Raw genomic sequence first — 57671 nt, 5'->3', positions numbered from 1 at the left:
TGGCGCTGGGGTTCAGCGACACAGATACAGTGGACAGCAGGATTAGCTCCTAAAACTTCAAATAGTATTCTTTAGTATTTATTTGCGTCTCGTATCAATAATCGCTACAATTTTCCATTGTCCATTGTCTTTGTACAACGTAAAAACATTGACGCCCGAATGGCTTTTTTTCCCATTGACGTAAAATTCATAAGGTGTCCAATCGATAGCCATAGTGCCATCTATATGAATCGTATGACCTAACAATCGCTCTTCAAACTGCATTGTCGTAGGGATAGAGGCAATCGACTGATAGAATTTTGTAGCCGTTTGTGTTGAAAATTGACTGCCTTTCGCATTCTCTGCTATAGATTGCAAACCCATCTTATCGGAACACACTTTTTGAATCGCAAGTGAATCTCTAGAATGAAATCCCTTGAAAAAAGTCTCAATCGTTTGTTGTACTTCCTGATTTTGAGCTTGGGTAGTCATTCCGAACAACACCAACATTCCTAAAATAAATTTTCGCATAATTAAGTCATTAATAAGGTTTGAAAAACAAAAGAATCTCCCATATTCTCTTGGGCAATGGGCAAAAATGAATACCAAAGTAAAAAATCGAATAGATAATCTATGCTTCCATTAGAATGAATGGCGACTTTACATTGATGATTTTCTGCTTTTAAACCATAAGCCAAGAGTTCGTTCTGATTTTCATCAAAAATAACATATTCTGCCAAAGGATTGTTTCTAATTTTCAATCTAATTTTTTGTCCTTTGTACTCCAAAATAGAAGAATTAGCATACCACTTTTCGGTGTACGAACGCAAAACTACCGCCTCGTTTTCATCTTTTACAGTAATCGACGAGCTCCAAAAGCCGTTATATTCCAAGGTATATTTTTTGTCTTCGATTTCAAAAAAAGCTTTTCTTTCAAAATTGGGATAGCTAATGGTAAGATTTCCAATGACTTTGCCCGCAACTTCAAAAGAGTACTTTAGCTCCTCTTGTTTTATCCATTTTTTATCTAGGTCCATAAGAGTCAAATTTTAGATACAATTACTTTTTAATCAATCGGTTAGTAATCAAAAAATACAGAACGTTACAAGAAAAAATATAAAAAGAAGATAGTGCTCAGAAACCTATACAATTTTAGTACTTTTGCACCCAAAATTAAACACACAAGGTATGTCAGTAGCCAAAAAAGATTACAAAAGAATTACGACCAAATCCTTAATTGAGATGAAAGCCAATGGCGAAAAAATCTCAATGCTTACGGCTTATGATTACACTATGGCCAAAATAGTTGATACCGCTGGTATCGATGTTATTTTAGTAGGCGACTCTGCTTCCAATGTGATGGCAGGTCACGAAACCACTTTGCCAATTACTCTAGACCAAATGATTTATCACGCTTCTTCTGTTGTTAGAGCGGTAGAACGAGCTTTGGTAGTTGTAGATTTACCATTTGGTAGCTACCAATCCGACCCAAAAGAAGCTTTGCGTTCTTCTATCCGAATTATGAAAGAAAGTGGCGGACACGCTGTAAAATTAGAAGGAGGAAAAGAAATAAAAGAATCGATTAAGAAAATATTGAATGCTGGTATTCCAGTAATGGGACACTTGGGTTTAACCCCGCAATCCATTTATAAATTTGGAACTTATACAGTAAGAGCCAAAGAAGAAGCTGAAGCTGAAAAATTAATCGAAGATGCTCAAATGCTTGAAAAATTAGGCTGTTTTGCTTTAGTACTTGAAAAAATACCCGCACACCTAGCTGAAAAAGTAGCCAAAAGTATTGCTATTCCTGTCATTGGGATTGGTGCTGGTGGTGGTGTTGACGGTCAAGTATTAGTAATTCACGATATGTTGGGAATGAACAACGAATTCAGTCCTCGATTCTTACGTCGTTACTTGAATTTGTATGAGCAAATGACCACAGCTATAAGTGGCTATGTAAGCGATGTAAAATCGCAAGATTTCCCTAACGCTAACGAACAGTACTAAGTCCAAATGAAAATTATCTCTACCAAAAACAATCTTCAAGTCCTTCACGAAGACAATCACTTGATTGTAGTGAACAAACGAGTGGGCGATTTGGTACAAGGAGATAAAACAGGCGACAAACCACTTTCGGAAGTAGTCAAAGAATACCTTAAAGAAAAATACAACAAACCTGGAGAAGTATTTCTAGGAATAGTACATCGGTTAGACAGACCTACTACGGGAATTGTAGTTTTTGCTAGAACCAGCAAAGCGTTGACCAGAATGAATGAACTGTTTAGCAACCGAGAAACTAAAAAAACCTATTGGGCTGTGGTTAAAAACAAACCCGAAAAACCGCAAGCCCAATTGGTTCATTACCTTAAAAGAAACGAAAAAAACAATACTTCAAAAGCACATACCAAAGAAGTTCCTGATAGCAAATTGGCGAGTTTGGACTATACCATTATCAAAGAACTCACGAATTATTTTGCTTTAGAAATCAATCTACACACCGGAAGACATCACCAAATTAGAGCGCAATTAGCTGCAATAAATTGTCCAATAAAAGGCGATTTGAAATATGGTTTTGACCGAAGCAATCCTGATGGCGGCATTCATTTGCACGCGAGAAAATTGGTCTTTGTTCATCCCGTTTCAAAAGAACCCTTATCAATTACAGCACCCGTTCCAGACGATGTTATTTGGAAAGCGATTTGATTTTTGTAAAAAAAATTCTTTTTTAAGTTTTTAAAAATTAACTTGCAGTACCTAATTTCATCACTATAGAAATGAATTACAAAACAAGTTTAGCTTTTAGAAAAGAAACATTAGTAAAACTACTCAATACTATTGTGTTACTAGAAGACGAAATCGTACAAGCATTGTATAAAGATTTCAAAAAACCCGCTTTTGAAGCCGTATTGACCGAAACCAATTATGTCATTACAGAACTAAAAGACACTATAAAAAATCTCAATAAATGGGCTAAACCAGAAAGGGTATGGCCTTCAATATTAAATTTTCCTTCCACTGACTATATTTTAAGAGAACCTTACGGAAAAGTATTAATTATTGCTCCTTGGAACTATCCCTTTCAATTAGCACTTTGTCCATTGGTATCGGCTGTGGCGGCAGGAAATCAAGTGGTTTTAAAACCATCAGAGCTAACGCCAAATACTGCAGCAGTTATTAAAAAAATAATTGAAAAAGTTTTTCACGTAAGTCACGTCAAAGTTGAAAACGGTGGTGTTGAAGTAGCTCAAAAATTGCTATCGCAACGCTGGGATTATATCTTTTTCACTGGTAGTGTTCCTGTAGGTAAAGTGGTGGCCAAAGCTGCGGCAGAACATTTGACTCCAGTAACTTTAGAATTAGGCGGAAAAAACCCTTGTATCATTGACGAAACTGCCAATTTAAAACTAGCAGCTAAGCGAATTGTTTGGGGAAAATTCATCAATGCAGGACAAACTTGCATTGCTCCAGATTATATCCTGATACAAAAGGATATGAAAGACCATTTTGTTGATTTTGTGAAAATAGAATTACAAAAAGCCTACGGAGAAGACCCACAAAAATCTCCTGATTTTGCTCGAATTGTGAATGAAAAAAACTGGCTCCGATTGGTCAATATGATTGACTCACAAAAAGTCCTTATAGGCGGAGAATCCAAAATAGATGACTGCTATATCGCTCCTACACTTATTGAAGAAACTTCATTAGATAGCTTAGTAATGCAAGAAGAAATTTTTGGTCCTTTACTACCTTTACTTACTTATGACGACCCAAATGAACTTGAAGCAATAATAGGTCGTTATGAAAAACCACTCGCTTTATATGTATTTACGGAAGATAGAGCTTTTGGAAAAGAAATAATGAAAAAATACTCTTTTGGTGGCGGATGCATCAATGATACAGTAGTGCATTTTTCTAATCAAAGACTGCCTTTTGGCGGTGTAGGTCATAGTGGAATTGGAGCGTACCACGGCCGATTAAGTTTTGATGTTTTTTCACATAAAAAAGGAATTGTAAAAAAAGCCAATTGGCTAGATTTACCTATGAGATATGCGCCATACAAAGACAAATTACAATCCATAAAAAAATTATTACAATGGCTGTAGAAAAAACAGTAAGTGAGGCAATTCACTACCGAAGATCAGTTCGTGTTTTTAAAAATGAAGCTATTGATGAAGAAAAAGTAAAACAATGTTTAGGTCTAGCCACCTTAGCTGCAACTAGCAGTAATATGCAACTTTGGGAATTTTACCATATCGTAGATTCCGATAAAATTCAAAAAATAGCCAAAGCGAGTTTTGACCAAAATGCGGCAAAAACAGCCAAGCAATTAGTGATTGTTGTGGCACGTAAAGATTTATGGCGAAAAAGAAAAGAAGCCAATATTACCTTTTTGAAAACACAATTCGGCGACAAAAAGGAATCTGAATATAGCAAAAGAGAAAAATTTGCCTTGAACTACTACCAAAAAATCATTCCAACTATTTACACAGATTTTTGGGGAATTCTTGGTAGAATAAAATACCTAGCTTTTCACTGTATTGGCTTATTTAAACCCATTTACAGACAAGCACGACAAAGTGATATGCGTATTGTAGCGCACAAAAGCGCTGCTTTGGCTGCTCAAAATTTTATGATTAGTATGGCTGCCATAAATTATGATACTTGTCCAATGGAAGGTTTTGATTCATTAAGAGTAAAACACATTATTGGCTTACCCAACGGCAGTGAAATCAATATGATTATAGGCTGTGGCATTCGTGATGAAAACGGAATATATGGCGAACGCTTTAGAGTACCATTTGATCAAGTCTATTTTAAATTATAACCAACCTACAAAGAAATTACATATGCTTACCCAAAAACCAACAGAAACCAACAATTACAATAACACTTTGGATTTCGAAACTGTATTGAATCATTCTTTTGCCAATTATAAAAAAATTGCTTTATATGCTGGATTGGCACTTTTCGTGTTTACTTTTTTCTTTGTTATCTTTTTAAGTGCTGTTTCGATAAGTATCGTTGGAGCTGAAAATATTAACGAAAGATCCATGCAAAACTTTCAAAAATTGTTACTTACCAAGCCTTATGTTTGGTATTATGCTGGATTTTCAATCCTTACGACATGTCTATTGAGTCCATTTATGGCAGGTTTTTACAAAATGGCCGATGCTGCCGAAAAAGACACCTCTTTTGGTGTTTCTGGTTTGTTTTCAATCTACACTTCGCCTCTAATTGTACCTGTCGTTTCTACAACCTTTCTTATCGATTTAGCTGCAAAAGGTCTTAGTCTTGTTTTTGACGAAATCGGACTTTCATTTGTTGGAATTATTTTAACTTTAATCATCAGTTTTGTCACCCTTTTGACTGTTCCCTTGATTGTTCTAGGCAATTGCTCAACAATTGAATCGATAAAAACGAGTATAGCTATTGTTACGAAACAACCTATCGTTATTTTGATGCTAATCATTATTGCTATTCTTGGTACTTTCCTTGGTCTATTTGCTTTTTGTATTGGAATCTTTTTTACTTATCCTTTTTTAATTTCTGTAGTATACACTATGTATAATCAGGTAACTTCTACAGAAAATCTTGAATAAGTATTAAAAAAAATATTCTTTTATACATTTTTAACTATTTTAGTATATACATATGACATAATATCCTATTTTTAGCATCCTTTTTCTAGGCATAAATAAAGTACCACAAGCCCAATACTAGAATGATAGCATTGTATACCAACACTTTATATACTATCATACAGAAACTAACTCTCAAGAGTTGGTCTTTCGTTCTATGGGGTAGTGATTTAAAATCTTTATTGGGTAACGTTAGTAATAAAGATTTACAACCTTTTCTATTTATTTTTGTATTGGTTTTACTTTTATGTATCTACCAATCTTATAAGAAGATAAAAACTAATAGAGACTTACGCGGCAAAGCCTTATTAAAGTCAGAATATCGCTTGTATTTACTCCTTTTTGGCACATTTATTATCGCCTTAGAGTTACTATTTGATTTTTTTAAAGTTAGGCCAAAAAGTTTGCTTTTTCAAAATACACTTGTATCAATTCTAATTGTAACAACTTATTTTTTAGCTGAAAAATCAACTTACTTCTTCAATAATATCAAAAATATTTTTGCTGGTACTTATATAATGTATTTTATATATGTTACTTACAACGTTATTGAACAGCAAACCGATTTTATTCCAAAAGTTGCTTTTACAATAATGCTCTTTTTATCATTTGATATTTTAAAAAAATCAAAACTCTACGTTTATTTTGTTGGATTTACAATAGTGCTATTAAGTCTATTAACTCTTTTAGAAGTAATCCCAAAAATCGTAGGAATAAATCTATCGATTAATGCTTTAATAGCTATAACAGTTAATTACATCAGAAAAAAGATAGATGATACGCTATCAAAAGAAAGTAATTTCATCAAAGAAATCATCAATAAGGGAAACTCACTTACGATTGCTTGCAATTACCATGGTGAAATAGTTTATTGTAGCGAAACTATTGCTTCAATTTTAGGCTATACCCATGAAGAAGTTATGGGATACGAATTTTGGAGATTAACAGAAGATCCAGATTTTATTGGACTCCCCTATCATGATGTATTTGTTGACGGTCAGGTTTACATACGAAAACTGAAATGCAAAGATGGTTCCTATAAATTTATTCAATGGACAGATAAAAAATTTACTGATAATGTCATAGTAGGTATAGGGCAAGATGTAACCGAACAAAGAAATTTAAATAATAAATACAAAGATATTATTCAAAATGCAAATGATTTGATATTCGAAACCAATATAAGAGGAAATTTTACTTTTATCAATGACTTTTCTGTAAAAACACTTCAATACAAAGAAAATGAACTTTTAGGCAAAAATTTCATCTCCATTATTAGAGATGATTATTATGAAGAAATCAAAACATTATTCATTAGAAACACAGAATTCCCGCTAGTAGAATTCCCAATCAACACAAAGTACAATGAAAGTATTTGGATATCTCTCAAAGTAATTGTTAGAAAAGACGAAAACGGAAAAATCATTGGGTATTCCGGTATTGGTCGTGACATCACAAAAAACAAACTAAATGAACAGATAAGCAACAAAAGACAAGAAAAGATAGAATTATATAATACTACCATAAAAAACTTATTCACAGTCAATTTTAGGGATTTTGAGTACATCAATTCTATTATAAACCTAATTATCGAAAACGCAGCAACTGTATCAAATTCTAACCGAGTTAGTTATTGGAAGTACAGAGAAAAAACAATTATTTGCGAATGCATTTACTATCTAGATTCCAACTCCTTTGGGAAAAAAATTATTCTAAAAAAAGATAACTACCCCATACATACCCAAAAAATTAAACAAGGAATTCAATTGTACAAAAACAATGTCAATGAAGATATTCAATCAAATGAATTCTACGAATCCTATTACAGCATATATGATATAAAATCATCTATTGACACTCCAATTTTACTCAATGGTGAATTACTTGGTGTCCTGTCGTTTGAAACCACACACGAACAACGCAATTGGGATCAAGAGGATTTGACATTTGCCAGAACCATTGCAGATATTCTCTCTCTTGCCATAGCAACGCAAAAACAATTTGAAGCCGAAAAAAAATTACAAAAGAAAAGTGATTTACTAGCCGAAATGGCCCTATGTACAGAAAAATTCTTATTGAGTAAAAGTCTCAATGAAATGTTTACGGATACTTTTGAAATTATGGGTAATGCCACACAAGTTGACCATTTATTCTATTATGAAAAAGACCAAAATACTAAACTAATTAGCCAAAAATACAAATGGGCAAAAAAAGGAATCCCATTACAAATAACCAAATTACAAGATTTTAATGAGGAACATTTAAATGAAATAACCACAAAAGCCAAAAAGAAAAAATTACTTAAAACTAAAACTAGCAAACTCAAGAATTCTTTTTTCAAAAGATTACTTATAGATAATGAAATCAAATCTATATTGATTGTTCCCATTTTTTACAATGATGAATTTAGTGGTTTCATTGGAATGGACGATTGTACTTATGAAAGAAACTGGTCAAAAGAAGAAAGTTTTATTTTAAAAACGTTGGCAAGTAATATTTCCTATGCTTTAGAGCGAGATAAAAACGAAAAACTAATTCACAAAAGCGAAGAAAAATTCAAACTCATCGCAAACAATATTCCTGGAACTGTATATCTCTCTAAATTTGATGAATTTGCAACCAAAGTATACCTCAATGACTCAATTGAAGTCTTGACAGGCTATTCAAAATTAGATTTTTTAGAGCAAAAAATCTCCTTAATGGACCTACTTCATCCAGAAGACAAAGAACTTGTAATTGAGCATCAAAACAGAAACTTCAATGAAGGCAAACCCTATCATGACCGCTATCGCATCAAGAAAAAATCAAATGAATATATTTGGATAGAAGAGTTTAGTGACGCCATCAGAAAAGAAAATAGTATAGAATACGTTGGTGGAATTTTATTTGATATTACCAATCAAATTGAAACCGAAGCTATACTCAAAGAAAAAGAACTAGCAGAAGCAGCAAACAAAGCCAAATCGGATTTCTTAGCCAATATGAGTCACGAAATCAGAACCCCATTAAATGGTATAATAGGCTTCACCGATTTACTGATGAAAACCCATCTTAATCGCACACAAGAAAAATACATGACCACGATAAACCAATCGGCGCTCTCATTATTGGATATCATCAACGACATATTGGACTTTTCAAAAATTGAGGCAGGTAAACTTGACCTTTTTATTGAAAAACAGGAATTAATAGAAATTTTAAATCAAACTATAGATCTCATTTTCTACGAATCGAGTCAAAAAAAATTAGATCTATTTTTGAAAATTGCTCCAGAAGTACCCAAATTTGTCTGGGTAGATGCCGTTCGATTAAAACAAATTCTAATTAATCTTTTAGCCAATGCCGTAAAATTTACAGAAAAAGGAAGCATCACACTAGAGGTCCATGTAATCGCTAAAGATAATGAGGCACAACAAACCTTACGTTTTGCAATTATTGATACCGGTATTGGAATTTTAGAAAAAAATAAGAAAAAAATATTCTATGCTTTCTCTCAAGAAGACAGTTCTACTTCCAAAAAATTTGGAGGGACTGGCCTTGGACTAACCATCTCCAATCAATTATTGAGCTTGATGAATAGTAAACTTCGACTAGAAAGCCAAATCAACAAAGGAAGTACGTTTTACTTCGACATAGATCTAGAAACTTCAAACAAAATTACCACAGCAGAGACAGAGTCTAACACCAAAACAGCACAGCACAGCACAGTTATTACAAATAAAGTCAAACACGAGTTTCCCAATCTAAAAATAATGATTGTTGAAGACAACAAAATCAATATGCTCTTGCTCAAAACAATCATCAAAAACCTATTTTATGATGTAGAAATCTTTGAATTCCTAAATGGTAAAGAAGCCATAGAACAATTCGAATACCTAAATCCAACTTTAGTATTTATGGATATTCAAATGCCAATAATGAATGGCTATGAAACTACAAAAGCCATTAGAAACCTTATAAACGGCAAAAACATCCCCATTATTGCTATAACCGCTGGAACCGAGAAAGAAGAACGTAAAAAATGTTTAAAAATGGGAATGAATGACTACATCCCAAAACCTATAATAAAAGGAGTTATTGAAGAAGTAATTTTAAAATGGATTGCTAAAAATTAACTAACTTTATTCCTAAATAAATAAAAATCAACACACTATGAAATGGCAAGGAAGAAGACAAAGCGATAATATGGAAGACCGCCGAGGGATGTCTACCGGAGGGAAATCACTCGTAGGCGGAGGTATCATCGGAATTATCATTTTACTGGTCAATATTTTTGGTGGCGAAAACGCACAAATGATAACGCCTGTTTTAGAACAATTCAACAACCAATCACAAAGTGCCCCTACAGAACAAAGAGATTTAACGCCAAGCGAAATCGAAGAAGGCAAATTTGTAAAAACTATCCTAGCTGATAATGAAGATGTTTGGAATAAAATTTTTCAAGAAAATAATCTTCAATTTGAAGCTGCAAAAATTGTTCTTTTTAGCGGACAAATTGAAACCGCTTGTGGTGGAGCCAGCTCAGCCTCTGGACCTTTTTATTGCCCTGGCGACAAAAAAATCTATATGGATATGTCCTTTTTCGAGGAATTAAGAACCAAATTTGGAGCTGAAGGTGGTGACTTTGCTGTGGCTTACGTAATTGGTCATGAATACGGGCACCACATTCAGAATCTATTGGGAACTTCAACCAAAATGCGTCAACTCCAAGAAGGAAAAAGTGAAGCCGAAGCCAACAAACTATCTGTAGCCTTAGAACTCCAAGCCGATTTCTATGCGGGTCTTTGGACAAATTATAACGAAAAAACAAACGCTATGTTAGAACCCGGTGATATAGAGGAAGCCTTAAGCGCCGCACAAGCCGTAGGCGACGACGCCATCCAAAAGAAAATGCAAGGGCAAGTTGTACCCGATTCCTTTACTCACGGTACCTCAGAGCAGCGAATGTATTGGTTTCAAAAAGGATTGCAATCCGGCGATATCAAACAAGGCAACACCTTCAATTACATTCAGTAACTCTTAAAAAAACGAAAGAGCTATTTATCCTCAATAAATAGCTCTTTTTTTTGAAGCGGTATCAATAGGCTTACTTGTAAAGAGGGTACCCGTTCTCCGCTGCAATCTTTGCTGCCGAACACCGGCAACAAAGGATTTCCACTACGATCGGGGCTAAAAGGAAACAATTTGGCTTATCAATAATCATCCAAAAAATTACCCCAACCATCCCTCTCTATCCAAACTACGGTATTGTATTGCTTCGGCTATATGCAAGGACATTACGTTGGGAGACGCTTCAAGGTCAGCAATAGTTCTAGAAACTTTCAAAATTCTATCATAAGCTCTAGCCGAGAGATTCAATCGCTCCATAGCTGTTTTCAACAACTCTTTTGAAGCAGCATCCAAAGCACAAAACTCCCGAATATGCTTCGTGTTCATTTGAGCGTTATAATGAATATTTTCTAACGATGCAAAACGTTGACTTTGCAATTCTCTTGCAGCCGTAACTCGTTGTCTAATATCCACACTACTCTCAGCTTTTCTATCATCCGATAATTTCTCAAAAGGAACAGGAGTTACTTCAATATGAATATCAATTCTATCCAAAAGCGGCCCAGAAATTTTACTCAAATAGCGTTGCATTTCGTGTGGTGAAGACGTTTGAGGAGCACTAGGGTCATTAAAAAACCCACTCGGACTTGGATTCATACTCGCTACCAACATAAACGAGGAAGGATAAGTCACCGTAAACTTCGCTCTAGAAATCGTTACTTCCCTATCTTCCAAAGGTTGTCGCATCACTTCCAAAACATCCCTTTTAAACTCGGGCAATTCATCCAAAAACAATACCCCATTATGCGCCATCGAAATTTCACCCGGCTGAGGATAACTCCCACCGCCTACCAAAGCCACATTCGAAATAGTATGATGCGGACTCCTAAAAGGCCTTTGATTCATTAGTCCTACTTCTTTCAATTTGCCTGCAACACTATGAATTTTAGTGGTTTCAAGTGCTTCTCTGAGTGTCATTGGAGGCAAAATACTAGGCAAACGTTTCGCTAGCATCGTTTTTCCCGCGCCTGGAGGTCCAATCAAAATAATATTATGTCCACCAGCAGCAGCAATTTCCATACAACGCTTAATACTTTCTTGCCCCTTCACATCCGAAAAATCAAATTCAGGAAAATCTAAGGTTTTATAAAATTCTGCCCTTGTATCAATTCTCGTGGGTTCAAGCGTTCCTTTCCCTTCTAAAAAATCAATAACTTCTTGCACATTTTCAACGCCATACACATCCAATCCTGCAACTATAGCGGCTTCTTTTACATTTTGCTTTGGCAGAAAAAAACCTTTAAATCCCTCTTCTTTGGCTTTTATAGCAATGGGCAATGCACCTTTGATAGGTTGCAAACTTCCATCCAAAGACAATTCACCCATAATGACATATTCATCCAAAACAGCAGTAGAAATCTGTGAGGAAGCAACTAAAATGCCCACCGCCAAAGTCAAATCATACGCAGAACCTTCTTTTCGTAAATCGGCCGGAGCCATATTAATGGTAATCTTTTTTCCGGGCAAGGCATACCCATTATTTTTGAGGGCGGCGGCAATGCGATAACTACTTTCTTTAATAGCATTATCGGGCAATCCCACCAAATGATACCCTACCCCATTATCAATATTAACTTCTACCGTAATAGTGGTAGCTTCCACCCCAAAAACGGCACTTCCAAAAACTTTAACGAGCATATAAATAATCTTTTAAATAAAATTAAAATAAAATTCGACACTATAACAGTAATCAACTTGTTAAATTTAAAAAGTATTCTCAAAAACTTAAAAAAATAAGTCACAAAAAAATAAAATTTTAGCAAAAAAAAGTATCCGACTCGAAACAGACGTTAAAATTGAAATAGCCCTACTTAGTGTAATTAATTTTAGTATTTTTAAATAAATTAACCAACCCATTATGAAAAAACTTATAATCCTACTCTTTTTTGGTGTTTTTATAGCGAAAACTCAAGCACAAGAGTACTTTCCGAATAACGAAAGTATTCCAAACAAAAACAACTATTACACTGCGTTTACCAACGTAAAAATCTACGTTACCCCTACTCAAGTCATTGAAAAAGGAACTTTACTTATTCAAAATGGCAAAGTAGTAGCATCAGGAAACTCAGTTGCTATCCCCAAAAACGCGATGATAATTGATGCCGAAGGAAAATCAATTTACCCTTCCTTCATCGATATGTATACTAGTTTTGGTGCTGAAAAACCAAAAAGAGCGGCATCTGGCGAAAGAGGTTCTTCTTATGATACCAAACGCGCAGGCTATTATTGGAACGAAAACATTCGCTCAGAAATCAATGCTTACGAAACTTTCGCTTACGACGAAACCAAAGCTGAAGAATTATTAAAAGCCGGATTTGGTGTAGTAGGTACTCATATTCAAGATGGTATTGCTAGAGGAACTGGAGCCATAGTTGCTTTGAATAACAGCGATAAAACCAATCGAATTTTGAGCAACAAAGCCAGCCAGCACTTCGGTTTTACTCGTAGCGTAACTACCAATCAATCCTATCCTTCTTCGCTAATGGGAATGATGGCTTTGCTTCGTCAAATGTATCACGATAAAGAATGGTACAAAAATGGGAATGCCTCCAACAAAGACTTATCATTAGAAGCATTGATTGCTAACGAAAAACTAGTTCAAATTTTTACAGCAGAAGACAAATTGAATAGTTTAAGAGCCTCAAAAATTGCAAAAGAATTTGGCTTAAATTATATCCTTAAAGGAGCTGGAAATGAATTTGAACGCATTCAAGAAATCAAAAAAACGAATGCTAGTTTTATCATCCCGATTAACTTCCCAGAAGCTTACGATGTTTCAAATCCGTTCAATGCGAACCAAATGGAGTTGGCTGACTTACGTTTTTGGAATCAAGCACCTAGCAACTTAAAAGTACTATCTGAAAACGGAATTACTTTCGCATTAACTACAGACAAATTAAAAAAGATAGAGGACTTTAGAGGGAATTTATTAAAAGCCATTCAATTTGGTTTTGACCCGACAAAAGCGTTAGAAGCTTTGACTACTACTCCAGCTGCTTTACTTGGAAAAAGTAATGAAATTGGAAGCTTAAAAACAGGAAGTTATGCCAACTTCATCATTACCTCAGGAGCCATTTTTGATGAAAAAACCATAGTTTTCGAAAACTGGGTACAAGGCAATAAATATGTGATTAACGATTGGACTGTAAAAGACATTCGAGGAGAATATGATTTGACCGTAAGTAATGAAACCTATAAATTAAAAATTGAAGGAGAAGTTGCCAAACCAAAATCAGATATTACAACCGCTGATAAAAAGAAAGTAAAATCGAATTTGACTTTTGCGAATCAATGGGTAACGTTATTAATTAAATCTAATGACGATGTAAAAACCAATTTTTCAAGACTGAATGGCTTGGTAGACACTACTGAAAACTTATCTGGAAAAGCCATTTTAAACAATGGTTCAGAAGTGACTTGGTATGCCAAAAAAACTGCGCCATTTAAGATTGTAAAAGACTCAAGCGCCGTTGAAAAACCATTCGCGGTTCAGCCTGTTACTTATCCAAACATTGCATACGGAAATACTGAAATCCCAAAAGCTCAAACCTTGTTATTCAAAAATGCAACCGTTTGGACAAACGAAAAAGAAGGAATTCTAGAACAAACCGACGTATTGGTTAAAAACGGTAAAATTGCTGCTATCGGAAAAAACCTTTCTGATGGTGGAGCTACTATCATTGATGCCAAAGGAAAACACTTAACTAGCGGTATCATTGACGAACACTCTCACATTGCTATTTCGAATGGTGTAAACGAGGGAGGACACAACTCAAGTGCCGAAGTAACTATCGAAGACGTAGTGAACTCCGAAGACATTAATATTTACAGAGATTTAGCGGGAGGTGTTACTACATCACAATTACTACACGGTTCTGCTAACCCAATCGGTGGACGTTCTGCTATCGTAAAATGGAAATGGGGAATGGAACCAGAAGAATTGTTATACAAAAACCAACCCAAATTCATCAAATTTGCCTTAGGTGAAAACGTAAAACAATCCAACTGGGGTAACGCGAATCCAACTCGTTTTCCTCAAACTCGTATGGGAGTAGAACAAGTATTTACGGATTACTTTCAAAGAGCCAAAGAATACGACTTAGCTTGGAAAAAATTCAATGCAAGCGGTAAAAAAGACAAAACAAAAGCACCAAGAACCGATTTGGAATTACAAACTTTAGCTGAAATTTTAAACAACAAACGATTCATAAGTTGTCATTCTTATGTACAATCAGAAATCTTGATGTTAATGAATGTGGCGGACAAAATGGGCTTCAAAGTAAATACCTATACCCACATTCTTGAAGGATACAAAGTGGCTGACAAAATGAAAGAGCACGGTGTTGGTGCCTCAACTTTCTCTGACTGGTGGGCTTATAAATTCGAAGTAAACGATGCTATTCCACAAAACGGTGCGATTATGCACAACCACGGATTAGTAGTAGCCTACAATTCTGATGATGCTGAAATGTCAAGAAGATTGAACCAAGAAGCTGCAAAAGCGGTAAAATATGGTAATATCTCCGAAGAAGAAGCTTGGAAATTCGTGACTTTAAATCCTGCAAAATTATTACACATAGATGATAAAGTGGGAAGCATAAAAGTAGGCAAAGATGCCGATGTAGTACTTTGGAACAACAATCCTTTGTCTATTTATGCTAAAGCAGAAAAAACGCTAATCGAAGGTGTTGTTTATTTTGATAGCCAAGTTGACGAAGTTAAAAGAGCTGCAAATGCTAAAGAAAGAGCCCAATTGATTGGTCAATTATTGTTAGAAAAAAACAAAGGAATGACCACACAAGCTCCTAAGAAAACGATCAAACCTGAGTACGAATGCGATACAATGGAAGAATTGTAATCCAATCTAGTATGCACTACGAACACGAAATTTTAAAAAAGATGAACATAAAAATAGCACTTTTATTGGCCACTCTAGGTTTTTCAACACTTAGTCAAGCCCAACAAATACCTGCGCCACCACAATCTCAATCGATACTTATCCTTAATGCCACAGCACATTTAGGAACTGGTGAAGTTATAGAAAACGCAGCCATTGGTTTTAAAGACGGAAAAATTACTTTGGTAGCCAATGCCCAACAAATAAAATTAGCCAAAGATGCCTACAACACTACAATAGATGCCACAGGAAAACACGTCTATCCTGGATTTATCGTACCCAATTCAACTTTGGGATTAGTAGAAATTGACGCGGTTAAATCTTCGGATGATGAGGAAGAAATTGGAACTTTTAATCCCAACGTAAGAAGTATTGTGGCCTACACTGCCGATTCAAAAGTAATTGAAACGGTTCGCCCTAACGGAATTTTAATGGCTCAAATCACGCCAAGAGGAGGAAGAGTTTCTGGTAGTTCTTCTATTGTTCAATTAGATGCTTGGCACTGGAAAGAAGCTTTGATTAAAGAAAATGATGGTATCCATATCAATCTTCCTGCTACTTTTAGAAGAGGTGGCTGGTGGGCAGAACCTGGTTCAATCGAACCCAACAAAGAGTACAACAAACAACTTCAAGAGTTAAATGCTTTTTTCAAAAGTTCGAAAGCTTATTTAGGCGGTACCTCAGACAGCAGAAATTTAGTTACTGAAGCTACCAAAGGCTTATTCGACGGAACTCAAACCTTGTTCATTCACGCGGATGAAGAAAAACAAATTGTCGATGGTATTCAATTAGCTCTAGAGAATGGAATTAAAAAAATGGTGATTGTTGGCGGATTCGAAGCCTATAAAGCAGCGCCACTTTTGCTTAAAAATAATATTGGTGTACTTTTAAGAAGAATTCACGACCTTCCAACCAATGAAGACCAAGATATTGATTTACCCTATAAAATGGCCAAAATATTAACTGATAAAGGAATTCTGGTTGGTTTAGAAAATAGCGGAAGTAAAGAAAGAATGAGTTCAAGAAACCTTCCCTTTTTAGCAGGAACTTGTGTTGCTTATGGCTTAGATAAAGAAAAAGCGCTACAATTAATTACTTTGAATACTGCTAAATTATTAGGAATTGACCAACAATGTGGTTCATTAGAAGAAGGCAAAGATGCCACTCTCTTTATCTCAGAAGGCGATGCTTTAGACATGAGAACTAACAAATTAACCCATGCCTTTATTCAAGGGAGAATGATTAGTTTGGCGACGCATCAAACAAAACTTAGCGATAAATACAAAGCAAAATACAATCAAAAATAAACACTATGGGACTATTCAATGCCATTTTAGGAAACGCCTCTGAAGTAAATATAGAAAGTGCTTCTAAAGAATTTGAACCAATACTAATTGAAGGCGAAGAAATCGAAAAAGCCTTCCGATTAATAAAAGATATGTTTGTTTTTACCAACAAAAGATTAATACTAGTCGAAAAACAATTAGTGGGCTCAAAAGTGGATTACTTATCCATTCCCTACAAAAACATTAAAAAATTCTCAAAAGAAAGTGCGGGAATACTTGATTTGGATGCCGATTTAAAAATTTGGCTGAATAATGACAATGAACCCATTTCAAAACAATTTGGAAAAGGTGGTAATAACATCAATGAAGTATATCGCATTTTGAGTAAACATACGTTATAATATACTGTAAAAAACAAAATTAAGTAAAGGAGGTTTCTATTTAGATCCCTCCTTTTTTTATGGGAGTAAATCAAGCTCAAATTAAATTACGAATTGACTAAGTTCATGAATTTTAAAATCATTCAAAAAAATACCGATTAACAAAATGTAAAATAATCAATAAAAAATTGATACTACCCTCAAAATTTAAGGGGGTAAAATATCAATTTAGTAAAAATTAATTTTTATTTATGATTTTTTATAGGGGTTACAAATGATTTTATATTTTTAACCCATAATTAACAAAAAAACTATAAACTATGCGAAAGATTATTTTGAGTGTGATACTGATCACAATTTTGGTATTATCCGTTTTTTCAATTTATTTTCAAAGTGAAGCAACTGCATTAGGAGCACATGTTGTAGCCTTAAAATTAGACACAGGCGATACAGCTTGGATGATTGTTGCATCTGCCTTAGTATTAATCATGACACCAGGACTAGGTTTCTTCTATGGAGGTATGGTTGGAAAAAAGAATGTAATTAGTACAATGCTACAAAGTTTTATGGCAATGGTAATTGTCACTGTTTTATGGGTATTGGTTGGTTTCGGATTATGCTTTGGACCTTCTGTAGGCGGTATAATTGGTGACCCATCAAGCAACTTTATGTTTAACGGAGTAAATTCAACTACTGCATGGGAACTTGCGCCAACAATTCCTTTTATATTATTTGCTTTCTTTCAAGCTAAATTTGCAATTATTACACCTGCATTAATTACGGGAGCTTTTGCAGAGCGTGTTCGTTTCTGGGCTTACTTATTATTCATGGTTTTATTCATTTTATTCATATACGCTCCTTTATGTCATATGACTTGGCATCCTGATGGATTATTCTTCGGATGGGGAGTATTAGACTTTGCTGGAGGAACCGTAGTTCACATGAGTGCAGGTTGGGCTGCTTTGGCTGGAGCAATGTTCTTAGGCAAAAGAAAAGTACAAAAAGTTAACCCTGCTCGTATTACTTATGTATTATTAGGAACAGGTTTATTATGGTTCGGATGGTTCGGATTCAATGCAGGTTCTGCTGTTGGAGCTAGCGGTTTAGCTGCTCAAGCTTTAGGAACAACAACTGTAGCTGCTGCTGCTGCTGCAATGGCTTGGGTTTTCTTAGATAAAATATTAGGTCATAAATTATCAGCAATGGGTGCTTGTATTGGTGCAGTTGTAGGATTAGTTGCTATCACACCAGCTGCTGGTTTCGTAACTATTCCTAGTGCAATTGCTATCGGTATTATTGCGAGTATTGTTAGTAATTTCGTTTGCAGCAAATTCCCTAAAGGAAAAATTGATGATGCTTTGGATGTATTTGCTTGTCACGGTGTAGGTGGTATGGTAGGAATGCTTTTAACTGGTGTTTTTGCTTCAAAATCTGTGAACTCAATTGTTGGTGACAACCAAGGATTAATCTACGGTGACGCTACCCTATTCTTAATCCAATTGAAAGCTTTAGTATTGGTTTCTATCTTTGCTTTTGCTGCTTCTTATGCTTTATTCTTTATTGTAAACAAAATCACTCCTTTGCGTGTAAGTGAAGATAAAGAAGAATTAGGATTAGATATTACTCAACACGGAGAATACCTATAAAAAATACCCGCCCCAAATTAAAAAATGGCTGTTTCTTTTGAGACAGCCATTTTTTTTATTCTTCTGTGAAATGGTAAATCTATTATAAATAAAGAATCCCTCTTTCTCTAATTAAACTAACAAGATTAAAATAACCCAAAATCAACATTCACAAGACACATCCACTGAAAAAAAACAATAACTCCTTCATAAAAACCATAAGTAAAAGTTGGTTTTAGCCATAAAAAAACCTCCAAACTAGTTTGGAGGTAATTACAAATGAAAGAATTCATTCTTTATTTTAAAACGGTAAATTCAATAGCTGAGTCTGAATACACACGATGCGTTTGCTTTTTGAAATCCTCTGGCTTAGCATAAAATATGTTCGGCACAAAAGTTTGAGGATTCAAATCAATTAAAGGGAACCAAGTACTTTGCATTTGAATTTGAATTTTATGTCCTTTTTTAAAGGTGTGAAAAACATCTTGCAATTTTACATTTACTGGAGTTTTTTCGTTGGCCACAAAAGGCTGTGGATCCACAAAACTATTGCGAAAACGCCCTCTCATCACTTCACTGCGCACCATCATATGATAATTACTCATTTTTAAATACGGTTGCACTTCTTTTGTTTCAGGTTCGTCATTCGGGAAAACATCGACTACTTTAACTATCCAATCCGCATCGGTTCCTGTGGTAGCAACTTGCAATTTGGCTAAAATATCTCCAGCCAAAGTAACATCTTCCGCTAAAACATCTGTTTCAAAAACCAAAACATCAGGTCTTCTAGCCGCAAATCGTTGGTCATCGGTCATATATTTTCTTGGTGTCAAACCTTGCTGTTTGATATCTTCAGAATGTGGCACTGGCTTCTTTGGGTCACTGATAAATTCCTCAAAAGAAACTGCTCCAGCATTTTTAGTTAACTTCTGTTGCGGTTGCAAATAGAATTGTTGTTTCTCCGTGTTTTTTGGTGGCCAAGTATCGTAGGTTTTCCATTCTTTTCTTCCTGTATCAAAAACATAAGCTTCGGGTAATTTGTTTTCCCCTTTCCCATTATTTTTCAAGAAATGACGGAAAAAATTAGCCTCAATATTCTTTTGATAAAAACCAGAAATACTGTCACCAAAATTAATATTTCCTATAATTTGTTTTTCTGAATTTCTAGCCCAATCGCCGTGGCTCCAGGGTCCCATAACAATAGTGTTGTAATTTTTACTGCTTTTTTCTATGGTTGAATACGTATTCAATGGGCCATACAAATCCTCAGCATCGAACCAACCTCCAACAATCATAACAGCTGGTTTGATATTTTTTAAATGCTGCAACAAGCCTCTTTTTTGCCAAAATTCATCATAGCTTGAATGTTCTTTTAATTGTTGCCAAAATTCATTGGAAGAATCGTAATATTTGTCCAAATTCACTAAAGGTCCAGTATTTAAAAAGAACTGATAATCGTCATTGGTACCTACATTTGGGAATTTAAACCAAGCTTCTGTAGTTGGCTTTGTTTTTTGAGGACCAAAAAGTGGTGTCACCTTCCAATAGCTTAATAAATAAGCCCCATTATGATGGAAGTCATCAAAGAAGAAATCACTAATACAAGCCTGAGGCGAAACTGCTTTTAAAGCAGGATGCCCGCTCAACAAAGAATAAGAAGCATAATAACCTGGATATGAAATTCCCCAAGTCCCCACATTTCCGTTGTTATTAGCTACATTCTTCACCAACCAATCGATAGTATCGTAGGTATCTGAAGCTTCATCAACTTCGGTTTTTCCTTTTTTATTTGGAATATATCCTCTCATATTGTCATATAATCCATCACTCATATAGCGCCCTCTCACATCTTGATACACTACGATGTATCCTTCTTTCATCATCGTTTCGTTGGGGGCAATGCTTCTTTTAAATTGGTCTGGTCCGTAAGGTGCGCAATTGTATGGAGTACGCTGCATTACAATCGGATACTTTTTAGAAGTATCTTTTGGGGAATAAATAGCTGTAAATAATTCTAAGCCATCACGCATTTTGATTCGCACTTCCTGCTTGGTATAATTTTCAGCTACATAGTTGGTTTTCTTTTCTTGTCCTAATACCGAAAGGCACAAAAACAAAAAAGGAAGCATTAGTAATTTTTTCATATTAGTTGGTTTATTGATAATTCGTAAAAATAAGAAATCCCATCCGTTTTCACAGATGGGATTTCAAAAAAACTAGTTTTGTTTAAAACTTTGCTATACCAGACTTTAACCAAGCTTCGTACTCTTCTACGCCAACATAACTTATCGTAGGCTGTGATGCATTCAAACTTTTTCCTTCCAAATCTGTCAAGACATACAAAGGCTGCGTATTGGTTTTGTATCTTGTAATCATAAAATCCGTCCACTTATCCCCAATTGTTTCTATCTCTGATTCGGTAGCTTTTGAAAAAAACTGCTCATTTTTCGGTAATTCTCTTTTATCGTCTACATACAATGAAATCACAACCACTTTCTCTTTTAAAATAGACAAGACGTTAGGATTCGACCAAACATTGTTTTCCATTTTACGACAATTTACACAAGCGAAACCTGTAAAATCGAGCATAATGGGTTTATTTACTTTTTTGGCATAAGCCAAACCTTCTTCATAATCATCAAAAACAACAATCCCGTGAGGACCACTTTTAGCTCCCTCTGGTAGCAACGCTGTAGCTACAGTTTTTGAAGAACCACCAAATCCCATTGGGCTTTCGCTATATTCCATTGGAGGAGGAAAAGCATTGATAAATTTTAATGGAGCTCCCCATAATCCAGGAATTAAATAAAAGGTAAATACCAATGAAAGTAATCCCATATACAATCTACCCACAGAAATGTGTCCTACTGGACTATCGTGTGGTAGTGTGATTTTTCCAAAAAGATACAACGATAACGCTCCAAAAATAGCAATCCAAATCGCGATAAAAACTTCGCGCTCCAGCAAATGCAATTGCAATACCAAATCTGCATTGGATAAAAATTTGAAAGCCAAAGCCAACTCTAAAAATCCAAGAACTACTTTTACGGTATTCAACCAACCTCCAGATTTAGGTAAAGAATTCAACCAGCCTGGGAACATTGCGAACAACATAAAAGGTAAGGCTAAGGCTAATGAAAAACCTAACATCCCAACTACTGGTGCAATTCCGCCTTTAGAAGCGGCTTCTACCAATAAAGTTCCAACAATAGGACCAGTACAAGAAAAAGACACAATGGCTAATGCCAATGCCATAAACAAAATACCTATGATTCCACCACGGTCGGCTTGACTGTCTACTTTGTTTGCCCAAGAATTCGGCAACATAATTTCGAATGCTCCCAAAAAAGATGTGGCGAAAACAATTAATAAAACGAAGAAAATAAGGTTAAACCAAACATTGGTAGACAAGGCATTCAACGCATCGGCACCGAAAATCCAAGTAACCAATAAGCCCAAACCTACATAAATAACGATAATTGAAATTCCGTAGATAATGGCATTTCTGATTCCTGCTGCTTTGTTTTTGCTTTGCTTGGTAAAGAAACTTACGGTCATTGGAATCATTGGAAAAACACAAGGCGTTAACAATGCTGCAAAACCTGATAAAAAAGCAATAAAGAAAATCGCCCACAACCCGTGTTCTGTTGTTGCGCTTTTTGCAGAAGCTATTTGAGAAGTCTCTTTAGTAACTGAATCTTTTACAGTATCAGCGGCAACTGTTGTTGCAGAATCTATTGTCTGCGCAGTCGTATCTTTTACTAAATCATTAATCGGAGTAGTTGGAGATGCTGTTGTAGCAGTGTTTTTTAACTCAGGAATGGCAATGCTAAATTTCTTTTCGAGATTGATACAAACTTCTTTACAAGCCTGAAAATTCAACTCAACTTCTATAGTCTTAACGCCTTTATTTACGAGACTTATCTCTTGCGTAATTTGCGCTTTCTTCTCAAAAAAAGTTTCATTTACTTCAAAAATATCATTGTAAGCGGTTCTTGTTTTACTTTCTTTGGCTTTGCCTACTAAAGTGTAATTCCCTTTTTGATTTTTGAAATTAACTTCTAAAGGCAGTGGACCACCATCTGGAGTAAACTGTGAATATACGTGCCATTCGTTTTCGATGGTCGCATTGAATGTAACTATAAAATTGGTTGCTGATTTTTGTTCGATTTTGGTGGTCCATTTTACTGGGTCCAAAATTTGGGCGTTACCCAAACTACAAAAGAAAACTAAAAGTCCTAAAAAAAGGTGTTTTTTCATTACTATAACTTATATTAATTCTATTTTTAAAATTGTATTGGTGGTGTGTTCTACTTTAAATCGTTCGTCAGCTCGCATTCCTATTACCCAAACAATGGCATCATTGGAACACAAAAGCCAAGTATTTTCTTTGTCTAAAAGTGAAATTTTTTCATCTTTAAAAAACTTACTTACTTTCTTGCTTTTGCCGTTCATTCCCAAAGGATAAAAGAAGTCACCTTCTTGCCATTTTCTGAGCACCAAAGGATAGGCTAACTTAGATTCATCGACAAAGATAGTACTTGAATCTGCTTTGTAAATGTCTGTTACTTTACAAAACTGGAGTTTTAAGGGAATCTTAACTTTATCTTGATTTTTTTCGATGAAATATATCTCCTTTTCAGGCTGTCGTATTGGACTCAAAATAAAAAAATCGCGGTCTTTTAGCAATCGGTATTCTGCTGAAAAAACTTGTTTTCCTGATTGACTATCGACCAAATTGTAAATGTCATCCCAAGCCGAAAAGCCATATTCTTTAAGCCATTGGTACAAATATGAGGCATAATTTGGCAAGCGCAATAATTGTTTTAAATCAAAATAAATGGCATCCCCTTCTTCTCTAGCTACTTGCTGGTACACCAAAATAGTAGCATCTGAAACCAATTCTTGTGCTTGTTGCAAATACTCCTGAGTCATTCCAAAAGTTTTCAAAAAATCAGGATTCAGTTCTTTGAGCATTGGAACTAAATGATGGCGAATTTGGTTGCGTAAATATTTATCCGAAGCATTGCTACTGTCTTCGCGCCACTGTAAGTTATTGGCTTTAGCATACTCTTCAATTGCTGTTCTAGAAAAAGGCAATAATGGTCGAATTACCGCTTCGTTTTGCGCAGGTATACCCGACAATCCGTCTAAACCTGTGCCTCTTGAGAGGTTAATCAAAAAAGTTTCCAGATTATCATCGGCGTGATGGGCTGTTAAAACAAAGTCGAATTGATGGAGCTCTAGTTGTTCGTAGAACCAATCGTATCGCAGTTCTCTTGCAGCAACTTGTGTCGAAAGTTTATAATCATATGCAAATGCCTGAGTATCGAATTGAGTGTAATAAAAGGGTATTTGATGTTGAAGAGCATACTCTTGAACAAAATTTTGGTCTTCAAAACTTTCAATACCACGAAGTTGAAAATTACAATGAGCGATGGCAATGGTGTAAGGCAATTGCTGCAATAAATGCAAAAGTACCATACTGTCTACACCACCGCTTACGGCCAACAATAATTTTTTGTTTTCGAGAAACGGAAATTGCGTTTGTAGATGTTGGTAAAAGAGGTTTTGCATACTCAAATTTACTTATTTTTAATTAGATGCTTTTTTTGTCTCCAAAAATAGACAATTGTTACTCTTTAGCCCAGATAGTAGCGGTATCCTCTTGTATGGCGGAGGCCAATACAAGAGATATAGCGGATAGCTGGAAATCCTCCTGGCAAAAAATCCTATTGTTAGCGCTCCTAAAAATAGCTCAGAACAAATTTTATTCTAATACGCTCTTCATTGCTTTGGCTTTGAGCAAACATTCTTCGTATTCTTGCTCTGGCACCGATAAGGCTGTGATGGCACTTCCGACCGAAAAAGAAAGATATTGCTTCTTTTGATTGTACAAAATACTGCGAATTACGACATTGAAATCGAAATCGCCTTCGGGTGTGAAATAACCTACTGCCCCGCTGTACAAGCCTCTTTTGGTCGCTTCTAATTCTTCGATGATTTTCATAGCCGAAATTTTAGGAGCTCCCGTCATACTTCCCATTGGAAAAGTGAGGCGTAATACATCAATTACAGCATATTTTTCGTCCATTTTTGAGGTGATGGTTGAAATCATTTGATGGACTTGCATAAAAGAATAAATGCCGCAAAGTTCTTCTACTTGCACCGAACCTTTTTGTGCGGTTCGCGATAAATCATTGCGAACCAAATCGGTAATCATAATATTTTCAGCACGTTCTTTTGGATTGGCAGCTAAATCTTCTTTTGCTTTTTCGTCGGCCACAGGGTCTTCATAGCGTTTTGCGGTTCCTTTTATGGGTTGCGAAATCAAATCTTCTCCTTCTTTTCTCAAATAGCGTTCTGGCGTGGCAGACAACAAGTACTGCTGGTTGTTTTTTAAATAAACCGCAAAGGGTGGTTGCGAAATAGCATTTAACTTTTGAAACTTTTCGAGCGGTTGAATGGTTGCATTTTCTGCATAAAATTCCATACAAAAATTGGCTTCATAAATATCGCCTTTATGAATGTATTCCTGCATTTTTTGTACTTGCTCGATGTATTTTTTTTGGTCTATTCTAGCGTGAACCATAACAGACTCGGAAGCACTACTTTGTTGAGGAACAATAGTCGTGATATCTTGATAATCTTCTTGCAACTCGTCATCACATAAATGCAAATAGCGAGTCTCGAGCTGATTGCCTTTTAGCAAAAAAATCTTTTTGGGCTGAAAAAAGAATAAATCTGGAAAATCCAATCCATCAAAATTATTGGATTGCAAGCGTTCGCTATCGTTTTTTAAATCATAAGACAAATAGCCAAACAGCCAGTCCTTGGTCGTTTGTTGGTACTGTTTTAAATCCTCAAAAGCATTATCATAATCGGTTTGCAGCAGCGTGAAAGCGTCTACAGCCAACAAACAATCATAACTGGAATACGCTTGTGGGTAATTATTGCTATCCAAAAAAGCAACTTCACGAAACTGCTGTGCCCAATGCAACAGTTGTTCCTTAAAAAGTGAAGGATTGTCTATAGTATAAAATTCAGAGACTCTCAATAATAATTATTTTAAGCTCCAAAATTACGACAAAAAATTCCCTTCTGCCTTCTTCCTCAAAAAAATTGGCACACTTTTTAATAGGTAAAAAAAAGTACTACTTCACTAAATAAAATTAGGTATTGATTAAAAAACTACGCTTACTCCATTTTGGAACTTTTATTTGAATTTTAACCCTTTTTTAATCTATTAAACTAATTTATTTATGAAAACAATTGCAAAAGCAAGTACCCTAGCCGTAATCATCGTAGTAGTACTATTTTCGTGCAAAAAAGCCGATGTTGCGGCAGAAGAAACCGCTGATTATGCCACAGCTGTGGCCGATAGCGCAACCGTTAGCAACACCCAAGAAAAAACCACCGAAACTCCAAAAACAGTAGAAAAAAGGAAGCTCATTCGAACAGCAGATATCAAATTCAAAGTAAAAAGTGTCGTGCAATCGACCAACTTGATTGAGAATACCAGCAGAAAATGGGGTGGTTTGGTTACCTACTCCAACCTTCAAAGTACCATAAATGACCAAATAAGTACTAAAGTTAGTCAGGATAGCACGCTAGAAACCACTAAATATAAAGTTGAAAACACCATCACGCTTCGTGTACCTCAACAAAAGATGGATACCGTAGTAAAAGAAATTGCCAAAGAAATTGATTATTTAGACTACCGATTAATCAAAGCAGATGATGTAGCGCTACGATTATTATCCAATGAGTTGCTACAAAAGAGAAGCGCTACCAATGAAAAAAGAATGGCCAATGCTATTGATACAAAAGGTAAAAAAATCAATGATATTATGAATGCCGAAACGCAACTTGAAAATCAAAAAGCTGCAAGTGATACTAGTCTTATAGATAATTTATCGCTACAAGACCAAATCAATTACAGTACCATTACCCTTCAGTTGTACCAAAGAGAAGTTGTAAAACAGGAATTGGTCGCCAATGAAAAACAAGGGTATTATTTTGAGCCAGCTATTGGAATTCAAATCTTGGATGCGTTGCAATCTGGTTGGTTTCATTTGCTATCGTTGGTAGTTTTCCTTTTGAAATTATGGTGGTTAGCGCTCATTGGTTTAGTAATTTACTTGATATTCAAAAAAGTGTCTTTCATAAAAAATATAAAATAAGGCTTCAAAACACATTTAATCCTCTCCTATAAAAAATCAAAATCCGAAAAACGAGTCCTTCAATTCATTATTTATCAATAAATTACCTAAATTTGATAAACGATTAAACATTTCCTAAAAAAGATAGTTTAAGAAGCATTACCTAACCACGAAATGATTAATTGTTGATTTCAAAAAAAGTAACCCCTAAAATTTATTGTAAATATGAAAATAGCCACTACTATTATTCGGATTTTGATTGGACTGCTATTATTGTTCGCCTCCATCAGTTATTTTTTTCACTTAATGCCAGAGCCTGAAACAACAGGAAATTTTAAAGCGTTCAATGTAGGATTGGTAGCTGCAACCTATCTTATGCCTCTAGCCAAGGGAATAGAACTCCTTTGCGGATTAGCTTTTGTAAGCAATCGTTTTGTGACGTTAGCTAATATTTTGATTCTTCCTATCACGATAAACATATTGTTCATCAATATCTTTTTAGCTCCCGAGGGCATCCCGGTTGCTGGCGCTTTATTCTTGGGAAATTTATTTTTGATTTATCGCTATTGGGACAATTACAAAAGTGTCTTTACTCCTTGATTTAAACAACAAAACCCGTCTCATAATCACGAGACGGGTTTCTTATTTTTGAAAGTTACGCTTTTATACGTGTAACGCTCTATTATCTGTAGCAGCCAATGCCGCTTCTTTAATCGCTTCCGCAAAAGTAGGATGCGCGTGTGACATTCTAGAAATATCTTCGGCTGAAGCTTTAAATTCCATAGCAGTCACTGCTTCTGCAATCAAATCAGCTGTTCTAGCTCCAATCATATGCACACCAAGAACTTCATCCGTTTTCGCATCAGCAAGGATTTTTACGAAACCGTCTAAATCTGCACTAGCACGTGCACGACCCAAGGCTTTGAAAGGGAAATTACCCACTTTGTAGGCTACTCCAGCTGCTTTTAATTGCTCTTCTGTTTGTCCAACTGCAGCAACTTCTGGCCAAGTATACACAACACCAGGAATTAGATTATAATCGATATGTGGTTTTTGACCTGCTAAAATTTCAGCTACCATTGTACCTTCTTCCTCAGCTTTGTGAGCCAACATCGCGCCACGCACCACATCACCAATAGCGTAGATGTTTGGAGTAGATGTTTGCAAGTGGTCATTCACTTCGATTTGACCTCTATCTGAGATTTTTACACCTGCTTTATCTGCATTCAATCCATCAGTATAAGGACGACGACCTACAGAAACTAAAGAGTAATCTCCTTCTAAAGTAATGATTTCACCTTTAGCATTTTCAGCTTTCACAGTTACTACATCACCAGCTCTTTCTACTGACTGTACTTTGTGAGAAGTGTAAAACTTCATTCCTTGTTTTTTAAGGACTTTGGTCAATTCTTTAGACAAAGAAGCATCCATCCCTGGAATGATTCTGTCCATAAATTCCACAACAGATACTTGCGCACCTAAACGCAAATACACTTGACCTAATTCAATACCGATAACTCCACCTCCAATAATTACAAGATGTTTAGGCACTTCTTTTAATTTTAAAGCTTCGGTTGAAGTAATAATTCTTTCTTTATCGATTGAGATAAAAGGTAAAGAAGAAGGTTTTGAACCTGTTGCGATAATGATATTTTTAGCTTCAATAGTTTCAGAAGTCCCGTCAGCTTTGGCAACCGCAACGTGAGTCGCGTCTACAAAAGAACCCAAACCGTTAAAAACCGTGATTTTATTTTTATCCATCAAAAACTGAACACCTCCAGAAGTTTGATCGACAACTGCTTGTTTGCGAGCAATCATTTTCTCTAAATTCACTTTAACCTCACCAGAAAGTTCAATTCCGTGATCGGCAAAATGTTTAATTTCATCATAATGATGGGAAGAAGCTAAAAGCGCTTTAGATGGAATACATCCTACATTTAAACAGGTTCCTCCAAGCGTGGAGTATTTCTCGATAATTGCGGTTTTGAAACCTAATTGTGCGCAACGAATTGCTGACACATATCCTCCAGGACCAGAACCTATAATGACTACGTCAAATGAACTCATAGTGTGTTGATTTATTTTTTTGAGTGACAAAATTAAGGAATAAAGTTTTGTTTAAACGCTAATTTTTAAGGTTTTTTGTGTGAATTTCTTGAGAATAAAAAATAAAATAAACCACTACGACTTAAAGTACTTAGTTTTGGTTGACAGACTTAAGTCTGCAAGTTTGAAAACATAAAAAAACCACAAATTCGCAAATTACAAACTTAAAAGCATAAAATAATTTGCGGATTTACGGTAAACATTTTTAGAACCTGAAAGGAAAAAACTATAAATTACATAGTTTGAACTGAAATTTGAGAGCATCAAAAACCAATAACCGTAGTGTTTTTTACTTCACTAATCATAAAGGTGCTTTGTGTACTACCAATGTGTTGAAGCGTGGTGAGTTTGGTTACCAAAAACTCGCGATAAGCTTCCATATCTTTTACTAAAACTTTGAGGATGTAATCATAATCACCACTCACGTGATGGCATTCTAGAACCTCTTGCAATTGTACCACTTCGTTTTCGAATCGGGTGAGGAATTCCTTGGTGTGTTGTACTAATTTTAAATGACAAAAAACAACAAATCCTTTTTCTACTTTGGATTTATCTACTAAAGCAACATACTTACTAATGATACCCTCTCGCTCTAACTTCTTGATGCGCTCATAGACTGCGGTTACCGAAAGATTAAGTTTTAAAGACAATTCTTTGGTTGTTTTCTTACTATCGGTTTGGAGTAAAATCAAGAGTTTTTTATCAATAGCATCTATGGTCATAGCGAGGTTTTGGTGTTGGGTGTTGGGTGTTGGGTTATGGGTGTTGTGAAAAAAAATCTATTTACACAGTATTTGAAGGACAAAAATAGAAATATAATCTTCACATAGACTATAATATAGATTAAAAAACCATAATTATCACTCACTATTGATTAATAATCTACCTATTCTTTATTTTGGTGTGGTTCTCAACAAAAAAGCCTAGCCCCGATAGTAGCGGCATCCTTTGCCTTTTTCCTTTAAAAAGGCAAAGATATAGCGGATAGCGGGATGAGCTCCTAATAAACATAATAACTAAACAAAATATAGACTATGAAAAATAACGATTTTAATCCAGCCGATAATATTCAGGATTTACAGTACTTTGGGGAATTTGGAGGCGTAAACCCTTCGATATCGGACTCGTCTACCTACACTTTTTTATCTGCCAAAACGATGTTTGACACCTTTGAGGGCAATATGGAAGGCTGTTATTTGTATTCGCGTCACTCCTCGCCTAGTAACTTGTATTTAGACCAAGCGCTAGCAGCGATGGAAGGTACGGAAGCGGCCAATGTTTCGGCTTCGGGAATGGGAGCTATTACGCCGACACTTTTGCAATTATGCGGTGCGGGCGACCATATTGTATCGAGCCGCACGATTTATGGCGGAACCTATGCTTTTCTTAAAAACTTTACACCGCGTTTAGGCATTGAAACAACCTTTGTGGACATCACAAAACTTGAGGTAGTGGAAGCGGCGATTACGCCAAAAACCAAAGTGTTGTATTGCGAAACGGTAAGTAACCCGTTGCTAGAAGTAGCCGATATTGCTGGATTGTCTGCAATCGCCAAAAAACACAACTTGACTTTGGTGGTCGACAATACTTTTTCGCCACTTTCAGTTTCTCCTGCCCGTTTGGGAGCAGATATTGTAATTCATAGTTTGACCAAATACATCAATGGAAGTAGCGATACAGTTGGCGGTGTAACTTGTGCCAGTCGCGAATTTATCAATAGTTTGAAGAATGTAAACACAGGCGCAAGTATGCTTCTAGGACCTACAATGGACAGTCTTCGCTCGGCTAGTGTGATGAAAAACCTTCGTACACTTCATATTAGAATGAAGCAACACAGCTACAATGCTCAGTATTTGGCAGAACGATTTGAAAAAGACGGTTTGAAAACGGTTTATCCTGGTTTAGCCAGTCACCCAAGTCATCAACTGTACAAAAATATGATTAATCCAGAATATGGTTTTGGTGGAATGATGACCATTGATGTTGGAAATTTAGCGACTGCTAATGCTTTGATGGAGTTGATGCAAGAGCGCAATCTGGGCTATTTGGCTGTGAGTTTGGGCTTTTATAAAACCTTGTTTAGCGCACCAGGTACGTCGACATCTAGCGAAATTCCATTAGAGGAACAAGTAGAAATGGGACTTACCGATGGTTTGATTCGTTTTTCAATTGGACTAGACAACGATATCGAAAGAACTTACCAAAGTATGAAACAATGTATGCGAGAATTGAATGTTTTATAATACTCTCGATAACTTTTATACATCCGTTACTTCACTGTAACGGATTTTTTTTTGATAAAAAACTCTCTTTTGAAAGAAGAATGATTTCCACAAAAAATCAGAATCTCAAAAAGAAAGAATATTTTTGTAGCCTATTTAGACGATACGTTATGCACCAAGAAAAGTTTATTTTCTGCCTCGAAGGAGTTCCTGATGCAGCAATTGAGCAACAAACAGCGGTAATCAAAAACCTTGAAAGAATGGCTTTCGAACAAGGTTTAACGAGTATTTACAAAACTTGTGACACGATTGAAGGTCTTGAAGAGAGCTTGAGTACTTTGCTTTATGACGATAACAATTTTCAAGCCTATGAAATCATTTATTTGGTGATGCCTGGAGAAGCCAATACCATTTGCTTGAACGATTACTTTTATAGTTTGGAAGAAATTGCAGAACTATTTGAAGGCAAAATGAAAGGTAAAATCATTCACTTTGCCAATGCAAAAGTATTGGACTTAGACGAAGAAGAAGCCCAATACTTTTTGGATATTACGGGAGCCAGAGCTGTTTCGGGTTATGGATTAGCCTCAACCCAAATAAGCAGTCATTTGCTCGACAAAACTTTCTTTGATTTGTGTCAAAAGGAAGACGACATTACGGACGTAGTAGAAAGATTGTTCGAAAAACAATACGCTTTGTGTCAACTTTTGGATTTTAGGCTGTACTATTAAGAAGGCTCTTTTGAGGCTTTCTTTTTTTGAAGTTTTTGCTTGTAATGCGCTTTACTACTAATGTATATGGTTTTTTCTAATTCTGTAAACACTTCTTGATTAGCATTCGTAATCAACAATTGTTTAACGTAGTTCACCTCATTTTCTTCAGCAACTCTTTGTTGAATTTCGGCAATCTCATCACTGGTGAAATGAAAATCAGCATAAGCCACACTAAAAGCAGGTTTTCGGAATCGAATAACTGAGGCTTTGTCCCAAACCACATAGTCTTTTCCTAAAATCTGCATAAGTTGAATCATATATATTGGGTCGGTTGCAGCGAACAAGCTTCCTCCAAAAATGGAACCTACATAATTTTTGTTTTTATAACTCAAAGGAATCTTGATGCGAACGGTATGCAAATCTTTTGAAACATAAATAATTTTTCCGCAACTTCTTCGATACATTGGTGACCAATTGAATAAAACCTTGAACAAGGTTGCCTTTTCTGCAAACCGATTAAGAACTAAATAAATCTTTTCGTACATACTAACCAACCAATTTTTGAACAATTTGTTGCACTGGTAAAATAGCGGTAGTATCTTCTATACTAGGCCCAGCAACCCACACGGTTTTGTAGGTAACCTGAGTCGCTGCTTTTTCGGTGGCTTTCATTCCAATATAGAAACGAATCATTTTGACCCATTTTTTTAAGCTCTTATTTTTATTCAAAAGTGTTTCAATCCAAGTTTGCTTTGTACCTACTTTTTGCACATAAGGGGTATTGATTACCGTACAAGGAGTTCCCGAAATACGCTCCGTCATAATGATATCTTTGGCACCATAATCTACACAAGCTTGTTTGTATTCTTGAGAAACTCCTGCTTCGTTTGAAGCAATAAAAGGGCTACCAACAGAGACACCAACGGCTCCATAACTTAACATTTTATCTAAATCGGCCTTACTTCCTACTCCTCCAGCAGAAATTACAGGTAAGTTTGTTTGCTCATTCAATAACTTAATTAATGCTTCTGGGTCTATATTTCCTCGGTGTCCGCCCGCCTGATTGTTAACAGCAATAATGGCATCGGCTCCTAGACTTTCAACTTTTTTTGCAAAAGCTAAATCCGTAACGTCACAAAAAACCTTGATACCAACTTTGTGAGCTTCAGCAATTGTTTCCTCAGGGGAACCCAAGGAAGTTATGATAAAATCTACACCTTCTTCGCACAATACGCGCAGTTGTTCTTTGTACTTTACATTAGACTTATTTACAATTAAATTGTATCCAAAACTACCACCCGAAACTTTGGCTTGCTTTAACTCAATGATAGAAGTACGTAACTCTTCGAGCGTACGATAATTCAATGCTGGGATGCAAGCTGCAATTCCACTCTTCATTCCTTCGATTACCATTTTAGTATTAGATACCAAAAACATAGGAGCCATAATCACCGGATGAGTGATTTGCAGAAGGGATTGTAAAGATTGTTTTTCCATACTATAGATTTTATTGGATTCAAAAATAGAAAAAGAAAACGATATATTATGCATGCATACAAAATAAATAAAATCGTTTTCGTTAATATTATTCTAATAAAGAAAAAGTAAAAAAAATCAATTCATTATTTGATGCCAAAACAAGACAAAACTATCATAATTATATGTGATTTTTAGAATTTCAAAAACAATACTTCAACAAAAAAATAAAATTAAAAACAGATATTCAGTAGCACAGAAATACTTTTCGTTTGTACTATGAATTTTAAATCAAATTAATATTAATTTGTTAAAAAAAATTAGTTTATTTGCTCACTTATTCGTAAATGAATATTCAAACTAAAACCAAGAAAAATCCAAATTTATATGAAGAAAATTTTACTACTTGTCTCATTTTTAATCATTACCTCTTATTCTCAAGCACAAACTTTAAATGATTTCTTCGAACAAACTAATGAATTTTTGAAGAAGAATGTTTCGCCAGAAGGAAAAGTAAATTACGCTCAATTAAAGAAAAGTCCAGGAGAATTAATTTACATTTTGGACAACATTTCAAAGTTAAAAACAGAATTTAAAACCAAAGAAGAAGCCAAAGCATTCTGGATCAACGCTTACAACTTATCAGTAATTAAAGCTGTGGTTGAAAAACTTCCTATTGTTTCTGTAAATACCATTCCTGGTTTTTTTAACGAAAGAACGTTTATTGTAGCCAAACAAGAATTGACTCTTGATGATATTGAAAATACGATCTTGAGAGAAATTATTGCTGATGCAGGAGTTCATTTTGTGTTATGTAAAGGTACAAATGGAGACGCTCCACTTTTGAACGCTGCTTATACTCCAGAGCAAGTGAACGACCAAATAAAACAACGTGCTAAGCTGTACATAAACGACAAAGATTTTTACAGAATTTTCAAAAACACCAATTCTATTGAATTACCAAAAATGTTCGAAACCTATAAAGGTGATTTTGTAACAGGTTATTTTAATGAAATTGACTTTATCAATATCTTTTTAGAGAAAAAAATAGAAACCACTTACAAAGTAATGACTCGTGCTTATGACTGGTCATTGAATGGAAAATAATTTCTAATTCAGCATAATAAAAAGGGCAGTTCAACAATGAACTGCCCTTTTTATTTAAAAAAAATCTTAATTAGTTTCCTATTAAACTCGGAGCATGTCTATGTTTTGTGTTTTGTTCATAAGCATAAGCTAAATTCAATAAAGCAGCTTCACTCCATGCTTTCCCTACAAATGAGATTCCAACTGGCAAACCCTCCACATACCCCATAGGTACCGTAATACTTGGATAACCCGAATGTGCCGCTGGGCCAGAAGTACCAAAAGTAAATTGATCTCCTTTTTTCAAATCCGTTACCCAAGCTGGAGTCCCCGTAGGAGCAATAATCGCGTCTATTTTAAAATCATTCATCACTTTATCAATTCCTTTTTCTTGACTATTGCTTCGCAATGCTGCCAAGGCTTTTTTGTATTCTTCAGTATTTAAATCCGTTTTGCCTTGTGCAATTTCAAGATACAATTGATTAAAATATTTTAACTCAACTGGATCTTTTTTATTAAACTCGATTAACTCATCAACACTTTTTATAGCTGCATTTGGTCCTAATGATTTAAAATAATCATTCAAACCTTGTTTGTATTCATACAACATCACAGTAAAAGACTGCATATTAACCTCTGGAGGCGTAATTTCAGGAATTTCAACCAAAGTAGCACCTTGAGCTTTCATATCTTCAATGGCCTTTTGGTACAGCGCATCAACTTCTTTATTTTTACCGTTAACTCCAACATAGACACCAATACGTTTACCTTTCAAACTATTACTATCTAATGCACTAGCGTAATCTTTAGCAGCCATAGTTGCACTTGCAGCAGTTTTACTATCTCTACTATCAACACCTGTGAGCCAACCCAAAACAATCGCAGCGTCTTTAACTGTTCTCGTCATAGGTCCAGCCGTATCTTGAGTAAAAGAAATAGGAATAATACCTCCCCTACTAATCAAACCTACTGTAGGTTTAAGTCCAACAATTCCATTGGCATGTGCAGGACAAACAATCGAACCGTTGGTTTCTGTACCAATGGCAAATAAAGCCAAATTAGCTGCTACAGCCACCGCCGAACCCGAACTAGAGCCACAAGGATTTCGAGTAACATCATAAGCATTTTTGGTTTGACCGCCTAAACCACTCCATCCACTAGTAGATGGCGCTCCACGAAAATTGGCCCATTCACTTAAATTCGTTTTACCAATTATTACTGCACCAGCTTCTCTTAATTTTTGCGCCACAAAACTATCTTCTAAAGGAAAAGAATTAGCCAAAGCTCTAGAACCAGCTGTAGTTGGCATTTTATCTTTGGTATCAATATTATCTTTTAGCAAAACTGGAACACCATGCAAAGGTCCTCTCCACTTTCCAGCCTTTAGCTCTTTATCCAATGCTTTAGCAATCGCAATCGCATCAGGATTAATGGTTAAAACTGAATTCAATTGAGAACCGTTTTTATCTACAGCCTGAATTCGGTCTAAATAAGCTTGAGTAATTTCTTCAATCGAGTATGTTTTTTTTCTATAACCTTCTTGCAAAGTAGTAATATCTATTGCATCGTTTAAAACCACTGCTACTTTCTTTTGAGCATACACACCTTGATTCCATTGAACACAAACAGCTATTAAAAGCAAAACAAATTTTAAAGTATAGACAGTTTTTTTCATATTTTTAGTTTTAATTTTCAATAAAAATAGAAAAAAAAGCAATACCTCTGTCTAATTATTAAATTCATCTGAGACAAAAACACCTTAAAAATTTTTATTTTAAATATGACTAAATTGATTTTATTATCGTAATATTGCGATATTAAAATATAACAATGGGCGCATCAAAAACAGAACATTTTACAGAGCATCAAAATCAAATTGCTCTTTTAGCCAAAGCTATGGGGCATCCAGCTCGAATTGCCATTTTAGAATTCCTATTAGAAGCTAAGTCTTGCATTTGTGGAGACATCGTCAATGAACTTCCACTAGCACAGCCTACAGTTTCCCAGCATTTAAAAGAACTAAAAAACGCAGGACTCATAAAAGGAAACATCGAAGGCAATGCAATTTGCTACTGCATCAATGAAGAAGGATTTGAAAAAATCAAGACTTTTTTTGAAACCTTAACCTGTAAATCAACCACTAGTCCTTCCAACGAATCTTGTTGTTAATCATTAAAAAAAAAATAATTATGAAACTTTCAGAAGTAAAAACGGTTTTAGAAAAACTAGAGGATGTTAACTTTAGTTTACCCAACGGACAAATGGTACCCATTCATTTTCATGTAACCGAAGTTGGCATTATTACTAAAAAATTTATTGATTGCGGCGGAACTGTCCGTGAGGAAAAGGTAGCAAATTTTCAATTATGGAATGCTAATGATACCAATCACCGACTAAAACCAAGCAAACTACTAAACATCATCCATCTCTCCGAAAAAGTACTTGGTATCGAAGATTTAGAAATCGAAGTAGAATACCAAAACGAAACTATCGGGAAGTATGACCTAGGATTCAATGGTAAGCATTTTTTATTACTAAGCAAACAAACCAATTGTTTAGCACAAGATAATTGTGGTATTCCAGCCGAAAAACAACATATTTCTCTACAAGAACTTACTACTTCAAAAAACTCTTGCATTCCTGGAGGAAGTTGTTGCTAATACATATCACATTTTAAATTCTATTGTATGTTTCCAAAAATTAAATCAACTATAGAACAACTCAGCTTTGATACCATTTCCGAGGAAAGAAAACAGGTCTTAGCGCCGCTTGTTCAATTTATCCAATCTAAAACAAACAGTGGATTAGCCATTCGCCTCAACTTCATTTGTACCCATAATTCTAGAAGAAGTCATTTGTCTCAAGTTTGGGCTCAAACGGCAGCTTCATTTTACAATATCGAAAATGTATTTTGTTATTCTGGCGGAACAGAAGCTACTGCCTTATTCCCAAAAGTAGCCGAAACACTAGTAAACAAAGGATTTGAAATAAAAAACATCAGTGAAGGAGACAATCCTATTTACGCTATAAAATACAACACTAATGATCACCCCATAATCGGATTTTCAAAAAGGTACGAGGATGACTTTAATCCTCAAAGCGAATTTGCCGCAATTTTAACCTGTTCACAAGCTGATGGCGGATGTCCATTTATTGCTGGAGCCGAAAAAAGAATTCCAATCACTTTTGAAGACCCAAAAGCTTTTGACCTCACCCCTTTACAAGCAGAAAAATATCAGGAAAGAAGCATGCAAATTGCTACCGAATTCTTGTATGTTTTTAGTCAAATCAAATCCTTATAATTTTATGTCAGCAAATAATTGCACTCCTGTTGTTGCCCGAAAAAGACTTGGTTTTTTAGATAAAAATTTAACGCTGTGGATTTTCTTAGCTATGGCTTTGGGCGTAAGTATTGGGTATTTTATTCCTTCGAGTAGCACTTTTATCAATTCCTTTTCAAGTGGAACCACCAATATCCCATTAGCCATTGGATTAATTATTATGATGTATCCACCTCTAGCCAAAGTAAACTATAGCAAAATAAACGAGGTTTTTCAAAACACCAAAGTACTTGGAACTTCATTATTCTTAAACTGGGTTATTGGACCAATTTTGATGTTTTTCTTGGCATTAATTTTCTTAAATGGTTATCCTGAATACATGATTGGTGTTATCCTAATCGGATTAGCAAGATGCATTGCAATGGTTGTTGTTTGGAACGACTTAGCCGAAGGAAACAGAGAATATGCGGCTGGTTTAATCGCCTTAAACAGCATCTTTCAGGTCTTATTATACAGTGTCTACGCTTACCTATTTATCTCGGTACTTCCGCCTTATTTTGGTTATACAGGTTTTGAAGTAGCCATTAGTATTGGTCAAATTGCAGAAAGTGTTGGCATTTATTTAGGAATACCATTTGCATTAGGAATCATAAGTAGATATCTTTTAATTTCTATAAAAGGACAAGAGTGGTTTGACAAAAAATACATACCAATGATTTCTCCTGTTACGCTAATTGCACTATTATTTACAATTGTTGTAATGTTTAGCCTTAAAGGTGAATTGATTGTTCAGATACCACTAGATGTAATCCGAATTGCTATTCCATTAGTGATTTATTTCAGCCTTATGTTTGTTCTTAGCTTTTTTGCTGGCAGGTATTTTGGAGCAGATTATTCTAAAGCTACTGCCATTGCTTTTACTGCTACAGGAAATAATTTTGAATTAGCCATTGCTGTTAGCATCGGAGTTTTTGGTATCAATAGCGGACAAGCTTTTGCAGGTGTAATTGGACCATTAGTAGAAGTTCCGGCATTAATAGCATTAGTTAATTTAGCCTTTTGGTTTAGAAAAAAATATTTTACTAACTAAACAAAAAAATACTGCTTGATTTCAAATAGAAAATCAAGCAGTATAAAAAAAACTGTCACAACACTTTAAAAGCGTCATGACAGAAAAAAAAATAGATTATAATTAGAATGAATAGGTTGTCGCAAACAAGATATTACCTGCACTTCCTGTAGCACTTCCATTTGATTTAGTGAAAAAATCTTTAGACGAAGAATCTAATCTAATCTCAGGTATGAAAGTAAAATTTCCTTCTTTAAAGTTTAAAGACAAAGTGTTTGCAAAAATATTATTATCAACTAAACCATATTTTGCAGCATCTTTATCATCAAAATATTCAATTCTGTAAGCCAAACTAACTTTGTCAGAGAACATATAATTAGCATAACCAACTAAGGCAAACCAACTAGCATCTAAAGAACCATTACTGTCGTTTTTCAATGATGCATAAGTTCCATTGAAACCAATTCCAAACTTATCACCTAATTTCTTAGTAGCTACAATATCGTATTGAGTAGCATTAGTATCAGAAGCAGGGTTATTACTACCAGAAGTAAAGTTCAAGTAAACAGCTCCAGTCTCTCCAGTATAAGAAAGTTGCGCTATGTAAGTTTTTTGATCTGTTCCACTATCCAATGCAGTTTTAAAGTCTGTTGGATTAGTAATCCCAGCCATTAAACCAAATTTTCCTGCAGTATACTGAGCTTTAACCCCCGTATTAAAGAAAGGTCCATTGGTAAACGCATACGACATACTGTAGTTTTTGTTATCAACAGCATCTACTAATTCATAACCAACGTGAGTAGCAAAACTACCTGCAATTATTTTAAACTTATCTGAGAATTCATAAGTAAAATTCAACTGTTTGATTAAGAAAGTAACATTATCATTTGGAGATGTATCATTATATGAGAAATCAGCAGCTCTTTTACCAAATCCTAAATCAACAAATACAGAGGCTTTCCCAAACTTATGAGATGCCTCAATAGAAGCCATTCCAAGTTCGAATGAATTACTTGAATTGGTAAAGCTAGTTTTGTTATTTGAAAAGTCATTTGCAAAATCGTATTTGTAATATGCATCTGCAGAACCTGCAAAAGTAGTTGCTGGAGGTGTTTTTGTTCCTTCCTCTTGTGCTAAAATAAAATTCGACGTAAGCATTAAAGCTAAAATTAAGGTGGCTTTTTTCATGTGCATTAATTTTGGTTAAATTTCAATTATTTGGTTATTGTTTTCTTTTGTACTCAATAATGATTTTAGCTAAAATCGAAATTTAGAAAGAATCTTTTGTAAGTATTTTTTCCTTTTTCTTTGACGAATTTATTACCTTTTTTTCTAAGTAGTCCAAAAAAAAAGGATGTTTTTAACATTTTCAATGAAGAATTATCAAATCAAAAATTTCGATAAAAAATAATATCAATATGCTATTTTAAGCGCTTATTTTTAAAAAATCGATAATGGGTATTTGAATCAAAATTTAACTTTTTGTTACGCAAAACCCATAAAATAAAGGGTTTTGTTTTAAAAAAATATATACTTACAAAATTACACCTCCTAAAAAATAGGGGGTACTTGTAAAAATTTAATTTTTAATCAATTTTAGAGAAACATCAAAAAGAGCAAACCATAAAAGAAAATATAAAGTCTAAAAACTATTATCTATACTATAAATCCATCATCACTTACTATATTTTCAACTTCACTGTACGCTCCTTTATTTAATTATGTATTTTTACCACTCAATTATGCAAAACATGAAACCATTTGCTATCCTATTATTAGTGTTTTTCATCTTGTTTATATTCAAGCCTTCAATAGTTTCGATTATTGAAAAGAAAGCAACTGTTAGTTTTGCAAAAGAAGCAATAGAAGAAGATGACACCAATGAAGAAAAAAAAATAGCTTCTTTTGAACAAATAATAAAATTTGAAATCTCCAAGAAACCGGCGGTCACATCTTCCAAAACAAGCCGTATGGATGTTTTTTTGTTTTCTAATAACCCTATTCAAAAAATCAACACCCCGCCTCCTCGAAAAATTTAATTAATATAATTTCGACCGTTTTTAGACCTTGCTAAAAACTTTTAAAAAAAATTAATTACCTATTTCAATATAAAATGTCAAAAAAAATAAACTTATTCGCCAATCTTAACTCCGACTTTGCCGCTGGGCTAGTGGTTTTTCTAGTAGCTTTACCATTATGCTTAGGTATAGCAATGGCTTCTGGAGCTCCATTGTTTTCTGGCATCATTTCAGGAGTAGTTGGTGGAATCATAGTTGGCTATCTAAGCCAATCACATATAAGTGTGTCCGGACCTGCAGCAGGACTTACCGCTATTATACTAACAGCCGTAACCGACTTTAAAGCTTTTGATATCTTTTTGCTAGCTGCATTTTTAGCTGGTGCAATACAACTTTTATTAGGTTTTGTAAAAGCAGGAAGTATTTCAAATTATTTTCCGAATAATGTAATTGAAGGTATGCTTGCTGGTATTGGTATAATCATTATCTTAAAACAATTACCCCATGCAGTTGGTTACGACACCGACTTTGAAGGCGATGAAGCTTTTTTTCAAACTGACGGAAACAATACTTTTTCTTCGCTTTTAGGTTTCTTTGACTATATCCAATTAGGTTCAATTGTCATCACCCTTATCTCACTTGCAATATTAATTACTTGGGACAAACTTCCTGCTCTAAAAAAACTAAAGCTAATTCCAGGCGCACTAGTCGCTGTAGTTGTAGGCGTAATTTTAAATGAGATATTCACAGTAAGCGGAAGCACTTTGGCAATTCAAAAAGAACATTTGGTTTCTTTACCCATTCCAACATCCTTTGAAGAATTCAAAAACATAATTATTACACCAAATTTCTCTAACATAACCAATCAAAAAGTTTGGGTCGTTGCTCTAACAATAGCCATTGTTGCTTCAATTGAAACGTTATTATGCATAGAAGCTGCCGACAGAATGGATTTTCAAAAAAGATACACCAATCCTAATGTAGAACTCAAAGCCCAAGGAATTGGAAACATGATAAGTTCACTTTTAGGAGGTTTGCCAATGACATCCGTAGTGGTTAGAACTTCAGCCAACAATAATGCTGGAGCCAAATCAAAAATGGCCGCCATTATACACGGTGTTTTGCTATTAATAAGTGTCCTAGCCATTCCATCAATTCTAAACAAAATTCCACTAGCTACGCTCGCAGCTATTCTATTACTAGTAGGATACAAATTGGCTAAACCTGCCACTTTTCTTCATTTTTGGCATTACGGAAAATACCAATTCGTTCCATTCATTGCTACTTTATTAGCTGTTGTATTTACTGATTTATTAAAAGGTGTAGCCTTGGGTATCGTCATCAGTATTATCTTCGTATTAAGAGGAAATTTAAAAAGAGCTTACAGCTTTAGAAAAGAGGAATATGAAGATGGAGATATAATTCATATTGACTTGGCACAAGAGGTTTCTTTTCTTAATAAAGCTGCTATAAAATCAACTCTAGCCAAGATACCTGAAAATTCAAAAGTAATTATAGATGCAAAAGACACCGTTTATATTGCCCACGATGTTTTAGACTTAATCACTGAATTCAAAGAAATTAGGTCTAAAGATTTAAACATCAAAGTGAAGTTAAAAAACTTTAAAAACGAATATCGTCTTGAAAACACCGATAACGGCAATCATGTATCGGTAGAACATTATGATTTTACAAAGCGTAAAATCATTAAAAAAGAAGTTTTTTAATTAATATCAATTTTATTATCCAATCAAAATGAAGGATTTTTATAAAAAAATACTAGACAACAACAAAGAATGGGTTGAACAATCGTTAGCAAAAGATCCGAACTATTTTCAAGATTTAGCTAAAGGACAAACCCCTCCCCTTTTATGGATAGGATGCTCTGATAGTCGAGTTCCTGCTAACGAAATCATTGGCGCTAAACCAGGCGAAGTATTTGTACACAGGAACATTGCCAATATGGTCGTGCATACCGATATGAACATGCTAAGTGTGTTGGATTACGCCGTTAATGTCTTAAAAGTCAAACACGTTTTAGTTTGCGGACATTATGGTTGCGGAGGAATCAAAGCGGCAATGGGCAATAGTTCTATTGGAATCATTGACAACTGGATTCGACACATAAAAGATGTTTACCGATTACACAATGAATACCTTGACTCAATTCAAGACGAAGATAAACGATTCAATACTTTTGTAGAAATAAATGTAAAAGAACAAGTCTTTGATTTAGCTAAAACATCTATTGTTCAATCGGCCTGGAAAAACGGACAAGAGCTTACTTTACACGGATGGGTTTATGGCTTAAACTCTGGATTTGTAACAGATTTACAAGTTAATATTAGCTCTAACAAAGATTTAGACCAAGTATATCAATTAAAATTTTAATACAATAATTGTTCAACAAAAGCTAAGGGATATCTTTTAAGATATCCCTTTTACATTTATATTTTGTAAAACAAAAATATTTTTGTATTTTTATTAACAAACCACTTAAAAACAAACAGTTATGATAAGAAAAGCTACTCTTGACGACCTTGATGCATTAACCGTTTTATTCGATCAATATTTGGTTTTTTATAAAAAGCCTACAGACATCAAAACTCATAAAAACTACTTAAAAGAACGACTAGAAAACAACGAAGCGATTGTATTTATGGCTTTTGACGAACAAAATAAAGCCATAGGATTTGCTTTAAATTACATTACCTTTTCTTCGCTATTGCTAAGCAAAATTGTAATTCTAAACGATATTTTTGTAGACTCTAGTATAAGAAAAAAAGGTACTGCCCGAGAATTAATAGAGGAAACGAAAAAATTAGCCATAGAAATTGGTTCACCAATTATTCGCCTTCGAACGGCTAAGAATAATTTTGTAGCACAAAATTTATATAACAAAATGGGATTTGTTCGCGACGAACATTTGTACGGCTATGATTTAACTTTAACCAAATAGTATAAAAAAATAAAGCTCAACATCTATATTCGAATGTTGAACTTTATTTCCCAAAGAAAGAAATAACTATTTTTTTTGAAGAATATATTTAGAAGCTAAATTACCTTCCACTATTTTACCTTGCATATCCATTTGAACCAAATGATTTTCACCTACTTTATATTGATTAGGCTTATGTTCTAAACCATTCAAAATAATAACAGACCCTGATTCATCCCAAGAGAAAGTTCCTTTTTCAGCATTAGTCTTTTCAGAACCCTTACCTATATATTTTGTCTTTAAAACAAAAGTTTTATCTTTTCCTAAAGTTAACTCGGTCTCTATACCTTCACAATTAGCACAAGGAGTTATTCCAACATATATTCCGTCCCAATCCAATGACGTTTCTGAATTATCGCCAGTATGAATAGTATCAATTGGCATTCCTGCAACCGAATCTGCTTTAATTTCAGTAAGATTGGTTGTCGCTTCTTTATCTTCTTTTTTACACGAAAATAACAATAGACCTAAAATAATGGTAAAAAAAATAGCTTTTTGCATCTTGTTTTGTCTTAAAAATTAATATCTGTTTTATGGAATAATAGTAATAAATAAATATACTGAAAAAACAACAAGCAAAACAACCCCTTGAATCATAGTTGTTTTTCCTGTACGTAATGACAATGACAAAATGAATAATGACAAAATAAACAACACAGTTGATTTTACATCAATTCCAAGAGTAAGATCTAAATTAAAAAAAATAGACACCAATGCAACAGCGGGAATTGTCAATCCAATACTTGCCAATGCTGAACCAAATGCCAAATTCAAACTAGACTGCAGGCGATTATTCATAGCTGCTTTAATTGCAGACAATGCTTCTGGCAAAAGCACTACACACGCAATTATAATTCCCACAACAGATTTGGGAGCACCGATAGAATCAATTCCACTTTCAATGCTTGGTGACAAAGTTTTTGCTACCAAAACGACCAAAGCCAAAGCCATAATTAATAAAAGTGCACTGATGTAACCAACCCAATTGGTTGGAGCAACTTCATGCACTTCCTCATGCTCAGAGGCATCCGAAGGCAAAAAAAAATCCCTATGTTTTACAGTCTGCATCAACAAAAAAGAGCCATACAAGATTAAAGAAACAAATGAGACAAAAATTAATTGCTCATTATTGTATATAGGTCCTATGACACTTGTTGTATAATTCGGTAAAATTAAAGTTAAAACCGAAATTGCTATCAATACTGTAAGAGCAGCGCTAATGCCGTCTAATCCGTAATTCTGTTCTTTAAATTTAATCCCGCCTATTAGCAAACATCCACCAACAATTCCTGTCATTATGATCATTTCTGTTGCAAAAATTGTATCTCTTGCTAAAAAAGCTGTTCCTTCACCACCAGCAAGCATTAAAGACACAATTAAAGCTACTTCTATTGTGGTAATTGCAATAGCCAATACAAGCGTACCAAGTGGTTCACCAACTCTTAGAGCAACAACTTCAGCATGATGCACTGCAGCTAAGATGGTTCCTATTAATCCAAAAGACAAAAGGATTAAAAACACAGTACTCATTTCAGCAGGTTTTCCTAGATACAGAAAACAAGTCAAAATAGGAACAACTATAGACCAATATGGCAAATGAGGAGCGATTTCTTTTTTCATCAATTTACAGGTGGTGCCATTATTTTTCCTGAGTAAGAAATACTAGCTCTATTATTGCTATTAATTATCAATGAAGCACCCCCATCAAAGAAAATAGTCAAATTCAAGGTGTAAGTATCATTTTTATCCTTAACCTTTGCTTTTAACTGATAATTCTTCTTTGTTTTTTGAATGGAAAACTCACTTGGCACACCCTCAAATTTCAAACCTCCATCACCGCCTCCATAAGGTACACTGCCAGTAGCTCTACCAAAAAAAGGCATATCACTTTTTATAAAATCTTTTGCAAAAGACACAAAATTTGGATTCGTTGTCAAATCAATACTTCTGTAGCCCGTTGGAAAAGCTCTATTCCCTTCAAAAACAAACTTTTGAGTAGCAACAAGCGATTCTGTTACTTTTTGTTGTTCAATTTTACGATCTTCTTTGATCTGTTTTTTTGTTTTTTCTTGTGCCACTATTCCATTTGAAAAAAACAGCACAATCAGTACGATTGCAATTTTTAATGTATTTCTCATATCTAAAGTAATTTATTTTTTTTCAAATCGCATTAAAGGCACTCCATTTCCAAGCATTGTAAGTACTTTGCCTTCTTCAGTAATGCTATAACTGTCAATTTTTTCTAACATATCCATATATACACGATCACCATTTCCTTGACAAGCCATCATTGTAACAGCCATTTTACTGTCTTTAAAATTAATTTTATCACCTTCGATGGTTAATTTTCCTGAATAAGAGTTACAACTATTCTTTCCAAATACTTTTTGCCCTGCTATATCAAAATTTATAACCGGTTTTTGCCCAGGATACAAACCTTCAAAAGCAATTCGTGGACCACTAATATATGTTAAGACCCATTCACCTTGCAAAGAGTTTGGAGAATTTGTTGTATTTTTGGTTGTAGTACATGCTGCCATTATCAAAACTAAAAACGCAATTAGTAAACTATTTTTTTTCATATTAAAGTATTTACAGTGATTATTATAATCAGATTAAACGTATAATAGTTGTTATTTGCTATTCAACTATAGCACTTTAAACATCCATTAGCTGTCTAGTAAATTTACTAAAACTATGCCATTAAAAACATCACACTGGTTTTTTACCATAAATTTAATATAATTTTAATACAAATCATAACAAAAATGAAAATACTAGGAATTGGATCTCGTATAAATCATGAACAATTTGGGAAAGGAGTTATTACCAATGTAACCTCTTCAGAATATTGGGTAACATTCATAGATTCTGGATTAGAAACAATAGCCTTAGACAGTTCGTTTGAAATAATTGAAGCTGCAGAAAACGAGGTTGACACAATAAGTTTTTATGAAGTAGAAACTACACTTAAACATTTATTACAAAAATGGTCAGACGTTTCAGAAATTGTTCCGATAGCTGATAAATGGAAAGGAGGCAAAATCATATTAGAACCCGGACAAGCTGGCTTAGCTTCTAAAGAAATTCCAATTGACACATTTTTTCATAAAATTATTATGGTTAGAGACCGGTTAAGAGTAATGGAACAAAAAATCAATTCTAGCAAAATAGAAGAAATTGAAAAAATTGAATTACAACAATACCTCACAAGGATATATGGAACGCTAACAACATTCAATGTCCTTTTCAAATCCCCAAATCATAATTTTGTAGGAGAGAAATCCAAATAACCCAAAAACACCACTTAATCATCTAATTCAAAGAAAATGGAAAACAACAACAGCAGCAGAAGAGATTTTATCAAAAAAACAGCTCTTCTTTCAACAGGGATTTTCATGGGAACTTCGATTATTAATTCTAGCTCGGCAGCAAACGCAACTTTTTTGAATCCAATTCATTTCAATGATGATTTATTGAATACTCAAGAAACAACCTTTAGCTTACCAAAGTTACCTTATTCCTATGATGCACTAGAACCACATATTGATAAGCTTACAATGGAAATTCACTATTCGAAACACCATCAAGCTTATGTGACGAATCTTAATAAAGCAATTGAATCATTAGACAAATCAATTATTGATAAAGCAAAAAACCTCTCTTCTATTTTCGAAAATATGAGTCTTTTCCCTGAAGCCATTCGCAATAATGGAGGTGGACATTACAATCACAGTCTGTTTTGGAATTTAATGAAACCTAACGGTGGTGGAGAACCAAAAGGAAAATTGGGAGAAGCAATAACTGCAACATTTGGATCTTTTGACGCTTTCAAAAAACAATTTGCCGATGCAGCAGCAAAACGCTTTGGCTCAGGATGGGCTTGGTTAGTAATTAGTAACGGAAAATTAACCATTACTTCTACCCCAAATCAAGATAATCCATTAATGAACTTACCTACGATTGTCGCCAAAGGAAAACCTGTTTTGGCACTAGACGTATGGGAACATGCTTATTACTTAAAAAATCAAAACAGAAGAGCTGATTATATCGCTTCTTTTTGGAACGTTGTAAACTGGGAAGCAGCTGAAGCGCTTTTCATCTCTTAACCTAGAACATTTGGAAGAAAAGGAACATTTATATTTTAAAAATGCTGACGAATGGCGAACATGGCTTCATGAAAATCACCATTCGTCAAAAGGCATTTATCTCTTATTTTATAAAGTAAGTAGCGATTATGAAAGCATGCGCTGGGAAGAAGCCGTTCAAGTTGCTATATGCTATGGATGGATAGATTCGACAGTAAAAAAAATTGACGAACACCAACGTAAACAACTTTTCACCCCAAGAAAAGACAAAAGTGTTTGGAGTAAATTAAACAAAACCTATATCGAAAAGCTGATTCAAGAAAATGCAATACATGAAAGTGGTCTACGGAAAATCGAAATCGCAAAGCAAAATGGCTCTTGGAATTCCCTTGACGAAGTAGAAAACCATATTATACCAGAAGATTTACAACTGGCATTTAACGATAATCCAAAAGCTTGGAGCAATTATCAAGCTTTTAGTCCTTCTTATCGAAAAAGCTATTTATACTGGCTTAATCAAGCCAAAAGAGTCGAAACCAGACAAAATCGAATTCGAGAAATCATTCGCCTTTGCGAACAGAATTGCAAATCACGAGACTCCTATTAATTTTTAAACTAAAGTTTAACTTTTACTAACCATTGTCGTTGTAAAAAAACATAGCTTTGCAACTTCAAAAGATAACAATGATTAACCCATCTGCGCCTGGTTGGATAGACAAATTTTTCACAGAACAACCTTTTTCTGAAGAACTTTCTTCAGAAAACAGTGCTTCTTTTTATCTAAAAACAAGGGATACAGGATTTATTTATGGTCACATAATTTCGTTCAACACGATAAATCCAATTGATTCCAAAAGATGGTTTAAAGAAGAAATCTCCAAAGTTGCTTTACTAAATACACTTTATGGTGCTTATTGCTTATCAGAATCTGATAAAGCACCAGAAATATTTGTAGCCAAAGCATTGGAATTCTACAACCAAATGAATCCACAGGGCTTTAGCCTACTAAAAAAAATATTGCCCAAGAACAGTAGGTCTTTGACTTTGGAAAAATTTATTGACGAAAGAGTGCAAACCAACGATGGCATCATCAATAAAAACTTTTCACATTTAGTCACCAATGCGCTTTTATTTATTGATGTTTTGGCGTTTTGCCAATACCTAAAACACGGAGAAATACCTGAAAAATACTTGAAACGTATTGAAGAAACCGTTGTCAATATTGTAGCTTTAGCATTAAAGATAAAAAGCAACAAAACACAGTATGACGATTTATTAATCAAACTTTTTGAAGCTTCGATTCGTTATACCAAATTTTCAAAAAAAGCTTCTCTATCTTTAGAATCGCTAGAACTCGATTATTTTACTATTGATTTAGAAAAAAAATACCTGATTGATATTACGGGTATGGCGCTTTGGAGCGATGGTGTAATTGAAAAAGAAGAAGCTTATTTTTTACATACTTTAGGCACTATTCTCAACGAATCCGATGAATTTGTTGTAGCATCAATTCATCACACCAATGATTTCATTACAAAATACAAAAGTGAAATCCCTTATTTCAATTATTCCAATCCTGTTAAGCATTTTTACGACCAAACTACCGAAAGTGTGGTAACTTTGGTAACCCGAAATAAAAACAGATTGGTCAAAGAAATTTTGGAGAGCAAAGAATTAATGGTACTCTTAGCCCATTCAACCCACCGTGACCTTGATGAAAAAGAGAAGAAAAAAATCAGAAAGCAAATTTTGGATATCTGCAAAACGATACCTTCGCTTACTATATTTTTATTACCCGGAGGAAGTTTATTGCTTCCAATTTTAATTAAGTTTATCCCAACTTTATTACCTTCTTCCTTCAATGAAAATTTAGAGGAAGATTAATAATTAGACATAAAAAAAACAGAAGCTTTTGTACTTCTGTTTTTTTAAAACTAAAATTTAGAATGATTAAGCCAACCAAGCCTGCATCATCCATATCGTTTTTTCTTGTTCTACAATAAAGTCACTCATCATCGAACTCGTTCCTTCGTCATTAATAGCCGAAGCATTTTCTAAAATTTTTCTTTCAATCGTTAGCAAACTTGCCAAAGAATCCACAATTAGTTGAATCGCCTTTTCATCATTAGAAATATCTTTACCGACTTCTAATTGGTTGTGCTTTATATAGTCATCAAAAGTATGCAAAGGAGTTCCTCCTAGTGTAAGTACACGCTCTGCAATTAAATCAATCTTCAGTTGAGAATCATTGTACAATTCTTCAAATTTAAGATGCAAGTCAAAAAAACGTTTTCCTCTAATATTCCAATGCATTCCTCTCAAACTTTGGTAATACACTTGAATATTAGACAACAAAACATTCAACTCTATTACAATTTTTTCTGTCTCTTGTATTGGTAAACCAATAGTATTTAGTTTCATATCAATTCATTTTTAAATATGTTGCAAAATTACCTATATTTTAAGGCGAAAACGGTATCAGTTAAATTGATTGTTTTTATATTTACATCAAATATTACTATCAATGACAATCACTCAACTCAAATATGTTCTTGCCGTTGCGGAACATAAAAATTTCACCCTTGCTGCTGAAAAATGCTTTGTTACTCAACCTACATTGAGTATGCAAATTCAAAAAATAGAAGAAGAATTAAACATTCAAATATTTGACAGAACCAAAAAACCAATTCAACTTACCGACATTGGTCAAAAAATAGTTACACAAGCCAAAAATATTGTAAACGAAGCAGACCGAATTCAAGATATCGTAGAACAACAAAAAGGATTCATTGGTGGCGAATTCCGCTTGGGAATAATTCCAACGATAATGCCTACTTTATTACCGATGTTTTTGAAAAATTTCATCAAAAAGTACCCAAAAATTCGTTTGATTATTGAAGAGTTAAACACGGCAGATATCATTTCTAAACTAAACAATGGTCATTTAGACGCAGCGATTGCAGCTACACCTCTTTTGGAAGATAAAATAAAAGAAATTCCTTTGTATTATGAACCTTTCGTGGCCTATATTCCAGAAGGGCATCAACATTTTTCAAAAAAAGAAATCGAAGTTAGCGACTTGAATTTGGACGAAATCTTGCTGCTACAAGACGGACATTGCTTTAGAGATGGGATTTTGAATTTGTGCAAAAACAGCAATTCAAACGAAGTAAATCATTTTACTATTGAGAGTGGTAGTTTCGAAACCTTAATTAAACTGGCAGATGAAGGTCTCGGTACTACTTTACTCCCTTACCTTCATACCTTGGATTTAAAAGAAAGCGACAAACTAAAACTTAGACATTTTGTTGAACCAAAACCAGCAAGAGAGATTAGTTTAATTTATCCAAAAAATGAGCTAAAAATTCAGATAATAGATGCCCTAAGAAACACAATTGCTGGAGTCATAAAAGGAGCAATTGTTTTTCAGAATGTAGAAATTATAAGTCCAATCCAGAAAAAATAAAACATAAAAAAAGGAACCAATTGGTTCCTTTTTTTTTATCTATTTACTATAACAAGACATTGTTTTAATTCTGGCTTTTCATAAGTAAAATCAAATAACCATTCTTTTAGTTGTTCCAACTCATACGGTAATAAAGTTCGTATGGCTTTTTCTAATTCTTTACAAAAAAGGATGGGGTCAAAACTTACTCTTTCTAACACTGATTTAGTGTAATCAAACATTATTTTCGACATAATTAAATAAGATTTTTGGGGTTATCTTGCGGTAAATTTAATCTTTTTCTTTTTAGCATTTACATAATTAACTAAGATTTATCCTTTTTTTATACTGATTTTTCATAGCCAAAAACGTTTTCGTAGTGTTTTCAAGGGACGAGCTTCGTTGCACGAAACATTTCTCTTTTACCGGGTGGTCCTGCTAATTTTTCTACTTTAAAACCTACTTCTATCATACTTCTTTTGACCACACCTCTTGCTGCATAAGTCACCAGTATTCCATTGTTTTTGAGCGCTGTATACATTTTTTGAAAAATTGCTGTACTCCACAAATCAGGCTGAACTCTATAGCCAAAAGCATCAAAATAAATCAAATCATACTGTTCAACATCATCAATAGCTTCAAAAAATTGTTGTCTTTTTGTTAAACAAAAATCTTCATCTATTACAATGGACTTTTCCCAATCATCACGATGCATTTTTTCAAAAACGGATTCGTACTCCAAAGCCTCGAGTTCTTCTACATAATTCATTCCTTTTAATTCTTCAATTGAAATAGGATAAGCTTCTACTCCAACATAATTAATAGATTGATTGCGTTTTTTAGCTTCCAAAAAAGTTATAAAAGCATTAAGACCTGTACCAAAACCAATTTCTAGAATGGAAATATTTTGAGACGGAAACAAAGCCAAACCATTCTTAATAAAAACGTGTTTAGCTTCTTGAATTGCTCCGTGTTTAGAATGATAACATTCGTCCCAATCTTCAATTTGAATAGTAGTTGAGCCATCTAAGGTTTGGATAATTCTTCTTTTCATACGAATAAAGATTGTTTTTGAAATAGATTTTCTGTTGTTGTTTTGGGTGTTGAGCGATGTAAAGATAGTACGAATGACGATTTCAAAACAAATTGATGTTTATTTGTGAATTTGTAATTTCACTTTAAAACAAAATTTAGCAATAGTTAGGTTCTTTAACGGACAAAAACGCAAGTATTTATTATATATTTCATATAAAATCACAGTAAATAAATCTGATTTTTAAAAAATACATAAATCGCAATTAAATGAAATACATCATACAATTTTCGCATCGTTTTTAGCCTTTTTTACTTAATTTTGTAAAAAATAAAATCAAAAGAGAAAAATCTATTTTTTTATTTAATTATTGAAACTAAAAACTATTAATACATAATCATGAGTACTTCTCAAGCAACTACAATTAACATAACAAAAGCTGCTACTTCAAAAATAAACGAAGTAGATTTTGATAACTTAAGTTTTGGAGCCGTTTTTACGGACCATTTATTTGAATGTGATTTTAAAAATGGCGCTTGGCAACAACCAGTTATTAAGCCTTACCAACCTTTTCTTCTAGACCCTTCAGCAAAAGTTTTTCATTACGGTCAAGCTATTTTTGAAGGCATGAAAGCATATAAAGATGATAACAACGATTTATGGCTTTTCAGACCAGATGAAAATTACAAAAGATTTAATGCATCGGCAGTAAGAATGGCTATGCCAGAAGTTCCTAAAGAAGTTTTTATGAATGGTCTTAACGAACTTTTGAAAATTGACGAAGCTTGGGTAAAAAAAGGATTAGGAAACACGATGTACATTCGTCCTTTTATGATTGCAACTGGTGAAGGTGTGGTAGCTAACCCATCAAGCGAGTATAAATTTATGATTATCCTTTCTCCTGCAAAAGCTTACTATTCTGGAGAAGTAAAAGTTTTAATTGCTGAGCATTACAGTAGAGCAGCTAATGGAGGTATTGGAGCTGCTAAAGCTGCAGGAAATTATGCTGCACAATTTTACCCAACAACATTAGCAAACAAAGAAGGATTCCAACAAGTAATCTGGACAGATGATGCTACACATACAAAATTAGAAGAAGCAGGTACAATGAATGTGTTTTTTAGAATAAATGACACGCTATTAACTGCACCTGTAAGTGAACGAATTTTAGATGGAATCACAAGAAAAAGTCTAATTGAGTTAGCACAAAAAGAAGGGATAAATGTAGAAGTACGACCAGTTTTAGTTAGCGAGTTAGTAGAAGCTTCTAAAAACGGAACCCTAAAAGAAATTTTTGGTGCTGGTACAGCCGCAGTTGTAAATCCAATTGTTGGGTATTCCTATAAAGAGGAATATTATGAGTTACCTAAAATTGAAAATTCATATGCTGAACAGTTAAAAAGTAAACTTACTAATATGCAGCACAAATTAGAAGCTGACCCATTTGGTTGGACAGTAAAAATTTAATATTTCTGCACATAAATAGCAAAAGGCGATTTTCAATTTGAAAATCGCCTTTTTTTATTACATAGAATCTTCTACAATTTTTAGAATTTTAGAAAAATCAGGTTTAAAATAATTAGGTCCTTTCATGACTTTTCCATCTTCTCTATAGATTGGTTTTCCGTCTTCACCCAATTTACTCATATTACTTCGCTGAATTTCGTCAAAAACAGCTTCAATATGATTTTGTAAACCATGTTCAATAATGGTTCCACATAAAATATACATCATATCTCCAAGAGCATCAGCAATTTCAACAATATCATTGTTATTTGCTGCTTCAAGATATTCTTCATTTTCCTCTTTCATTAAATTAAATCGAAGTAAATTCTTTGATTCACCCAAATCAGCATGTGGTTGTTCTTTATGCCCAATGGCAAAAGCTGTATGAAATTCCTTTACCGCTTCAATTTGTTTTTGCATAATTAGATAAGTTAATTGAAGTAGCAAATTAGCAATAATTCCTATTCAATTACTTAAATTTGTAGAAAAATTTACCACTATGTTTAGTCAAGGACAATTAATTTTTGGCGCTTGTTTCGCCATCGCCTTTATATTTGCAATGATTATTGCTTACCGAAAAGATGCCAATTTACACCGAATGTTTTATAAAGGAAATTATAAAATTTTATTAGGATTCCTTCTTTTTATTGGGCTTTTGTTCCTTATAAAAATTTATCTTAAGCATTAAAACCACTATTCTTTCTAGATTACCAAGCTTATTATTATAAAGTAAGAATCAATTCTAAAAAGTACTCCTACTTTTTGAATAAAATTTCTAACTTTACGAAAGTATATATCCAAAATCTCATGCAAATCCTAAAATATCTTTTTCTTTTACTATTGTTAAGTCTTGTCGCTACAACTATTTTCGTAGCTACTCAAAAAGGAGAATTTCAATTAGAACGAAGTAAAATTATTAATGCGCCAAAAACAGCAGTATTTAACTATGTAAATGACTATCAAAATTGGCCCAATTTTAATTCGTGGATGCTTGATGATAATAATTTGAAAATGACATATCCAGCTATTACTTCTGGTAAAGGAGCCTCTTGTTCTTGGACTGGTGCTGATGGCACTGGGGACATTCAAACAATAACTTTGAAAAACAACGAGAATATTACCCAAAAATTAAACAATAACGGAACTGAATCTGAAGTTTTTTGGTATTTCAAGGACACTGTTGGAGGTACTAAAGTAACATGGAAAACTAAAGGAAATTTAAGTTTCGAACTAAAAATGTATGCTACTTTAAAAGGTGGTGTTGAACGAAATATAGGTTCAGTATATGAAAAAAGCTTGAAAAACCTAGATAAAGTTTTAGATTATGAAACAAATACCTACAATGTAAAAGTAATAGGTGAAGTGAGAAAAACAGCTACTTTTTATTTGAGTCAATCCTTTCACAGCAAAGTAAGCAACATTAATAAAAATAGTCGAATTGTCTTTTCAAAAATAAACGAATATTGCGAGAAGAATGGAATTGAAGTTTATGGCAAACCATTCATAATTTATCACAATTACGATGCTACTAAAGAAATTGCAAAACTAACATTCTGCATTCCCGTAAAAAGCGAAATTTTCTCGACTTCAGATAAGGACATAATTCCAGGAAAACTAGCCTCTTTCCTGGCAATAAAAACAACATTAAAAGGTGATTATTCACATTTACCAAAGGCTCTAACACAAACAGATACTTACTTTACTAACAAAGCAATTCGAAGAGATACTAAATTTTCACATATTGAAGTCTACTCGATTGGCAAAAATGAGTCAAGACAGCCTTCAAAATGGGTTACCTTTATCTATTCGCCTACACAACCTAAAGTAATCCCTACTCCTATTGTGCGAACAATACAGCCAAAGAAAACAGTAACAGAAACACCTGCAGAAGAAGAAATTCCATCAGAATTTTAAAAAATAAATCATTTAGATTAAACCTTTTTAAAGAATGCTATTCTAAACATAAAAAAGTGTAAAACTTGCAAGAAGAACAAGCATTTATCCAGCAATTATTAGACCCGAAAACGCAAAATAAAGCGTTCGAGCAATTATTGAAGGAATACCAAAAGCCACTTTATCATCATATTCGGAACATTGTCTTAAACCATGACGATACCGATGATGTTTTGCAAAATACATTTATTAAAGTTTTTCGTTATTTAAAAGATTTCAAAGGAGATAGCAAACTTTTTTCATGGATGTATCGAATAGCTACCAATGAGGCTTTGACTTTTTTAAGTCAAAAGGCAAAAAAAAACAATCTATCTTCTCAAGAATTACAAGAAAAAACAATTCAAAATCTTCAATCTGATGTCTATTTTGAGGGTGATGAAATTCAATTAAAATTACAACAAGCAATAGCACGTTTGCCAGAAAAGCAACAATTAATCTTCAAAATGAAATATTTTGAAGATTTAAAATACGAAGAAATATCGGAAATATTAGGAACTTCAGTAGGAGGACTAAAGGCTTCTTATCATCATGCAACAAAAAAAATTGAAGCTTTTGTAACCGAAAATTAAACCTTTAGACATTGTTAAAGTCTTAAACAAATATGAAAGAATTTAAATTAGATAACCAACCGAAAATAAACACTGGATTTAGTGTCCCTGAAAATTATTTTGAAAATTTTTCAGCAAAACTACTTCAGGAATTGCCTAAAAATGAACCTAAAGTAATTTCTTTTTATCAAAAGAAAAAGAAACTACTTTTTGCAGCTGCTGCAATTTTTATTTTAGCTCTAAGTATACCTATTTACACGGCCTTATTCAGTTCAAGTCAGGAACTTGACAATGCAAGTATAGAAAACTACTTGGCATATCAGCAAAATATAACACAATATGAGTTAATAAGTGAATTGGAGGATGAAGATTTACTTACACTTAATGAATCTTCTCCTGCAGATAATACAATCATTGAAGAACATTTACTAAAAGAAGAAAATTTAGAACAACTTATTCTCGAATAACAGCAACTTTTGAACAAAACAAGATAAAACTCATGACAATTAAGAAACTTTTCCCGTATTTGTTTTTATTACTTTCTTTAATCACTTATGGTCAAAATGAAAGATTAAAAGAAAAGAGAGACCAGATAAAAGCTATGAAAGTAGCCTTTTTAACTACTGAACTTAATCTGACATCAATTGAGGCTGAAAAATTTTGGCCAGTTTACAATGCCTATGATGACAAACAATTTGAATTAAGACATCAAAAAATGAAAACTTATGCCAAAAAACTTAACGATGGTTCTTTGGATAATATGAGCGACAGAGAGGCTTTGGCCTTCCTAAATCAAATTGAGAGTACAGATGAAGAACAATATGTAATTAGAAAAAAATTCAATTCGGCCTTAAGAAATATATTACCTCCAACAAAAATCCTAAAACTAAGAAAATCTGAGGTAGATTTTGACAGAAAGCTACTTCAACAATACCGCAACAAAAACTAATTAATAGTTTCATTTAGTTTTAGCCTCATAACTTCATTTTTGAATTTATGAGGTTTTATTTTTTTAATGAAATTCGAATCATTTTGTTCTTGCCAGCTGCTAT

The 57671-nt window shown here is 34.1% G+C and carries 57 protein-coding genes (1 of these 57 only partly in view); 35 read left to right on the top strand and 22 right to left on the bottom strand.

All coding sequences use genetic code 11. The annotated features are described in order from the left end of the window. Positions 1–78 precede the first annotated feature (78 nt). Positions 79–510, bottom strand: a complete 432-nt coding sequence (locus FLAVO9AF_RS03090; protein ID WP_159684111.1) for a nuclear transport factor 2 family protein — start codon at positions 508–510, stop codon at positions 79–81. A 2-nt stretch (positions 511–512) separates the two neighbouring features. Further along, positions 513–1016, bottom strand: a complete 504-nt coding sequence (locus FLAVO9AF_RS03085) for a hypothetical protein (protein WP_159684109.1) — start codon at positions 1014–1016, stop codon at positions 513–515. Between the two features lie 151 nt (positions 1017–1167). Here FLAVO9AF_RS03085 and panB point away from each other — a divergent pair, with 151 nt between their 5' ends. From panB to FLAVO9AF_RS03050, 7 genes are all read left to right on the top strand, one after another. Further along, positions 1168–1986: a 3-methyl-2-oxobutanoate hydroxymethyltransferase gene (gene panB / locus FLAVO9AF_RS03080; protein ID WP_159684107.1), complete on the top strand. Its 819-nt coding sequence runs from the start codon at positions 1168–1170 to the stop codon at positions 1984–1986. Positions 1987–1992: 6 nt separating this feature from the next. Next, positions 1993–2682, top strand: coding sequence for an RluA family pseudouridine synthase (locus tag FLAVO9AF_RS03075; protein WP_064714732.1), 690 nt, complete (start codon positions 1993–1995; stop codon positions 2680–2682). Between the two features lie 71 nt (positions 2683–2753). Next, positions 2754–4082 carry an aldehyde dehydrogenase gene (locus tag FLAVO9AF_RS03070; RefSeq protein ID WP_159684104.1) on the top strand — a complete coding sequence of 443 codons (1329 nt, stop codon included), beginning with the start codon at positions 2754–2756 and terminating at the stop codon, positions 4080–4082. Beyond that, positions 4073–4804 carry a nitroreductase family protein gene (locus FLAVO9AF_RS03065; RefSeq protein WP_159684102.1) on the top strand — a complete coding sequence of 244 codons (732 nt, stop codon included), beginning with the start codon at positions 4073–4075 and terminating at the stop codon, positions 4802–4804. Before FLAVO9AF_RS03070 ends, FLAVO9AF_RS03065 begins: the two co-directional genes overlap by 10 nt. Continuing rightward, positions 4755–5579, top strand: coding sequence for a hypothetical protein (locus FLAVO9AF_RS03060; protein ID WP_159684099.1), 825 nt, complete (start codon positions 4755–4757; stop codon positions 5577–5579). The genes FLAVO9AF_RS03065 and FLAVO9AF_RS03060 overlap by 50 nt, the downstream gene beginning before the upstream one ends. 557 nt (positions 5580–6136) lie before the next feature. Continuing rightward, positions 6137–9733 carry a PAS domain S-box protein gene (locus FLAVO9AF_RS03055; protein WP_159684096.1) on the top strand — a complete coding sequence of 1199 codons (3597 nt, stop codon included), beginning with the start codon at positions 6137–6139 and terminating at the stop codon, positions 9731–9733. Positions 9734–9770: 37 nt separating this feature from the next. Next, complete coding sequence (locus tag FLAVO9AF_RS03050) at positions 9771–10634, top strand: neutral zinc metallopeptidase (protein WP_159684092.1); 864 nt, start codon at positions 9771–9773, stop codon at positions 10632–10634. A 195-nt stretch (positions 10635–10829) separates the two neighbouring features. Here FLAVO9AF_RS03050 and FLAVO9AF_RS03045 read toward each other — a convergent pair whose 3' ends face one another. Continuing rightward, a complete protein-coding gene (locus FLAVO9AF_RS03045; RefSeq protein WP_159684089.1) occupies positions 10830–12365 on the bottom strand; it encodes a YifB family Mg chelatase-like AAA ATPase in 1536 nt (511 codons plus the stop codon). A 220-nt stretch (positions 12366–12585) separates the two neighbouring features. On the opposite strand from FLAVO9AF_RS03045, the gene FLAVO9AF_RS03040 reads away from it, so the two are divergent. The 4 genes from FLAVO9AF_RS03040 (at position 12586) to FLAVO9AF_RS03025 (ending at position 18936) form a co-directional block, all read left to right on the top strand. Beyond that, entirely contained in the window at positions 12586–15585 is a 3000-nt protein-coding gene (locus FLAVO9AF_RS03040) for an amidohydrolase family protein (RefSeq protein ID WP_159684084.1), read from the top strand. Between the two features lie 41 nt (positions 15586–15626). Beyond that, positions 15627–16931, top strand: a complete 1305-nt coding sequence (locus tag FLAVO9AF_RS03035; protein WP_159690845.1) for an amidohydrolase family protein — start codon at positions 15627–15629, stop codon at positions 16929–16931. A 5-nt stretch (positions 16932–16936) separates the two neighbouring features. Further along, positions 16937–17311 (top strand): PH domain-containing protein, encoded by a 375-nt coding sequence (locus FLAVO9AF_RS03030; RefSeq protein ID WP_159684080.1) that lies wholly within the window; start codon positions 16937–16939, stop codon positions 17309–17311. A 299-nt stretch (positions 17312–17610) separates the two neighbouring features. Then, on the top strand, positions 17611–18936 hold the full coding sequence (locus FLAVO9AF_RS03025; RefSeq protein WP_159684076.1) for an ammonium transporter: 1326 nt from the start codon (positions 17611–17613) through the stop codon (positions 18934–18936). A gap of 275 nt (positions 18937–19211) precedes the next feature. Here the strand turns inward: FLAVO9AF_RS03025 and FLAVO9AF_RS03020 are convergent, their stop codons facing one another. From FLAVO9AF_RS03020 to FLAVO9AF_RS03005, 4 genes are all read right to left on the bottom strand, one after another. Next, positions 19212–21059, bottom strand: a complete 1848-nt coding sequence (locus FLAVO9AF_RS03020; protein WP_159684073.1) for a CocE/NonD family hydrolase — start codon at positions 21057–21059, stop codon at positions 19212–19214. A gap of 82 nt (positions 21060–21141) precedes the next feature. Further along, the gene (locus FLAVO9AF_RS03015) at positions 21142–23175 is read right to left on the bottom strand and encodes a protein-disulfide reductase DsbD (RefSeq protein WP_159684070.1); all 2034 of its coding nucleotides are present in this window, start codon (positions 23173–23175) and stop codon (positions 21142–21144) included. Positions 23176–23184: 9 nt separating this feature from the next. Continuing rightward, positions 23185–24492 carry a tRNA lysidine(34) synthetase TilS gene (gene tilS / locus FLAVO9AF_RS03010; RefSeq protein ID WP_159684066.1) on the bottom strand — a complete coding sequence of 436 codons (1308 nt, stop codon included), beginning with the start codon at positions 24490–24492 and terminating at the stop codon, positions 23185–23187. Between the two features lie 193 nt (positions 24493–24685). Further along, positions 24686–25972, bottom strand: a complete 1287-nt coding sequence (locus FLAVO9AF_RS03005) for an anthranilate synthase component I family protein (RefSeq protein ID WP_159684062.1) — start codon at positions 25970–25972, stop codon at positions 24686–24688. Positions 25973–26177: 205 nt separating this feature from the next. Between FLAVO9AF_RS03005 and FLAVO9AF_RS03000 the strand changes: the two genes are divergently transcribed. Together FLAVO9AF_RS03000 and FLAVO9AF_RS02995 are read left to right on the top strand one after the other, a co-directional pair. Further along, positions 26178–27098, top strand: coding sequence for a DUF4349 domain-containing protein (locus FLAVO9AF_RS03000; protein ID WP_159684059.1), 921 nt, complete (start codon positions 26178–26180; stop codon positions 27096–27098). Positions 27099–27302: 204 nt separating this feature from the next. Then, positions 27303–27677 (top strand): DoxX family membrane protein, encoded by a 375-nt coding sequence (locus tag FLAVO9AF_RS02995; RefSeq protein ID WP_159684055.1) that lies wholly within the window; start codon positions 27303–27305, stop codon positions 27675–27677. A gap of 63 nt (positions 27678–27740) precedes the next feature. On the opposite strand, the gene lpdA is transcribed toward FLAVO9AF_RS02995, so the two are convergent. Both lpdA and FLAVO9AF_RS02985 read right to left on the bottom strand, forming a co-directional pair. Then, entirely contained in the window at positions 27741–29144 is a 1404-nt protein-coding gene (gene lpdA / locus FLAVO9AF_RS02990) for a dihydrolipoyl dehydrogenase (RefSeq protein WP_159684052.1), read from the bottom strand. A gap of 302 nt (positions 29145–29446) precedes the next feature. Further along, the gene (locus FLAVO9AF_RS02985; RefSeq protein WP_159684048.1) at positions 29447–29905 is read right to left on the bottom strand and encodes an Lrp/AsnC family transcriptional regulator; all 459 of its coding nucleotides are present in this window, start codon (positions 29903–29905) and stop codon (positions 29447–29449) included. A 312-nt stretch (positions 29906–30217) separates the two neighbouring features. Between FLAVO9AF_RS02985 and FLAVO9AF_RS02980 the strand changes: the two genes are divergently transcribed. Together FLAVO9AF_RS02980 and FLAVO9AF_RS02975 are read left to right on the top strand one after the other, a co-directional pair. Beyond that, positions 30218–31426, top strand: coding sequence for an aminotransferase class I/II-fold pyridoxal phosphate-dependent enzyme (locus tag FLAVO9AF_RS02980; protein ID WP_159684044.1), 1209 nt, complete (start codon positions 30218–30220; stop codon positions 31424–31426). 149 nt (positions 31427–31575) lie between these two features. Beyond that, positions 31576–32136 (top strand): DUF6642 family protein, encoded by a 561-nt coding sequence (locus FLAVO9AF_RS02975; protein WP_159684039.1) that lies wholly within the window; start codon positions 31576–31578, stop codon positions 32134–32136. Here the strand turns inward: FLAVO9AF_RS02975 and FLAVO9AF_RS02970 are convergent. Both FLAVO9AF_RS02970 and FLAVO9AF_RS02965 read right to left on the bottom strand, forming a co-directional pair. Continuing rightward, on the bottom strand, positions 32133–32663 hold the full coding sequence (locus FLAVO9AF_RS02970; protein WP_159684034.1) for a DUF4442 domain-containing protein: 531 nt from the start codon (positions 32661–32663) through the stop codon (positions 32133–32135). The two genes, FLAVO9AF_RS02975 and FLAVO9AF_RS02970, sit on opposite strands and share 4 nt — an antisense overlap. A gap of 1 nt (position 32664) precedes the next feature. Further along, complete coding sequence (locus FLAVO9AF_RS02965; protein ID WP_159684031.1) at positions 32665–33615, bottom strand: nitronate monooxygenase family protein; 951 nt, start codon at positions 33613–33615, stop codon at positions 32665–32667. A 366-nt stretch (positions 33616–33981) separates the two neighbouring features. Here FLAVO9AF_RS02965 and FLAVO9AF_RS02960 point away from each other — a divergent pair, with 366 nt between their 5' ends. Next, on the top strand, positions 33982–34701 hold the full coding sequence (locus FLAVO9AF_RS02960; protein ID WP_159684029.1) for a DUF547 domain-containing protein: 720 nt from the start codon (positions 33982–33984) through the stop codon (positions 34699–34701). A 70-nt stretch (positions 34702–34771) separates the two neighbouring features. Here the strand turns inward: FLAVO9AF_RS02960 and FLAVO9AF_RS02955 are convergent, their stop codons facing one another. Then, a complete protein-coding gene (locus FLAVO9AF_RS02955; protein WP_159684026.1) occupies positions 34772–36355 on the bottom strand; it encodes an amidase in 1584 nt (527 codons plus the stop codon). Between the two features lie 155 nt (positions 36356–36510). On the opposite strand from FLAVO9AF_RS02955, the gene FLAVO9AF_RS02950 reads away from it, so the two are divergent. The 4 genes from FLAVO9AF_RS02950 to arsB are packed head-to-tail and all read left to right on the top strand — an operon-like array spanning position 36511 to position 39051. Beyond that, positions 36511–36849: a helix-turn-helix transcriptional regulator gene (locus tag FLAVO9AF_RS02950; protein WP_159684023.1), complete on the top strand. Its 339-nt coding sequence runs from the start codon at positions 36511–36513 to the stop codon at positions 36847–36849. Positions 36850–36869: 20 nt separating this feature from the next. Continuing rightward, positions 36870–37340 carry a DUF6428 family protein gene (locus FLAVO9AF_RS02945; protein ID WP_159684020.1) on the top strand — a complete coding sequence of 157 codons (471 nt, stop codon included), beginning with the start codon at positions 36870–36872 and terminating at the stop codon, positions 37338–37340. A gap of 27 nt (positions 37341–37367) precedes the next feature. Next, a complete protein-coding gene (locus tag FLAVO9AF_RS02940) occupies positions 37368–37982 on the top strand; it encodes a low molecular weight phosphatase family protein (protein WP_159684017.1) in 615 nt (204 codons plus the stop codon). Positions 37983–37986: 4 nt separating this feature from the next. After that, the gene (arsB, locus tag FLAVO9AF_RS02935) at positions 37987–39051 is read left to right on the top strand and encodes an ACR3 family arsenite efflux transporter (protein ID WP_159684014.1); all 1065 of its coding nucleotides are present in this window, start codon (positions 37987–37989) and stop codon (positions 39049–39051) included. 102 nt (positions 39052–39153) lie between these two features. Here the strand turns inward: arsB and FLAVO9AF_RS02930 are convergent, their stop codons facing one another. Beyond that, positions 39154–40218: a porin gene (locus tag FLAVO9AF_RS02930; protein WP_159684011.1), complete on the bottom strand. Its 1065-nt coding sequence runs from the start codon at positions 40216–40218 to the stop codon at positions 39154–39156. Between the two features lie 563 nt (positions 40219–40781). Between FLAVO9AF_RS02930 and FLAVO9AF_RS02925 the strand changes: the two genes are divergently transcribed. From FLAVO9AF_RS02925 to FLAVO9AF_RS02910, 4 genes are all read left to right on the top strand, one after another. Next, positions 40782–41069 (top strand): hypothetical protein, encoded by a 288-nt coding sequence (locus FLAVO9AF_RS02925; RefSeq protein WP_159684008.1) that lies wholly within the window; start codon positions 40782–40784, stop codon positions 41067–41069. A gap of 74 nt (positions 41070–41143) precedes the next feature. Further along, the gene (locus FLAVO9AF_RS02920; protein ID WP_159684005.1) at positions 41144–42775 is read left to right on the top strand and encodes a SulP family inorganic anion transporter; all 1632 of its coding nucleotides are present in this window, start codon (positions 41144–41146) and stop codon (positions 42773–42775) included. 28 nt (positions 42776–42803) lie between these two features. After that, positions 42804–43439, top strand: coding sequence for a carbonate dehydratase (can, locus tag FLAVO9AF_RS02915; RefSeq protein ID WP_159684002.1), 636 nt, complete (start codon positions 42804–42806; stop codon positions 43437–43439). Positions 43440–43560: 121 nt separating this feature from the next. After that, positions 43561–44007, top strand: coding sequence for a GNAT family N-acetyltransferase (locus tag FLAVO9AF_RS02910; protein ID WP_159683999.1), 447 nt, complete (start codon positions 43561–43563; stop codon positions 44005–44007). Positions 44008–44073: 66 nt separating this feature from the next. Here FLAVO9AF_RS02910 and FLAVO9AF_RS02905 read toward each other — a convergent pair whose 3' ends face one another. From FLAVO9AF_RS02905 to FLAVO9AF_RS02890, 4 genes are read right to left on the bottom strand one after another with little or no spacing between them, the layout of a single operon-like run. Next, on the bottom strand, positions 44074–44547 hold the full coding sequence (locus tag FLAVO9AF_RS02905; RefSeq protein ID WP_159683996.1) for a copper resistance protein NlpE: 474 nt from the start codon (positions 44545–44547) through the stop codon (positions 44074–44076). A gap of 30 nt (positions 44548–44577) precedes the next feature. Continuing rightward, positions 44578–45666 (bottom strand): calcium:proton antiporter, encoded by a 1089-nt coding sequence (locus FLAVO9AF_RS02900; RefSeq protein WP_159683993.1) that lies wholly within the window; start codon positions 45664–45666, stop codon positions 44578–44580. Continuing rightward, positions 45666–46184: a DUF4251 domain-containing protein gene (locus tag FLAVO9AF_RS02895; RefSeq protein WP_159683990.1), complete on the bottom strand. Its 519-nt coding sequence runs from the start codon at positions 46182–46184 to the stop codon at positions 45666–45668. Before FLAVO9AF_RS02895 ends, FLAVO9AF_RS02900 begins: the two co-directional genes overlap by 1 nt. Positions 46185–46196: 12 nt before the next feature. Next, positions 46197–46628, bottom strand: a complete 432-nt coding sequence (locus tag FLAVO9AF_RS02890) for an META domain-containing protein (RefSeq protein WP_159683987.1) — start codon at positions 46626–46628, stop codon at positions 46197–46199. A 186-nt stretch (positions 46629–46814) separates the two neighbouring features. On the opposite strand from FLAVO9AF_RS02890, the gene FLAVO9AF_RS02885 reads away from it, so the two are divergent. The 4 genes from FLAVO9AF_RS02885 to FLAVO9AF_RS02870 all read left to right on the top strand — a co-directional run bounded on the left by FLAVO9AF_RS02885 (position 46815) and on the right by FLAVO9AF_RS02870 (position 50018). Beyond that, on the top strand, positions 46815–47339 hold the full coding sequence (locus FLAVO9AF_RS02885) for a hypothetical protein (protein ID WP_159683984.1): 525 nt from the start codon (positions 46815–46817) through the stop codon (positions 47337–47339). A gap of 183 nt (positions 47340–47522) precedes the next feature. After that, a complete protein-coding gene (locus FLAVO9AF_RS02880) occupies positions 47523–48155 on the top strand; it encodes a superoxide dismutase (protein WP_236552335.1) in 633 nt (210 codons plus the stop codon). Positions 48156–48165: 10 nt separating this feature from the next. Beyond that, positions 48166–48741, top strand: a complete 576-nt coding sequence (locus FLAVO9AF_RS02875; RefSeq protein WP_159683982.1) for a YdeI family protein — start codon at positions 48166–48168, stop codon at positions 48739–48741. Positions 48742–48818: 77 nt separating this feature from the next. Then, entirely contained in the window at positions 48819–50018 is a 1200-nt protein-coding gene (locus tag FLAVO9AF_RS02870) for an LETM1-related biofilm-associated protein (protein ID WP_159683979.1), read from the top strand. Positions 50019–50084: 66 nt separating this feature from the next. On the opposite strand, the gene FLAVO9AF_RS02865 is transcribed toward FLAVO9AF_RS02870, so the two are convergent. Next, positions 50085–50555 carry a Dps family protein gene (locus tag FLAVO9AF_RS02865; protein WP_159683977.1) on the bottom strand — a complete coding sequence of 157 codons (471 nt, stop codon included), beginning with the start codon at positions 50553–50555 and terminating at the stop codon, positions 50085–50087. Between the two features lie 103 nt (positions 50556–50658). Here FLAVO9AF_RS02865 and FLAVO9AF_RS02860 point away from each other — a divergent pair, with 103 nt between their 5' ends. Beyond that, positions 50659–51600, top strand: a complete 942-nt coding sequence (locus tag FLAVO9AF_RS02860) for a hydrogen peroxide-inducible genes activator (RefSeq protein ID WP_159683973.1) — start codon at positions 50659–50661, stop codon at positions 51598–51600. A 35-nt stretch (positions 51601–51635) separates the two neighbouring features. Here the strand turns inward: FLAVO9AF_RS02860 and FLAVO9AF_RS02855 are convergent, their stop codons facing one another. Then, a complete protein-coding gene (locus tag FLAVO9AF_RS02855; protein ID WP_159683969.1) occupies positions 51636–51833 on the bottom strand; it encodes a hypothetical protein in 198 nt (65 codons plus the stop codon). A gap of 131 nt (positions 51834–51964) precedes the next feature. Next, a complete protein-coding gene (gene mnmD, locus FLAVO9AF_RS02850; RefSeq protein WP_159683964.1) occupies positions 51965–52633 on the bottom strand; it encodes a tRNA (5-methylaminomethyl-2-thiouridine)(34)-methyltransferase MnmD in 669 nt (222 codons plus the stop codon). A 378-nt stretch (positions 52634–53011) separates the two neighbouring features. Here mnmD and FLAVO9AF_RS02845 point away from each other — a divergent pair, with 378 nt between their 5' ends. Beyond that, positions 53012–54079 (top strand): branched-chain amino acid aminotransferase, encoded by a 1068-nt coding sequence (locus FLAVO9AF_RS02845; RefSeq protein WP_159683960.1) that lies wholly within the window; start codon positions 53012–53014, stop codon positions 54077–54079. Between the two features lie 57 nt (positions 54080–54136). Here the strand turns inward: FLAVO9AF_RS02845 and FLAVO9AF_RS02840 are convergent, their stop codons facing one another. After that, positions 54137–54538 (bottom strand): nucleoside triphosphate pyrophosphohydrolase family protein, encoded by a 402-nt coding sequence (locus FLAVO9AF_RS02840; protein ID WP_159683956.1) that lies wholly within the window; start codon positions 54536–54538, stop codon positions 54137–54139. 79 nt (positions 54539–54617) lie between these two features. Here FLAVO9AF_RS02840 and FLAVO9AF_RS02835 point away from each other — a divergent pair, with 79 nt between their 5' ends. The 5 genes from FLAVO9AF_RS02835 (at position 54618) to FLAVO9AF_RS02815 (ending at position 57568) form a co-directional block, all read left to right on the top strand. After that, on the top strand, positions 54618–54806 hold the full coding sequence (locus tag FLAVO9AF_RS02835) for a hypothetical protein (protein WP_159683953.1): 189 nt from the start codon (positions 54618–54620) through the stop codon (positions 54804–54806). Positions 54807–54925: 119 nt separating this feature from the next. Continuing rightward, positions 54926–56032 (top strand): SRPBCC family protein, encoded by a 1107-nt coding sequence (locus tag FLAVO9AF_RS02830; RefSeq protein WP_159683951.1) that lies wholly within the window; start codon positions 54926–54928, stop codon positions 56030–56032. Between the two features lie 65 nt (positions 56033–56097). Next, on the top strand, positions 56098–56640 hold the full coding sequence (locus FLAVO9AF_RS02825) for an RNA polymerase sigma factor (RefSeq protein ID WP_159683948.1): 543 nt from the start codon (positions 56098–56100) through the stop codon (positions 56638–56640). A 32-nt stretch (positions 56641–56672) separates the two neighbouring features. Continuing rightward, the gene (locus FLAVO9AF_RS02820) at positions 56673–57086 is read left to right on the top strand and encodes a hypothetical protein (RefSeq protein ID WP_159683945.1); all 414 of its coding nucleotides are present in this window, start codon (positions 56673–56675) and stop codon (positions 57084–57086) included. 32 nt (positions 57087–57118) lie between these two features. Further along, a complete protein-coding gene (locus tag FLAVO9AF_RS02815) occupies positions 57119–57568 on the top strand; it encodes a sensor of ECF-type sigma factor (protein ID WP_159683941.1) in 450 nt (149 codons plus the stop codon). A gap of 55 nt (positions 57569–57623) precedes the next feature. On the opposite strand, the gene FLAVO9AF_RS02810 is transcribed toward FLAVO9AF_RS02815, so the two are convergent. Further along, a protein-coding gene (locus FLAVO9AF_RS02810) for an oxidoreductase (protein ID WP_236552266.1) crosses the window boundary here: on the bottom strand, positions 57624–57671 show its 3' end. Its footprint extends 1014 nt past the window's final position; the window shows 48 of its 1062 coding nt (coding positions 1015–1062); the start codon falls outside the window, past its right edge; its stop codon occupies positions 57624–57626.

Source organism: Flavobacterium sp. 9R, from assembly GCF_902506345.1.
Classification (GTDB): domain Bacteria; phylum Bacteroidota; class Bacteroidia; order Flavobacteriales; family Flavobacteriaceae; genus Flavobacterium.
The sequence above is the reverse complement of the archived record's forward strand: the minus strand, read 5'-3'. Positions and strand labels throughout refer to the sequence as shown.

Bases quoted from the DNA above. Each gene is read 5' to 3' on its own strand.
- FLAVO9AF_RS02885 (WP_159683984.1), top strand. From the start codon at position 46,815: ATGAAAATACTAGGAATTGGATCTCGTATAAATCATGAACAATTTGGG.
- FLAVO9AF_RS03090 (WP_159684111.1), bottom strand. From the start codon at position 510: ATGCGAAAATTTATTTTAGGAATGTTGGTGTTGTTCGGAATGACTACC.
- FLAVO9AF_RS02925 (WP_159684008.1), top strand. From the start codon at position 40,782: ATGAAACCATTTGCTATCCTATTATTAGTGTTTTTCATCTTGTTTATA.
- FLAVO9AF_RS02910 (WP_159683999.1), top strand. From the start codon at position 43,561: ATGATAAGAAAAGCTACTCTTGACGACCTTGATGCATTAACCGTTTTA.
- FLAVO9AF_RS02905 (WP_159683996.1), bottom strand. From the start codon at position 44,547: ATGCAAAAAGCTATTTTTTTTACCATTATTTTAGGTCTATTGTTATTT.
- FLAVO9AF_RS03000 (WP_159684059.1), top strand. From the start codon at position 26,178: ATGAAAACAATTGCAAAAGCAAGTACCCTAGCCGTAATCATCGTAGTA.
- FLAVO9AF_RS03040 (WP_159684084.1), top strand. From the start codon at position 12,586: ATGAAAAAACTTATAATCCTACTCTTTTTTGGTGTTTTTATAGCGAAA.
- FLAVO9AF_RS02830 (WP_159683951.1), top strand. From the start codon at position 54,926: ATGCAAATCCTAAAATATCTTTTTCTTTTACTATTGTTAAGTCTTGTC.
- FLAVO9AF_RS02900 (WP_159683993.1), bottom strand. From the start codon at position 45,666: ATGAAAAAAGAAATCGCTCCTCATTTGCCATATTGGTCTATAGTTGTT.
- can (WP_159684002.1), top strand. From the start codon at position 42,804: ATGAAGGATTTTTATAAAAAAATACTAGACAACAACAAAGAATGGGTT.
- FLAVO9AF_RS03030 (WP_159684080.1), top strand. From the start codon at position 16,937: ATGGGACTATTCAATGCCATTTTAGGAAACGCCTCTGAAGTAAATATA.
- FLAVO9AF_RS02835 (WP_159683953.1), top strand. From the start codon at position 54,618: ATGTTTAGTCAAGGACAATTAATTTTTGGCGCTTGTTTCGCCATCGCC.
- FLAVO9AF_RS03035 (WP_159690845.1), top strand. From the start codon at position 15,627: ATGAACATAAAAATAGCACTTTTATTGGCCACTCTAGGTTTTTCAACA.
- FLAVO9AF_RS02845 (WP_159683960.1), top strand. From the start codon at position 53,012: ATGAGTACTTCTCAAGCAACTACAATTAACATAACAAAAGCTGCTACT.
- FLAVO9AF_RS02895 (WP_159683990.1), bottom strand. From the start codon at position 46,184: ATGAGAAATACATTAAAAATTGCAATCGTACTGATTGTGCTGTTTTTT.
- tilS (WP_159684066.1), bottom strand. From the start codon at position 24,492: ATGCAAAACCTCTTTTACCAACATCTACAAACGCAATTTCCGTTTCTC.
- FLAVO9AF_RS03050 (WP_159684092.1), top strand. From the start codon at position 9,771: ATGAAATGGCAAGGAAGAAGACAAAGCGATAATATGGAAGACCGCCGA.
- FLAVO9AF_RS02940 (WP_159684017.1), top strand. From the start codon at position 37,368: ATGTTTCCAAAAATTAAATCAACTATAGAACAACTCAGCTTTGATACC.
- FLAVO9AF_RS02975 (WP_159684039.1), top strand. From the start codon at position 31,576: ATGCACCAAGAAAAGTTTATTTTCTGCCTCGAAGGAGTTCCTGATGCA.
- FLAVO9AF_RS03025 (WP_159684076.1), top strand. From the start codon at position 17,611: ATGCGAAAGATTATTTTGAGTGTGATACTGATCACAATTTTGGTATTA.
- FLAVO9AF_RS02820 (WP_159683945.1), top strand. From the start codon at position 56,673: ATGAAAGAATTTAAATTAGATAACCAACCGAAAATAAACACTGGATTT.
- FLAVO9AF_RS02945 (WP_159684020.1), top strand. From the start codon at position 36,870: ATGAAACTTTCAGAAGTAAAAACGGTTTTAGAAAAACTAGAGGATGTT.
- FLAVO9AF_RS02930 (WP_159684011.1), bottom strand. From the start codon at position 40,218: ATGAAAAAAGCCACCTTAATTTTAGCTTTAATGCTTACGTCGAATTTT.
- FLAVO9AF_RS02860 (WP_159683973.1), top strand. From the start codon at position 50,659: ATGACAATCACTCAACTCAAATATGTTCTTGCCGTTGCGGAACATAAA.
- FLAVO9AF_RS02980 (WP_159684044.1), top strand. From the start codon at position 30,218: ATGAAAAATAACGATTTTAATCCAGCCGATAATATTCAGGATTTACAG.
- FLAVO9AF_RS02985 (WP_159684048.1), bottom strand. From the start codon at position 29,905: ATGACCATAGATGCTATTGATAAAAAACTCTTGATTTTACTCCAAACC.
- FLAVO9AF_RS02995 (WP_159684055.1), top strand. From the start codon at position 27,303: ATGAAAATAGCCACTACTATTATTCGGATTTTGATTGGACTGCTATTA.
- panB (WP_159684107.1), top strand. From the start codon at position 1,168: ATGTCAGTAGCCAAAAAAGATTACAAAAGAATTACGACCAAATCCTTA.
- FLAVO9AF_RS02965 (WP_159684031.1), bottom strand. From the start codon at position 33,615: ATGGAAAAACAATCTTTACAATCCCTTCTGCAAATCACTCATCCGGTG.
- FLAVO9AF_RS02855 (WP_159683969.1), bottom strand. From the start codon at position 51,833: ATGTCGAAAATAATGTTTGATTACACTAAATCAGTGTTAGAAAGAGTA.
- FLAVO9AF_RS02960 (WP_159684029.1), top strand. From the start codon at position 33,982: ATGAAGAAAATTTTACTACTTGTCTCATTTTTAATCATTACCTCTTAT.
- FLAVO9AF_RS02920 (WP_159684005.1), top strand. From the start codon at position 41,144: ATGTCAAAAAAAATAAACTTATTCGCCAATCTTAACTCCGACTTTGCC.
- FLAVO9AF_RS03020 (WP_159684073.1), bottom strand. From the start codon at position 21,059: ATGAAAAAATTACTAATGCTTCCTTTTTTGTTTTTGTGCCTTTCGGTA.
- FLAVO9AF_RS02870 (WP_159683979.1), top strand. From the start codon at position 48,819: ATGATTAACCCATCTGCGCCTGGTTGGATAGACAAATTTTTCACAGAA.
- FLAVO9AF_RS02890 (WP_159683987.1), bottom strand. From the start codon at position 46,628: ATGAAAAAAAATAGTTTACTAATTGCGTTTTTAGTTTTGATAATGGCA.
- FLAVO9AF_RS02840 (WP_159683956.1), bottom strand. From the start codon at position 54,538: ATGCAAAAACAAATTGAAGCGGTAAAGGAATTTCATACAGCTTTTGCC.
- FLAVO9AF_RS03060 (WP_159684099.1), top strand. From the start codon at position 4,755: ATGGCGAACGCTTTAGAGTACCATTTGATCAAGTCTATTTTAAATTAT.
- FLAVO9AF_RS03085 (WP_159684109.1), bottom strand. From the start codon at position 1,016: ATGGACCTAGATAAAAAATGGATAAAACAAGAGGAGCTAAAGTACTCT.
- FLAVO9AF_RS02950 (WP_159684023.1), top strand. From the start codon at position 36,511: ATGGGCGCATCAAAAACAGAACATTTTACAGAGCATCAAAATCAAATT.
- mnmD (WP_159683964.1), bottom strand. From the start codon at position 52,633: ATGAAAAGAAGAATTATCCAAACCTTAGATGGCTCAACTACTATTCAA.
- lpdA (WP_159684052.1), bottom strand. From the start codon at position 29,144: ATGAGTTCATTTGACGTAGTCATTATAGGTTCTGGTCCTGGAGGATAT.
- FLAVO9AF_RS02815 (WP_159683941.1), top strand. From the start codon at position 57,119: ATGACAATTAAGAAACTTTTCCCGTATTTGTTTTTATTACTTTCTTTA.
- FLAVO9AF_RS03055 (WP_159684096.1), top strand. From the start codon at position 6,137: ATGTATTTTATATATGTTACTTACAACGTTATTGAACAGCAAACCGAT.
- FLAVO9AF_RS03015 (WP_159684070.1), bottom strand. From the start codon at position 23,175: ATGAAAAAACACCTTTTTTTAGGACTTTTAGTTTTCTTTTGTAGTTTG.
- FLAVO9AF_RS03065 (WP_159684102.1), top strand. From the start codon at position 4,073: ATGGCTGTAGAAAAAACAGTAAGTGAGGCAATTCACTACCGAAGATCA.
- FLAVO9AF_RS02970 (WP_159684034.1), bottom strand. From the start codon at position 32,663: ATGTACGAAAAGATTTATTTAGTTCTTAATCGGTTTGCAGAAAAGGCA.
- arsB (WP_159684014.1), top strand. From the start codon at position 37,987: ATGTCAGCAAATAATTGCACTCCTGTTGTTGCCCGAAAAAGACTTGGT.
- FLAVO9AF_RS03045 (WP_159684089.1), bottom strand. From the start codon at position 12,365: ATGCTCGTTAAAGTTTTTGGAAGTGCCGTTTTTGGGGTGGAAGCTACC.
- FLAVO9AF_RS03070 (WP_159684104.1), top strand. From the start codon at position 2,754: ATGAATTACAAAACAAGTTTAGCTTTTAGAAAAGAAACATTAGTAAAA.
- FLAVO9AF_RS02955 (WP_159684026.1), bottom strand. From the start codon at position 36,355: ATGAAAAAAACTGTCTATACTTTAAAATTTGTTTTGCTTTTAATAGCT.
- FLAVO9AF_RS02865 (WP_159683977.1), bottom strand. From the start codon at position 50,555: ATGAAACTAAATACTATTGGTTTACCAATACAAGAGACAGAAAAAATT.
- FLAVO9AF_RS03075 (WP_064714732.1), top strand. From the start codon at position 1,993: ATGAAAATTATCTCTACCAAAAACAATCTTCAAGTCCTTCACGAAGAC.